This is a genomic window from Aeromonas sp. QDB56 (assembly GCF_027705505.1).
Taxonomy (GTDB): Bacteria; Pseudomonadota; Gammaproteobacteria; order Enterobacterales; family Aeromonadaceae; genus Aeromonas; species Aeromonas caviae.
Map to the genome: position 1 here is coordinate 1 of NZ_JAPDBZ010000005.1, position 56,020 is coordinate 56,020.

At 61.1% G+C, this 56,020-nt stretch carries 51 protein-coding genes and 4 tRNA genes (1 of these 55 cut by a window edge); 22 read left to right on the forward strand and 33 right to left on the reverse strand.

All coding sequences use genetic code 11. The features are described 5' to 3' along the window. The 5 genes from OKB81_RS01385 to repC form a co-directional block, all read left to right on the forward strand. Positions 1–307: restriction endonuclease subunit S (locus tag OKB81_RS01385; RefSeq protein WP_270805096.1), on the forward strand; the 307-nt coding region annotated here is incomplete at its 5' end. Then, entirely contained in the window at positions 307–1,299 is a 993-nt protein-coding gene (locus tag OKB81_RS01390; protein ID WP_270805097.1) for an Abi family protein, read from the forward strand. The genes OKB81_RS01385 and OKB81_RS01390, both read left to right, overlap by 1 nt. Positions 1,300–2,011: 712 nt before the next feature. Beyond that, positions 2,012–2,347 (forward strand): helix-turn-helix domain-containing protein, encoded by a 336-nt coding sequence (locus OKB81_RS01395; protein WP_042878469.1) that lies wholly within the window; start codon positions 2,012–2,014, stop codon positions 2,345–2,347. A 7-nt stretch (positions 2,348–2,354) separates the two neighbouring features. Next, positions 2,355–3,212 (forward strand): helicase RepA family protein, encoded by an 858-nt coding sequence (locus tag OKB81_RS01400; RefSeq protein ID WP_083617049.1) that lies wholly within the window; start codon positions 2,355–2,357, stop codon positions 3,210–3,212. 25 nt (positions 3,213–3,237) lie between these two features. Next, positions 3,238–4,038 (forward strand): replication protein C, IncQ-type, encoded by an 801-nt coding sequence (repC, locus tag OKB81_RS01405; RefSeq protein WP_270805098.1) that lies wholly within the window; start codon positions 3,238–3,240, stop codon positions 4,036–4,038. Positions 4,039–4,239: 201 nt separating this feature from the next. On the opposite strand, the gene OKB81_RS01410 is transcribed toward repC, so the two are convergent. From OKB81_RS01410 to OKB81_RS01450, 9 genes are all read right to left on the reverse strand, one after another. After that, positions 4,240–5,379, reverse strand: a complete 1,140-nt coding sequence (locus OKB81_RS01410; RefSeq protein WP_270805099.1) for a site-specific integrase — start codon at positions 5,377–5,379, stop codon at positions 4,240–4,242. 162 nt (positions 5,380–5,541) lie between these two features. Further along, positions 5,542–6,903, reverse strand: a complete 1,362-nt coding sequence (gene mnmE / locus OKB81_RS01415) for a tRNA uridine-5-carboxymethylaminomethyl(34) synthesis GTPase MnmE (protein ID WP_270805100.1) — start codon at positions 6,901–6,903, stop codon at positions 5,542–5,544. Positions 6,904–7,012: 109 nt separating this feature from the next. Then, positions 7,013–8,659, reverse strand: coding sequence for a membrane protein insertase YidC (gene yidC, locus OKB81_RS01420; protein WP_010672279.1), 1,647 nt, complete (start codon positions 8,657–8,659; stop codon positions 7,013–7,015). Positions 8,660–8,664: 5 nt separating this feature from the next. Next, complete coding sequence (yidD, locus tag OKB81_RS01425; protein WP_010672280.1) at positions 8,665–8,913, reverse strand: membrane protein insertion efficiency factor YidD; 249 nt, start codon at positions 8,911–8,913, stop codon at positions 8,665–8,667. Continuing rightward, positions 8,880–9,239 carry a ribonuclease P protein component gene (gene rnpA, locus OKB81_RS01430; RefSeq protein WP_010672281.1) on the reverse strand — a complete coding sequence of 120 codons (360 nt, stop codon included), beginning with the start codon at positions 9,237–9,239 and terminating at the stop codon, positions 8,880–8,882. The genes yidD and rnpA overlap by 34 nt, the downstream gene beginning before the upstream one ends. Continuing rightward, positions 9,239–9,373, reverse strand: a complete 135-nt coding sequence (gene rpmH, locus OKB81_RS01435) for a 50S ribosomal protein L34 (protein ID WP_005307156.1) — start codon at positions 9,371–9,373, stop codon at positions 9,239–9,241. Before rpmH ends, rnpA begins: the two co-directional genes overlap by 1 nt. Before the next feature lie 269 nt (positions 9,374–9,642). Next, positions 9,643–10,377, reverse strand: a complete 735-nt coding sequence (locus tag OKB81_RS01440) for an amino acid ABC transporter ATP-binding protein (protein WP_010672282.1) — start codon at positions 10,375–10,377, stop codon at positions 9,643–9,645. A gap of 12 nt (positions 10,378–10,389) precedes the next feature. Continuing rightward, positions 10,390–11,058 (reverse strand): amino acid ABC transporter permease, encoded by a 669-nt coding sequence (locus OKB81_RS01445; RefSeq protein WP_270805101.1) that lies wholly within the window; start codon positions 11,056–11,058, stop codon positions 10,390–10,392. Continuing rightward, a complete protein-coding gene (locus OKB81_RS01450) occupies positions 11,059–11,817 on the reverse strand; it encodes an amino acid ABC transporter substrate-binding protein (RefSeq protein ID WP_039040644.1) in 759 nt (252 codons plus the stop codon). A 310-nt stretch (positions 11,818–12,127) separates the two neighbouring features. Here OKB81_RS01450 and dnaA point away from each other — a divergent pair, with 310 nt between their 5' ends. From dnaA to gyrB, 4 genes are all read left to right on the forward strand, one after another. Continuing rightward, positions 12,128–13,498: a chromosomal replication initiator protein DnaA gene (gene dnaA / locus OKB81_RS01455; protein ID WP_039040645.1), complete on the forward strand. Its 1,371-nt coding sequence runs from the start codon at positions 12,128–12,130 to the stop codon at positions 13,496–13,498. 83 nt (positions 13,499–13,581) lie between these two features. Beyond that, entirely contained in the window at positions 13,582–14,685 is a 1,104-nt protein-coding gene (dnaN, locus tag OKB81_RS01460) for a DNA polymerase III subunit beta (RefSeq protein WP_039040646.1), read from the forward strand. A gap of 2 nt (positions 14,686–14,687) precedes the next feature. Further along, entirely contained in the window at positions 14,688–15,791 is a 1,104-nt protein-coding gene (gene recF / locus OKB81_RS01465; protein ID WP_202016899.1) for a DNA replication/repair protein RecF, read from the forward strand. Further along, entirely contained in the window at positions 15,788–18,199 is a 2,412-nt protein-coding gene (gyrB, locus tag OKB81_RS01470) for a DNA topoisomerase (ATP-hydrolyzing) subunit B (RefSeq protein ID WP_041212069.1), read from the forward strand. Before recF ends, gyrB begins: the two co-directional genes overlap by 4 nt. Positions 18,200–18,298: 99 nt before the next feature. On the opposite strand, the gene OKB81_RS01475 is transcribed toward gyrB, so the two are convergent. Both OKB81_RS01475 and OKB81_RS01480 read right to left on the reverse strand, forming a co-directional pair. Continuing rightward, positions 18,299–19,264: a GlxA family transcriptional regulator gene (locus OKB81_RS01475; RefSeq protein WP_270805102.1), complete on the reverse strand. Its 966-nt coding sequence runs from the start codon at positions 19,262–19,264 to the stop codon at positions 18,299–18,301. A gap of 85 nt (positions 19,265–19,349) precedes the next feature. Continuing rightward, positions 19,350–20,120 carry an MBL fold metallo-hydrolase gene (locus OKB81_RS01480; RefSeq protein WP_039040649.1) on the reverse strand — a complete coding sequence of 257 codons (771 nt, stop codon included), beginning with the start codon at positions 20,118–20,120 and terminating at the stop codon, positions 19,350–19,352. A 256-nt stretch (positions 20,121–20,376) separates the two neighbouring features. On the opposite strand from OKB81_RS01480, the gene OKB81_RS01485 reads away from it, so the two are divergent. After that, positions 20,377–20,790, forward strand: a complete 414-nt coding sequence (locus OKB81_RS01485; protein WP_010672291.1) for an Hsp20 family protein — start codon at positions 20,377–20,379, stop codon at positions 20,788–20,790. A 92-nt stretch (positions 20,791–20,882) separates the two neighbouring features. Continuing rightward, positions 20,883–21,323, forward strand: a complete 441-nt coding sequence (locus OKB81_RS01490) for an Hsp20 family protein (RefSeq protein WP_010672292.1) — start codon at positions 20,883–20,885, stop codon at positions 21,321–21,323. 73 nt (positions 21,324–21,396) lie between these two features. On the opposite strand, the gene OKB81_RS01495 is transcribed toward OKB81_RS01490, so the two are convergent. After that, positions 21,397–22,647, reverse strand: coding sequence for a valine--pyruvate transaminase (locus tag OKB81_RS01495; protein ID WP_266140319.1), 1,251 nt, complete (start codon positions 22,645–22,647; stop codon positions 21,397–21,399). Between the two features lie 283 nt (positions 22,648–22,930). On the opposite strand from OKB81_RS01495, the gene OKB81_RS01500 reads away from it, so the two are divergent. Then, entirely contained in the window at positions 22,931–23,164 is a 234-nt protein-coding gene (locus OKB81_RS01500) for a hypothetical protein (protein ID WP_041214189.1), read from the forward strand. Here the strand turns inward: OKB81_RS01500 and OKB81_RS01505 are convergent. Continuing rightward, positions 23,094–23,918 (reverse strand): AraC family transcriptional regulator, encoded by an 825-nt coding sequence (locus OKB81_RS01505; protein WP_270805103.1) that lies wholly within the window; start codon positions 23,916–23,918, stop codon positions 23,094–23,096. The genes OKB81_RS01500 and OKB81_RS01505 overlap by 71 nt on opposite strands. Positions 23,919–24,010: 92 nt before the next feature. On the opposite strand from OKB81_RS01505, the gene OKB81_RS01510 reads away from it, so the two are divergent. After that, positions 24,011–25,138 (forward strand): multidrug effflux MFS transporter, encoded by a 1,128-nt coding sequence (locus OKB81_RS01510; RefSeq protein WP_270805104.1) that lies wholly within the window; start codon positions 24,011–24,013, stop codon positions 25,136–25,138. Positions 25,139–25,142: 4 nt separating this feature from the next. Here the strand turns inward: OKB81_RS01510 and OKB81_RS01515 are convergent, their stop codons facing one another. The 10 genes from OKB81_RS01515 to OKB81_RS01560 form a co-directional block, all read right to left on the reverse strand. Beyond that, positions 25,143–25,826, reverse strand: coding sequence for a response regulator (locus OKB81_RS01515; protein ID WP_042879730.1), 684 nt, complete (start codon positions 25,824–25,826; stop codon positions 25,143–25,145). Positions 25,827–25,864: 38 nt separating this feature from the next. Next, the gene (locus tag OKB81_RS01520) at positions 25,865–28,453 is read right to left on the reverse strand and encodes a sensor histidine kinase (RefSeq protein WP_270805105.1); all 2,589 of its coding nucleotides are present in this window, start codon (positions 28,451–28,453) and stop codon (positions 25,865–25,867) included. 102 nt (positions 28,454–28,555) lie between these two features. After that, positions 28,556–29,083 (reverse strand): potassium-transporting ATPase subunit C, encoded by a 528-nt coding sequence (locus tag OKB81_RS01525; RefSeq protein WP_041212076.1) that lies wholly within the window; start codon positions 29,081–29,083, stop codon positions 28,556–28,558. A gap of 156 nt (positions 29,084–29,239) precedes the next feature. Further along, on the reverse strand, positions 29,240–31,297 hold the full coding sequence (kdpB, locus tag OKB81_RS01530) for a potassium-transporting ATPase subunit KdpB (protein WP_270805106.1): 2,058 nt from the start codon (positions 31,295–31,297) through the stop codon (positions 29,240–29,242). A gap of 55 nt (positions 31,298–31,352) precedes the next feature. Continuing rightward, positions 31,353–33,035, reverse strand: a complete 1,683-nt coding sequence (kdpA, locus tag OKB81_RS01535; RefSeq protein WP_270805107.1) for a potassium-transporting ATPase subunit KdpA — start codon at positions 33,033–33,035, stop codon at positions 31,353–31,355. A 448-nt stretch (positions 33,036–33,483) separates the two neighbouring features. Beyond that, entirely contained in the window at positions 33,484–34,833 is a 1,350-nt protein-coding gene (gene gorA, locus OKB81_RS01540; RefSeq protein ID WP_270805108.1) for a glutathione-disulfide reductase, read from the reverse strand. 76 nt (positions 34,834–34,909) lie between these two features. Continuing rightward, entirely contained in the window at positions 34,910–36,868 is a 1,959-nt protein-coding gene (locus tag OKB81_RS01545; RefSeq protein WP_270665096.1) for an ATP-binding protein, read from the reverse strand. Between the two features lie 120 nt (positions 36,869–36,988). Continuing rightward, positions 36,989–40,069 (reverse strand): multidrug efflux RND transporter permease subunit, encoded by a 3,081-nt coding sequence (locus OKB81_RS01550; RefSeq protein ID WP_270805109.1) that lies wholly within the window; start codon positions 40,067–40,069, stop codon positions 36,989–36,991. Positions 40,070–40,084: 15 nt separating this feature from the next. Beyond that, complete coding sequence (locus tag OKB81_RS01555; protein ID WP_039040661.1) at positions 40,085–41,191, reverse strand: efflux RND transporter periplasmic adaptor subunit; 1,107 nt, start codon at positions 41,189–41,191, stop codon at positions 40,085–40,087. Beyond that, complete coding sequence (locus tag OKB81_RS01560; protein ID WP_042016162.1) at positions 41,188–41,778, reverse strand: TetR/AcrR family transcriptional regulator; 591 nt, start codon at positions 41,776–41,778, stop codon at positions 41,188–41,190. The genes OKB81_RS01555 and OKB81_RS01560 overlap by 4 nt, the downstream gene beginning before the upstream one ends. 263 nt (positions 41,779–42,041) lie before the next feature. Here OKB81_RS01560 and OKB81_RS01565 point away from each other — a divergent pair. The 5 genes from OKB81_RS01565 to OKB81_RS01585 all read left to right on the forward strand — a co-directional run bounded on the left by OKB81_RS01565 (position 42,042) and on the right by OKB81_RS01585 (position 43,176). Next, positions 42,042–42,118: transfer RNA gene (locus tag OKB81_RS01565), tRNA-Arg, on the forward strand. Between the two features lie 50 nt (positions 42,119–42,168). After that, positions 42,169–42,244, forward strand: a tRNA-His gene (locus OKB81_RS01570). Between the two features lie 20 nt (positions 42,245–42,264). Beyond that, positions 42,265–42,350: transfer RNA gene (locus tag OKB81_RS01575), tRNA-Leu, on the forward strand. 59 nt (positions 42,351–42,409) lie between these two features. Then, positions 42,410–42,486, forward strand: a tRNA-Pro gene (locus tag OKB81_RS01580). Positions 42,487–42,657: 171 nt separating this feature from the next. Further along, positions 42,658–43,176 (forward strand): ricin-type beta-trefoil lectin domain protein, encoded by a 519-nt coding sequence (locus OKB81_RS01585; protein WP_053287965.1) that lies wholly within the window; start codon positions 42,658–42,660, stop codon positions 43,174–43,176. A 70-nt stretch (positions 43,177–43,246) separates the two neighbouring features. Here OKB81_RS01585 and OKB81_RS01590 read toward each other — a convergent pair whose 3' ends face one another. The 7 genes from OKB81_RS01590 to OKB81_RS01620 form a co-directional block, all read right to left on the reverse strand. Then, positions 43,247–44,050 (reverse strand): Cof-type HAD-IIB family hydrolase, encoded by an 804-nt coding sequence (locus OKB81_RS01590; RefSeq protein WP_049637091.1) that lies wholly within the window; start codon positions 44,048–44,050, stop codon positions 43,247–43,249. 103 nt (positions 44,051–44,153) lie between these two features. Continuing rightward, entirely contained in the window at positions 44,154–45,194 is a 1,041-nt protein-coding gene (locus OKB81_RS01595) for an alpha/beta fold hydrolase (protein ID WP_053287966.1), read from the reverse strand. Then, positions 45,184–45,927 (reverse strand): tRNA (guanosine(18)-2'-O)-methyltransferase TrmH, encoded by a 744-nt coding sequence (gene trmH, locus OKB81_RS01600; RefSeq protein WP_053287967.1) that lies wholly within the window; start codon positions 45,925–45,927, stop codon positions 45,184–45,186. Before trmH ends, OKB81_RS01595 begins: the two co-directional genes overlap by 11 nt. Positions 45,928–46,034: 107 nt before the next feature. Next, positions 46,035–48,152, reverse strand: coding sequence for a bifunctional GTP diphosphokinase/guanosine-3',5'-bis pyrophosphate 3'-pyrophosphohydrolase (spoT, locus tag OKB81_RS01605; protein ID WP_053287968.1), 2,118 nt, complete (start codon positions 48,150–48,152; stop codon positions 46,035–46,037). A 135-nt stretch (positions 48,153–48,287) separates the two neighbouring features. Further along, the gene (gene rpoZ / locus OKB81_RS01610) at positions 48,288–48,563 is read right to left on the reverse strand and encodes a DNA-directed RNA polymerase subunit omega (RefSeq protein WP_005307060.1); all 276 of its coding nucleotides are present in this window, start codon (positions 48,561–48,563) and stop codon (positions 48,288–48,290) included. A 79-nt stretch (positions 48,564–48,642) separates the two neighbouring features. Next, positions 48,643–49,269 (reverse strand): guanylate kinase, encoded by a 627-nt coding sequence (gene gmk, locus OKB81_RS01615; RefSeq protein ID WP_053287969.1) that lies wholly within the window; start codon positions 49,267–49,269, stop codon positions 48,643–48,645. Between the two features lie 256 nt (positions 49,270–49,525). Continuing rightward, on the reverse strand, positions 49,526–50,626 hold the full coding sequence (locus tag OKB81_RS01620; protein WP_053288182.1) for a glycosyltransferase family 9 protein: 1,101 nt from the start codon (positions 50,624–50,626) through the stop codon (positions 49,526–49,528). A gap of 138 nt (positions 50,627–50,764) precedes the next feature. Here OKB81_RS01620 and OKB81_RS01625 point away from each other — a divergent pair, with 138 nt between their 5' ends. Together OKB81_RS01625 and OKB81_RS01630 are read left to right on the forward strand one after the other, a co-directional pair. Next, a complete protein-coding gene (locus OKB81_RS01625; protein WP_010672321.1) occupies positions 50,765–51,478 on the forward strand; it encodes a 3-deoxy-D-manno-octulosonic acid kinase in 714 nt (237 codons plus the stop codon). Between the two features lie 169 nt (positions 51,479–51,647). Next, positions 51,648–52,511 (forward strand): GGDEF domain-containing protein, encoded by an 864-nt coding sequence (locus OKB81_RS01630; RefSeq protein WP_053287970.1) that lies wholly within the window; start codon positions 51,648–51,650, stop codon positions 52,509–52,511. A 63-nt stretch (positions 52,512–52,574) separates the two neighbouring features. On the opposite strand, the gene OKB81_RS01635 is transcribed toward OKB81_RS01630, so the two are convergent. Next, a complete protein-coding gene (locus OKB81_RS01635) occupies positions 52,575–53,429 on the reverse strand; it encodes a carboxylate/amino acid/amine transporter (protein ID WP_053287971.1) in 855 nt (284 codons plus the stop codon). A gap of 42 nt (positions 53,430–53,471) precedes the next feature. Between OKB81_RS01635 and OKB81_RS01640 the strand changes: the two genes are divergently transcribed. Then, the gene (locus tag OKB81_RS01640) at positions 53,472–53,942 is read left to right on the forward strand and encodes a DUF6314 family protein (protein WP_039040696.1); all 471 of its coding nucleotides are present in this window, start codon (positions 53,472–53,474) and stop codon (positions 53,940–53,942) included. 105 nt (positions 53,943–54,047) lie between these two features. On the opposite strand, the gene OKB81_RS01645 is transcribed toward OKB81_RS01640, so the two are convergent. After that, positions 54,048–54,209, reverse strand: coding sequence for a hypothetical protein (locus tag OKB81_RS01645; RefSeq protein ID WP_010672325.1), 162 nt, complete (start codon positions 54,207–54,209; stop codon positions 54,048–54,050). Continuing rightward, positions 54,194–55,093 carry a DMT family transporter gene (locus OKB81_RS01650; protein WP_042882104.1) on the reverse strand — a complete coding sequence of 300 codons (900 nt, stop codon included), beginning with the start codon at positions 55,091–55,093 and terminating at the stop codon, positions 54,194–54,196. The genes OKB81_RS01645 and OKB81_RS01650 overlap by 16 nt, the downstream gene beginning before the upstream one ends. Positions 55,094–55,184: 91 nt before the next feature. Between OKB81_RS01650 and OKB81_RS01655 the strand changes: the two genes are divergently transcribed. Then, positions 55,185–56,020, forward strand: the 5' portion of a protein-coding gene (locus OKB81_RS01655; protein ID WP_039040672.1) for a LysR family transcriptional regulator. Its footprint extends 139 nt past the window's final position; 836 of the gene's 975 nt are visible here — the first part of the coding sequence; it begins with the start codon at positions 55,185–55,187; its stop codon lies beyond the right edge, outside the window.

The window sequence follows — 56,020 nt, forward strand, 5'->3', positions numbered from 1 at the left end:
AGGCAGCCTGTCAAGGTATTCGAAGAGTACCGTCAGGCGGCATAGGCGAGTGTCGCACTTCGAAGTTGAATTCGCGGCCTACCTTGAATTAAGGGAGCATGCGGCTGGTGGAGCACAACCGAATTTAAATGTTGGCAAAATTGCGAGCACCGTTATCCCACTTCCTCCAATTGACGAACAGCATCGCATCGTCGCCAAAGTGGATGAACTAATGACCCTCTGCGATCAACTTAAATCCCGCCTGCAAACCAGCCAGCAGACCCAGCTTGCTTTGGCCGAGTCGCTGGTAGAGGGGGCGCTAAGCTGATGCCCTACACCAAGCCGTGGCTTAGCCATCAGGATCAGCTTGCCCAACTGCAACGGCGCGGCATGACCATCACCGATCAGGCCATCGCCCTCGATTATCTCGAACGCATCGGTTACTACCGGCTCAGTGGCTACTGGTATCCGTTTCGCGAACGCTCTGGCGAGGTGATTCTGTTATCTGAGCAGGGCAGAAAGCCGCAGAAAATCAAAACGACCCGTGTCGCGCTGGAACACTTCAAGGCGGGTAGCCGCTTCATCGATGCGGTTGAACTCTATGTGTTCGACAAGCGACTGCGCATGTTGGCGATGGATGCGCTGGAGCGGATCGAAATCGCCATTCGTGTCGATATTTCCCACACCTTGGGGCAGCTTGACCCCTTCGCCTATCTCAAGCCGGAGTGTCTGTTTGCCGGTTTCAGCCAGCAACTTGACGAGAGCAGCGGCGTCAGTAAGCATCACGACTGGTTAGGGAAACACGGCAGATTGATTGGCCGATCCAAAGAGGAGTTCGTCAAACACAACAAGGTCAAATATGGGCTGCCGCTGCCAATTTGGGTGGCCTGTGAAGTCTGGGATTTTGGCACCATGTCAACGCTCTATGCAGGCATGAGAGAGACGGAACAGGATCAGATCGCGGCAGCCTATGGCGTTGCTAATGGCCGGGTCTTTGCAACCTGGCTGCGCAGTCTCAACTACTTGCGCAATGTGTGTGCTCACCATAGCCGGTTGTGGAATCGCAACATTACGGAACAGCCAAAGCTGCCGCATGCTGCCAATTTGCCTTGGGTTGCGAGCTACACAAACAATCACCATGCGCAGGCTCGCTGCTTTTTGCTGCTACGGATCTGCCGCCACCTGATGGCTTATATCAACCCAAACTCAAGCTGGCCGCAGCGGATGCACAAGCATCTCAACGCTTTCCCGGATCTGGCCCATATAGGCCTCGATCTATCGGGCATGGGCGCCCCGATTAACTGGCGAGAGGATTGGTAGGGTAAATCGCGGGCAACAAAAAACCCCTGAGCAGTTTTGCTGACTGGCAGCATCACCGACAGGGGCCGTGTTGCGAAAATAGTGCGCCCAGTGGGCGTATCTGTCAAGGTTTTTGGGCTGATCGGGCCAGCGATGCTGGATGACTGCAGTGACAAGATCCTGCCGTGGACGGCATTTTTCATTGAACATGAGCACCAACGGCGCAAGTACAACAAGCGCTGGGAACGGTATGGGAGTTATTGACTGCTAGGGGAGGGAATTAAGCTGGCCGCGCCCTCCGAAGAGGACGGGGCCGTAACTCCTTCTACGCTGACGCCAAAGGCTGGTAGATGAGATGCGCAAAGTGTAACGGTTACCCCGATGATTAGCAACCGACCGGCTGTATGGCGAAGTAATAAGGCGTGTATGCCGACACAAAGACAGATTCAAAAAAACAACCCCGGCGTAAGTTGCAAAGCAACCAAGAGGCCGGGGTCATGTTGCGGGCAACCTTAAAGAGACGCCCTCTTTCAGTCAAACATTCTTACCCCATTTTGTGACGGATCTGGTGGAGCCTGATGACTTTACTGGCAGTTTCTCGCCAAAATTTCACATGTGAAAATTTTCCAGAAAACGCTGTAAGTGCCCATTTTGGGCACTTACAGCGCTCTGTATTTCGTTAGGTCCCCGGTACGCTTTGCATGTTGATGTTTGTTACAGGGAGATCATCTGCATGCGTGAGCAAAATCCGTCAGTTTACAGCGATCCAAACGGGATAATTCTGAAAGAGCTGTATGAGCTGAAACGGCTGGTGATCCAGCAAGGGCAGGGGCAGAAGGAGGTGATTTCTGCCGAGGAGTGTGCCGAGTTGCTGGGGGTTTCTGTCAGCTATGTGTACCGGCTGACCAGTGAAAAGCGTCTGCCGCATTACAAGCCACAAGGCAAAAAGATCTACTTTAAGCGCGTTGAGCTGCTGGACTGGCTGCTCTCCCACCGCATTTCACCGGACGCCGAACTCACTGAGCATGTAACCAAGCGTGTGCGGCAAGCTAGTCATGGGCGGTTGTGAGGCTGTTATGGAACGAGATCTCATAGCATCTCACTGGCCTCAGGATCTCCGGTCGGCTTTTGTTGAACCTCCAAAACCCCTCGATTTTGTCCTCCCGGGGCTGCCGGTGGGCTGCGTTGGTGCTTTGGTGTCACCGGGAGGTGTGGGCAAATCGATGTTGGCATTACAACTGGCAATGCAGATATCCGGTGGGCCAGATTGGATTGGGCTTGGCAATCTGAGCAGAGGGGCTGTGCTCTACCTGCCTGCCGAGGACCCTTGGCCTGTACTGCACCAGCGCTTGTTTGCCTTGGGCGGATATCTTGACGCTGAACTTCGTGCCAACGTTGAACGAGACCTTCGTCTTATACCGCTGCAGGGATCCAGTCCAAATGTGTTGGATAGCCACTGGTGGGAAGCGATTGCCATTTGGGCTGAGGGGGTCAGGTTGGTGGTTATCGATACACTGAGACGATTTCACGATGCTGACGAGAATGCAGCCTGTGCTATGACACTGGTGCTGGGTCAGTTGGAGCGGCTGGCCATGAGGCTGGGATGCGCTGTGTTGTTTGTACACCACACCAGCAAATCCGCAGTATTCCAAGAAGCTGGCGATCTACAGCAGGCAAGCCGAGGTTCGTCAGTTCTGGTGGATAACATCCGCTGGCAGGGCTATCTCGCTACTATGACCAAGAAAGAGGCGCTGCAGCTGGGTGTATCGGCAGAGCAGAGCCAGCTTTACGTGCGGTTTGGGGTAAGCAAGAGCAATTATGGACAGCCACTACCGGAGCGCTGGTTGGTGCGGGGGGATGGTGGCGTGCTGTACCCCGCTCCCGCTAGATTGGGCGTAACACGCCGAGCGGGAGGCAAACGTGTCTTGCTTTGAATTGACCCATGCTAGGCATGACCATATGCACTGTCTTGCTCCCGGGTTGTTTAGGGCGATCTCGCATGGCCAACGCCGCCGTGACAAGCTGGAGGTGATTTACCGTTTCGGTGGTGGCAATCAGATCGAGTTCTCCGGGCCTGAGCCGCTGGGTGCAGATGACCTCCGTGTGCTTCAGGGGTTGGTTGCCCTGGCTGGGCTTGAGTCACAAAGTAACGAGATTGAGCCAGTTGCGGTGAGCGAAACTGGGACGATATTGCGAGATCTTCTGGATCTTCGTTGGGCTGCTAACCAGCAAAGGGTATTGGTGGTCAGAAGCAGCTTGCGCAAACTGGCCAAGGAGATTGGATACGCCAATCCTCGGGATACCAATACTGTACGTTGCTGTATTGAGCGATTGTGGAAGGTGTCGGTGATCGCAAAGGTGGCTGGCCAGCGTAGCGGCTTTCGCTTATTGGCGAACTATGTCAGTGACACTCAGACTGATGGGCTTTTTGTGGCGCTTAATCCCTTGCTGACCTACGCCATTATGGGTAATGGCCGCCATGTTCGTATCGACATGACAGAAGTTCGGCACTTGAATGGCAGCATCGCTCGGTTATTGCATCAGCGGCTATGTGCCTGGGTGGATTGTGGTCAGAAAAGGGCTGTGCAGTTAGACACCTTGGTCGCTTATGCCTTTCCCGATGAGGTCAGCATGGCCACCCATCGCAAGCGGCAATCGCGAGTTCGCAAGGCACTGTATGAACTGGCTGAACTGGGTTGGTCAATCAGTGAACATGCCAAGGGGCGGTTTACCATCGGTCGGCCTGCACTATCACGATAACGGTCACAAACTATCACGAAAGTGGTCACAAAGTTCACGATAACGGTCACAAGCCAATTCAGTGAAACCCCGTTACGGCTTGGGCTGCAGGGCGATCCTGAAATCCGATCTATATTATCTAAGATAATCTAGGCCAGCGCATGGTTGCGCTGGCCTATTTGTTGGCTCTTCCTGGCCATGATCTCGTCGAGGGTGCTTCTATCACCCCAAGACATTGGGGAAATCGAGCATGGCATCTCGGCGCCGCGATTCAAGAATGTCGGCGTAGATTTCGGTGGTTCTCAGCTCACTGTGCCCCAGCAAGCGGGAGAGGGCATAGATATCAACGCCGCGGTTAAGCTGGATGACGGCGAAGGTATGACGCGCGCTGTGGAAGGTGACCTTCTTGGTTATACCCGCCTGCAACGCCCACCGGGTGAGCTCCATGTTGTGCCAAGCCGAGTACTTGAGGCCCTTGAAGATCCGCTCTGTTGCCTTGCCTGGGCGCCCCATCAGCTGCATCGCCATGTCATTCAAATCCAGGTATTGCAGGCCGCTGGTCTTTTTCTGGGTGAAGACGATACGGTAATGGCCATAGAAGGGCTCCAGCTCGGCCCAGGTCAGCTTGTGAATGTCGGACCAGCGCAAGCCAGTGCAACAAGAGAACAGAAAGGCGCGCTTAAGAACGTCGTACCGGCACTCGGCCTGGGCCAAGGCTCGTACCTCGTCTTCGGTCAGGTAAACCCGTTTGTTCTTCTCCCCCTGGATAGCTTTGACACGTCGTACCGGATTATCCGGTAGCAGCCGTTCCTGCTCCGCCTGGTTCAGGGCCGCCCTTAACTTGTTGAAATAGGCACTCTGGGTGTTGCGGCTCAGTGGTGTGCCGCTTTTGGTGCGGGCCTTGTGCATCAGGTAATGCCGAAATCCCTCCAGGAACAGCTGATCTACTTCCTCGAAAGTCAGCTCCGGCAACTTATGGTACTGGCGTAAATGCTTGAGGGCTGATATCCAGATGGAATGGTTGCTCTTGCTGCCTGCCGCTTTTTGGTCTGTAACCTCTTGGAAGTACTCGAAGAAGCTGGCCTTGTAGGCGTTCGAGAAATCCAGATGGTGTTTACCAGTCTCGTACTCGAAGAGTCGCTTGGCGCGGATGGCTTCGGCTGCTCGCTGGGTTTCTTTGTTGTGGAGCCGCTGTGCTGGGGTACGCGGCTTGTCGTACAGGAAGAGCTCCAGGGGCTCTCTGCTGCGTTTGTGCTTGCGGATGCCTGTGGCTGGATCAAGGTAGGAGCCGGCGTAGTAGGTTAGGCGCAGAGCGCGCTTGCCTTCGGCGTCCGGTGCGCGGTATTCGATGCTGATCTTCATGAGTGTCCCCCAAAAGTACCCCAAGAGGTTACTTCGGGGTACTCTCGGGGTAAATTCTCACGAAACAAGATCAGGCAAGAATAGCCAGTAAAAAACAAAGTCCTATATTTACAATTAGTTATGTTCTCACTGGCTGCTTTTTATTGCTGATTTTTCACCACATTACTTGCCGATGCAGAAGCTGGAGAAGATGCGGCCCAGCAGATCGTCGGAGCTGAACTCGCCCGTGATTTCGGACAGGTACTCCTGGGCCAGGCGCAGCTCCTCGGCCACCAGTTCGCCAGCCACATAGACCTCAAGCTGCTCCCTGGCTACCAGCAGCCGCTCGGCTGCGCGCTCCAGTGCGTCCAGGTGGCGGCGGCGGGCCATGAAGCCCCCCTCGGTATTGCCCTGGAAGCCCATGCAGGCCTTGAGGTGCTCGCGCAGGGCGGGCAGCCCCAGCTCGGTCTTGGCGGAGATGCGATAGACGGCGTGGCCCTGCTCCTGGCTCGGTGCCAGATCCTCGCCGGTCAGGTCCGCCTTGTTGCGCACCACGGTGAGGCCGATGTTTTTTGGCAACCGATCAACGAATTCCGGCCAGATGTCGTGGGGATCGACGGCATCCGTGGTGGTGCCGTCCACCATGAACAGCACCCGGTCGGCCTGTTCGATCTCGGCCCAGGCTCGCTCGATGCCGATCTGTTCCACCTTGTCCTGGGTATCGCGCAGGCCCGCGGTGTCGATGATGTGCAGCGGCATGCCATCCAGATGGATGTGCTCGCGCAGCACGTCGCGGGTGGTACCGGCGATCTCGGTGACGATGGCGGACTCGCGGCCTGCGAGGGCGTTGAGCAGGCTCGATTTACCGGCGTTGGGGCGACCGGCGATCACCACCTTCATCCCCTCTCGCAGCAGGGCACCCTGCTTGGCCTCGCCGCGCACGTCGTCCAGCTCGGACATGATGGCGTAGAGGTCACCCGCCACCTTGCCGTCGGAGAGAAAGTCGATCTCTTCATCCGGGAAGTCGATGGCCGCTTCCACATAGATGCGCAGCCGGGTGAGGCTCTCCACCAACTGCTGAACCTTGCCGGAGAACTGCCCCTGGAGGGAGTGCATGGCGCTGCGGGCGGCCTGCTCGCTGGAGGCTTCGATGAGATCGGCGATGGCCTCGGCCTGGGCCAGATCCAGCTTGTCGTTGAGGAAGGCGCGCTCGCTGAACTCGCCCGGGCGGGCGGGGCGGATGCCGTCGATCTGCAGGATGCGGCGGATCAGCATGTCGAGAATGACGGGGCCGCCATGGCCCTGCAGCTCCAGTACGTCTTCGCCGGTGAAGCTGTTGGGGGCCTTGAACAGCAGGGCGATGCCCTGATCCAGCGCCTGGCCCTGCTCGTCCCTGAACGGCAGATATTCGGCATAACGCACCCTGGGGAGCTTGCCGAGCACTATCTCGGCGACCCGCTCGGCGGCAGGGCCGGAGACGCGGACTATGCCGACGCCGCCACGGCCGGGGGCGGTGGCCTGGGCCACGATGGTATCTGTTGTCATCTTGCTTGACTCGCTGGTTGGCTGAATGAGTAAGAGGGTGGGGGACATTGTAATAAAAAAGGCGGCCCGAAGGCCGCCTCTTTTGTCATCAGGAAAGATGGGCTGCGCATCAGTTGCGTGAGTGCAGGCCTTTCTTCTCCAGCTGACGATAGATGATGGTCTGCTGGATGATGGAGATGACGTTGCTCACCAGCCAGTACAGAGTCAGACCTGCCGGGAACCAGAGGAACATGAAGGTGAAGATGATCGGCATGAACTGCATCACCTTCTGCTGCATCGGGTCCGTGATGGTGGTCGGGCTCATCTTCTGCAGATACCACATGGAGGCACCCATGAGGATTGGCAGCACGAAGAAGGGGTCCTTCACCGACAGGTCGGTGATCCACAGGGCGAACGGCGCGTGGCGCAGCTCGACAGACTCCATCAGTGCCCAGTAGAGGGCGATGAAGATGGGCATCTGTACCAGGATGGGCAGGCAGCCGCCCAGCGGGTTGACCTTCTCCTTCTTGTACAGCTCCATCATGCCCTGGGACATCTTCTGGCGATCGTCACCGAAGCGTTCCTTGAGCGCAGCCAGCTTGGGCTGGAGCATGCGCATCTTGGCCATGGAGGTGTACTGGGCCTTGGTCAGCGGGAACATGATGCCGCGCACCAGCAGGGTCAGCATGATGATGGCCAGACCCCAGTTCTGGACGAAACCGTGGAACACGGTCAGCAGCCAGTGCAGCGGTTGGGCGATGAACCAGAGCCAGCCGTAGTCGACGGTCAGATCCAGGTGGTTTGCCACCTTGGCCATCTGATCCTGCAGCTTGGGACCGATCCACAGCTTGCCGCTCACTTCGGCCTGCTGGCCGGCAGCGACGTCAACCAGCGGCGCCTTGTAGCCGATGATGGCCTGGTCCTTGCCCGGGATCACGCGGCTGTAGAAGCTGTTGGTGTCGTTGGCATTCGGGGCCCAGGCAGAGACGAAGTAGTGCTGCAGCATCGCGACCCAACCACCCTGGGTGGTCTTGTTCAGGTCGGCATCCTTCATCTCGTCGAAGGTGTACTTCTTGTAGCGGGAGTCTTCGCTGGAGAAGGCACCACCACGGTAGGCACTGGCCACCATGGCATGACCTTCCTGATCCTTCGGCGTGGTCATGGTCTGCTTCAGCTGACCGTAGAACTGTACCTGGACCGGCTCGGCAGACTTGTTGTCGATCTTGTAGTCGACGCCCACGGCGTAATCACCGCGCTTGAGCACGAACTCCTTGGTGAAGACCACACCCTTGCTGTCGGTCCAGGTCATCGGAACGACGACTTGATCCTGACCGTCGGCCAGCTGATAGCTGGTCTGGGCGGCTTCATAGGTGGGACGACCCTGGGCCTGGCTGTCCGGACCATTGCGACCGACCAGACCGCTCTGGGCCACATAGAGGTGGGCAGGCTGGCTGGTCAGCAGGGTGAACGGCTGTTCCTTGCCTTCTTCCAGCTTGTGGGCCAGCAGTTCGGCAGAGACGATGTCACCGCCCTGGGTATCCAGGGTCAATTTGAGCACGTCGGAGGAGACGGTGATCAGCTTGCGCGCGGCGTTACCATTTGCTTGCTCGGAAACCTGAGGAATATCACCGGTCTGACCGGCTTCAGGTACGAAATGTTCGGTTTGGGCCACGGTAGTCGGGGCCGGCTTCGGAGCCTTGTCGGACTCCCACTGTTGCCAGAGCAAGAAGCTCACGAACAGCAAACCGATCAGGAGTAAATTGCGTTGTGATTCCATAGTCTTCAGTTTCTTCGCTTTGGTTGCGGAACCGGGTCATAACCACCCTCGGATAAGGGATGGCATTTTAATAGACGTTTGCTGGCTAACCAAACGCCTTTTATGAAACCGTGAAGTCGGATTGCTTCTATCGCAAATTGGGAACAAGTCGGGGTGAAACGGCAGCGCGGCCCGAGCAGGGGACTAATGATTAGCTGATACAGGCGTATCAGTTTGATTGCTACCCATTGCAACGGCGTGACAGAGTGCGCCATAGCTTTTCCAGTAACTTGAACAGCGCTTCGTTGTCCATCTCCTTCACGCCACCCTTGGCGATCACGACGATGTCGATAGCGGGCAGATTGGCTTGATTGAGGCGAAAACTTTCCCGAACCACTCGTTTTACACGGTTGCGCCAGACGGCACGCTTGAGCGCCTTTTTGGGCACGGCGAGGCCAAGACGGGGGTGTTCGAGGGAGTTGGGGCAAGCAAGAAGCGTAATTTGCGGAGAAGCGGCCCGGACAGGCTCGGCGAAAACGCGTTTGAAGTGTTCGGGAGTTAACAGACGTAACTCCCGAGAGAAGGTGTGCTGGGTAGGCATTAGACTACCAGGCGGGCACGACCCTTGGCACGACGAGCGGCCAGAACTTTGCGGCCGTTGGCAGTAGCCATGCGAGCGCGGAAACCGTGAGAGCGCTTGCGCTTCAGGTTGGACGGTTGAAAAGTACGTTTCATGATTCGATTCCGTATTTCTGTACAGTTTTGATTGTCACACTTAGCCGACGCGCCAGCTATAGCGTGTGACGACTAGCAAAAGAGGCCGAATTCTAAACAGAGTTCAGCTTCTCGTCAATCCGCCGTTCCTTTCCATCTCGCCCCGTTCGTCGACCGAGCGGGATAATCTGGCAGGATCCGGAGGATCAAGGGCCCCGAATTATACTGGCAACCCGGGGTTAAACAAGGATCCCTCAAGAAAAAAGGCGGCCAGGCCGCCAAAGAGAGAGCTATTTAAGTACTTTGCGCAGGAACTCCCGGGTACGGGGATCCTGCGGATCGACCAATATCTGATCCGGCGGCCCCTGCTCCACGATCCGGCCTCCTTCCATGAAGATCACCCGATCGGCGACATCACGGGCAAACTCGATCTCGTGGGTCACCACCACCATGGTCTGGTGCTGGCGGGCGAGCTGCTTCATCAGGCCCAGCACCTCGTCGACCCACTCGGGATCGAGGGCGGAGGTGGGCTCGTCAAACAGGATCACCTTGGAGTGGGCCGCCATGGCCCGGCCGATGCCGACGCGCTGTTGCTGGCCGCCGGAGAGGGAGGCCGGGTAGGCATCCTGTTTCTCGGCGAGGCCGATGTCCTTGAGGATGCCCAGGGCAGTGGCACGAGCCTCCGCCTTCGGCTGCTTCCAGACGGTGATCAGCCCCTCGGCGATGTTGTCCAGCGCCGTCTTGTTGGCGAACAGGGCGTAGTTCTGGAACACGAAAGAGGCGCGTTTGCGCAGTTCGATGGCCTGCTGGTCGCTGGCCTTGGCCAGATCCACGGCGAGGTCATCGATGACGAGCCGCCCTGCATCCGGGGTTTCCAACAGGTTGAGACAGCGCAGCAGAGTCGACTTGCCGGTACCGGAAGGACCGATGATGACGACAATCTCCCCCTTCTTTACCTCAAGATCGATGCCGTTGAGCACCTGATTTCCGTCATAGGCCTTGGAGAGACCCGTTAGGTTGATCATGACAGGCCTCCTTTAATAAGCACGGTTCAGCCGCACTTCCAGCAGATGCTGCAAGCGGGTGAAGAAGATGACCACCACCCAGTAGATCAGCGCCACCGCCATGAAGCTCTCGAAGAACTTGAAGGAGGAGGCCGCTTCCATCTGGGCCTTGCCCATGATCTCCGCCACTCCCAGGGTAAACGCCAGGGAGGTGCTCTTGATCATGTCGATGAAGTAGTTCATCAGCGATGGTGTCGCGATGCGGGCAGCCTGGGGCAGGATGATCCGCTGCATCGCCTGCAGCCGGCTCATGCCGATGCTGAGGGCGGCTTCCATCTGGCTCTTGTGGATGCCGAGAATGGCTGCCCGGATCGACTCGGCCATGTAGGCGGCAAAGTGCAGGGTCAGGCCGATGATGGCGGCGGTAAAGGCATCCATCCCCACGAAGATGGGGAAGAGCTGCGGCAGCCCGTAATAGAGCAGGAACAGCTGGACGAGCAGCGGTGTACCCCGGAAGAACGAGATATACAGCATCACCAGCCAGTGAAGTGCGGGAACGCGAAACACCCGTACTATCGCCAGGATCAGCGACAGTACGAGTGCCAATACGAATCCCCACAGGGCCATTTCCATCGTGGTGCCCAGGTATTTGAGCAGGATGGGAAACAGCCCTAGCGTGTACTCGAGGTCAAATTCCATCATTTATTTGCTGGTGATGTCCGCTGCGAACCATTTTTCGGAGATTTTGGTCAGGGTGCCGTCTTTGCGCATGGCGGTGAGGGCATCGTCAACCTTTTTCAGCACGGCCTGCTTTTCCGGGGTCTTCAGGAAGGGCAGGGCGTTCTCGATGGTTTCGAACGGTGCACCAGCCTGTTGCAGCGGCAGCTTGGATTCCTTGATCAGCTGGGCGGTGGAGACGCGGTCCATCACGAAGGCGTCGATGCGGCCCAGGGCGACATCCTGCTCGAAGGCGGAGTCATAGGTACGGATATCGATCTTCTTGTTGGGGTCGTTCTTGCGCAGCAGCTCTTCGAAGTTGGAGCCCAGGTTGACGGCGACTTTCTTGCCTTCCAGGTCTTTGATGCCGTGGATGGTGTTGTTGCCCTTGCGGACCACGATCTGAGCACCGTCATAGACATAGGGCTGGGAGAAGGCGTACTTGGCCTTGCGCTCGTCGGTGATGGTGATCTGGTTGGAGATGGTGTCGACGCGGCCGGTTTCCAGCATGCCGAACAGGCCGGAGAAGCTGGCGGTCACGAACTCGACCTTGTAGCCGGTGCGCTCACCGATCTGGTTCCACATGTCCACCTCGAAGCCCTGCAGCTTGTCCTGCTTGACGAAGGTGAACGGGAAATATTTGCCGGACATGCCGACCTTGATGGTTTCCTGGGCGATGGCCTGGCCGGACAGGCTGGCCAGCAGAATGGCGGCGCCGGAAATCAGTTTGATGGTGGATTTCATGGGGATTCCTCTCTCTGTAGTGCTGTATTTTTAGTTGTAATCACGGGTTGGCGCTGATGTTATTGGAATAAAATATAAAAAATAAATGATATTTGGTTATATAAAATAACTATGGTTGCAGCGCGCCATTCTGTCCACATTGCCGATATCCGGCTGTGGGTAACTTTGGGGATGAAATGGGATCCTGGGGCGTTGGATCCTTGAAAGTCAAGGATCTTATTTGCTGGATCCGTGCGGCAGCAACTGGAGATCCGGCCACTAAAAACGTAGAATAGCCGGTCTTTACTTAATCAATTGACGGGAGTCTAGAGTGACTGCTTCGCTATGGCAGCAGTGCCTTAACCGGCTGCAAGATGAGTTGCCCTCGGCAGAATTCAGCATGTGGATCCGGCCGCTTCAAGCGGAGTTGAGTGACAATACTCTGACCCTGTATGCACCGAACCGCTTTGTTCTGGACTGGGTACGCGACAAGTACCTGCTCCGGGTCAACGGCATCATCAACGAGCTGTGCGGAGCCGACGCTCCCACCCTGCGTTTTGATATCGGCAATCGCCCTCATCCCGTCGCGGTCGCCAGGGCGCCGGCCCGTGGTGTCGATCCTGTGAATAACTCTCCCAAGAGCTGGGAAAACAAGGCCGAAAACAAGCCCGAGCCAAACCACAAGAGCAACACCAACGTGAACTATACCTTCGAGAATTTCGTCGAGGGTAAGTCCAACCAGCTGGCCCGTGCGGCCGCCCGTCAGGTGGCCGACAATCCGGGTGGTGCCTACAACCCGCTGTTCCTCTATGGCGGAACCGGCCTGGGCAAGACCCACCTGCTGCACGCCGTTGGCAATGCCATCAAGGATCGCAAGAAAGACGCCAAAGTCATCTACATGCACTCCGAACGGTTCGTGCAGGACATGGTGAAGGCGCTGCAGAATAACGCCATTGAAGAGTTCAAGCGTTATTACCGTAGCGTCGATGCCCTGCTCATCGATGACATCCAGTTCTTCGCCAACAAGGAGCGCTCCCAGGAGGAGTTCTTCCACACCTTCAATGCCCTGCTTGAAGGCAACCAGCAGATCATTCTGACCTCGGACCGCTATCCGAAAGAGATCAACGGGGTGGAAGATCGTCTCAAGTCCCGCTTCGGCTGGGGACTCACTGTGGCGATCGAGCCGCCCGAGCTGGAGACCCGGGTTGCCATCCTGATGCGCAAGGCGGACGAGAACCAGATCCATCTGCCGGACGAAGTGGCCTTTTTCATCGCCAAACGGCTTCGCTCCAACGTCCGTGAACTGGAAGGTGCCCTCAACCGGGTGATCGCCAACGCCAACTTCACCGGCCGCGCCATCAACATCGACTTCGTGCGCGAGGCGCTGCGCGATCTCCTGGCCTTGCAGGAGAAGCTGGTCACCATCGACAACATCCAGAAGACGGTGGCGGAGTATTACAAGATCAAGCTGGCGGATCTGCTCTCCAAGCGTCGCTCCCGCTCCGTTGCCCGCCCGCGCCAGCTGGCGATGGCGCTGGCCAAGGAGCTGACCAACCACAGTTTGCCTGAGATAGGGGATGCCTTTGGTGGCCGTGACCACACCACGGTTCTTCATGCCTGCCGCAAGATCGAGCAGCTGAAGGAAGAGAGTCACGACATCAAGGAAGACTATTCCAACCTGATCCGTACCCTTTCTTCCTGATAACGGAACGGAGTGCACAGATGCAGATTGCATGTTCCAGCCTGATCCTAATCCTTTCCTCCCAATAACAACGGAGAGCACAGATGCAGCTCGAAATTAGCCGTGAGGCCCTGTTACGTCCCCTGCAACTGGTGTCCGGTGCCCTGGGTGGCCGGCCGACCCTGCCCATCCTCGGCAACGTCCTGCTCGATGTCAGCAATGGCCTGCTGTCGCTGACCGGGACCGATCTCGAGGTGGAGATGATCGGACAGGTCTATCTCAACAGCGACAGCCAGGATGGCCGCACCACAGTGCCGGCGCGCAAGCTGCTGGACATCTGTCGCGGTCTGCCGGAGGGGGCGGAGATCCGCCTCAGCACCGAGGGAGAGCGCCTCATCATCCGTTCCGGTCGCTCCCGCTTCAACCTGTCGACCCTGCCGGCGACCGAATACCCGAACATCGAGGATTGGGAATCCGTGCTCGAGTTCGACATCAGCCAGCTGGAGCTGAAAAAACTCATCGACGCGACCCAGTTCTCCATGGCGAGCCAGGACGTGCGCTACTACCTGAACGGCATGCTGTTCGAGAGCGAAGGACACGGCCTGCGTACCGTGGCGACGGACGGTCACCGGCTGGCCACCTGCCGCCGCGAGGTGGTGGGGGAATCGTTGCCCGATCATCAGGTCATCCTGCCGCGCAAAGGGGTGCTGGAGCTGGTGCGCCTGCTGGAAGCAGAAGACAAGCCGGTACGGCTGCAAGTGGGCCGCAGCAACCTGCGCGCCGCCCTGGATGGCTTTATCTTCACCTCCAAGCTGGTGGATGGCCGTTTCCCGGACTGGCGCCGCGTCATCCCCCGGGGGAGTGATAAGGCCCTGATCGCCGGTCGCGAGGATCTGCGCCAGGCCTTTGCCCGTGCCGCCATCCTCTCCAACGAGAAATTCCGTGGGGTGCGTCTCAATCTGCAGGAAAACCTGCTGCGCATCACCGCCAACAACCCGGAACAGGAAGAAGCCGAAGAGCTGCTTGACGTACAATACGCCGCTGGCGAGATGGAGATCGGCTTCAACGTCTCCTATGTGCTGGACGTGTTGAATACGTTAAAATGTGACCAAATCCGGATCAGCCTGAGCGATTCCATCAGCAGCGCCATTATTGAGGATTTTGAGAACCAAGATGCCCAGTACGTGGTGATGCCGATGCGGATCTAGTCGTGTCCCTGGTCAAACTCCAGCTCAGCGACTTTCGCAATATTCAGCACGCCAGTCTCGCGCTGTCTCCCGGCCTCAATATCCTGGTCGGGAGCAACGGCAGCGGCAAGACCAGCGTGCTGGAAGCCATTCATTACCTTGGTCTCGGCCGCTCGTTTCGTACCCATTTGACCGGTCGGGTCATCCGCCAGGGCGAGCGGGCCTTTACCCTGTTTGCCCAGTGCGAGCTGGAGGGGCGTCAGGTGCCCATCGGGCTTGCCAAGGACAAGGGGGGCGAAACCCAGCTCAAGATCGCCGGTGCCCAGGCCCAGCGCCTGGCCGATCTGGCGGAGCTGTTGCCGGTACAGTTGATCCACCCCGATGGTTTCAGCCTGCTGACCGGTGGGCCCCAGGCTCGCCGGGCCTGGCTCGACTGGGGGGTTTTCCATCAGGAGCCGACCTTCTTCTCCCTCTGGGGGCGGGTGCGTCGGCTGTTGAAGCAGCGCAATGCCTTGCTGCGCCAGAGCACCCAGTATCGTCAACTGGCGTTCTGGGATCAGGAGCTGGTGCGACTGGGCGGCGAGCTGGCGGGGTTTCGCGCCAGTTATTGTCAGGCCATTACGCCCCTGATCAAGGAGATGACGGCAGATTTTCTGCCGGAGTTCGATATCAGCCTTGGATTCTATCGAGGCTGGGAAAAAGACACTCCCCTCGATGCATTGCTGGAGGCGGGGTTCGAACGGGATCGTTCGCTGGGGTACACTGGGGTCGGTCCGCAGAAGGCGGACGTGCGGCTCAAGGCGAACGGCGTGCCCGCGCAAGATATTTTGTCCAGGGGTCAGCTGAAGTTGCTGGTCTGTGCCATGCGGCTGGCCCAAGGGCTCTATTTGAATCTACATAGCAGCCGCGGCTGTATTTTTTTAATTGATGATTTTGCCTCTGAACTGGATGTCGACAAACGTCGTCTGCTGGCCGCAAGGCTGAAGCAGTGCGCGTCCCAGGTGTTCATCACCGCCATCGATACCGGTCAGCTCGCAGACATGATGGATGCGAGTGACTGCAAGCTGTTCCACGTGGAACAAGGCAAGATCTCCGAAACGTTAGAGAAGGCAGAGAGTAAGCTATGAGTGAAAATACTTACGACTCCTCGAATATCAAGGTGCTCAAGGGCCTGGATGCGGTCCGCAAGCGCCCGGGGATGTATATCGGCGATACGGACGATGGATCGGGCCTGCACCACATGGTGTTCGAGGTCGTCGACAACTCCATCGACGAGGCTCTGGCTGGCTACTGCTCCGATATCCAGGTCAAGATCCATTCCGACGGCTCCGTCTCCGTGCGCGACAACGGTCGCGGCATTCCGGTGGACATCCACCCGGAAGAGGGTCGTTCGGCCGCTGAAGTCATCATGACCGTGCTGCACGCCGGCGGCAAATTCGATGACAACTCCTACAAGGTGTCCGGCGGTCTGCACGGTGTGGGCGTTTCCGTGGTGAACGCGCTTTCCGACAAGCTGCTGCTGACCATCCGCCGCAACGGTCATGTCTACGAGCAGACCTATCACCTGGGCGAGCCGCAGGCACCCCTCAAGCAGATTGGTGACAGCACCGGCACCGGGACCGAAGTTCGCTTCTGGCCGAGCCCGACCATCTTCAGTGACACCCTGTTCCACTACGAGATCCTGGCCAAGCGTCTGCGCGAGCTCTCCTTCCTCAACTCCGGCGTCTCCATCCGTCTGATGGACGAGCGTGATGGCCGCGAGGCGCACTTCTGCTACGAGGGGGGCATCAAGGCCTTCGTCGAGTACCTGAACCAGAACAAGACCCCGATCCACCCCAAGGTGTTCCACTTCACCACTGAGCAGGACGGCATCGGTGTCGAAGTCGCCATGCAGTGGAACGACGCCTATCAGGAAGGGGTCTACTGCTTCACTAACAACATTCCGCAGCGGGATGGTGGCACCCACCTGGTGGGCTTCCGTACCGCGCTGACCCGGACGCTGAACAACTACATGGACAAGGAGGACTACAGCAAGAAGGCCAAGTCCGCCGCCAGTGGTGACGACGTCCGTGAAGGTCTGATTGCCGTTATCTCCGTCAAGGTGCCTGACCCTAAGTTCTCCTCCCAGACCAAGGACAAGCTGGTCTCTTCCGAAGTGAAGACCGCCGTGGAACAGGCGATGGGTGAGAAGCTGGCCGACTTCCTGCTGGAAAACCCGGGCGACGCCAAGATCGTGGTCAACAAGATCATCGATGCGGCCCGTGCCCGTGAAGCGGCCCGCAAGGCCCGCGAACTGACCCGCCGCAAGGGCGCGCTGGATATCGCCGGTCTGCCCGGCAAGCTGGCGGACTGTCAGGAGAAAGACCCGGCGCTCTCCGAACTCTACATCGTGGAAGGGGACTCTGCTGGCGGCTCCGCCAAGCAGGGTCGCAACCGGAAGAACCAGGCCATCCTGCCCCTCAAGGGTAAAATCCTGAACGTGGAGAAGGCCCGTTTCGACAAGATGATCTCCTCCCAGGAGGTGGGCACCCTGATCACCGCTCTGGGCTGTGGCATCGGTCGTGACGAGTACAACCCGGACAAGCTGCGCTATCACAACATCATCATCATGACGGATGCGGACGTCGATGGTGCGCACATCCGTACCCTGCTGCTGACCTTCTTCTATCGTCAGATGCCGGAAATCATCGAGCGTGGCTATGTCTTCATCGCCCAGCCGCCGCTCTACAAGGTGAAGAAGGGCAAGCAGGAGCAGTACCTGAAAGACGAAGACGCATTGTTGCAGTACCAGACCGCCATGGCGCTGGACGGTGCGACCCTGCACGTCAACGAGTCTGCCCCGGCCATCGGTGGCGAGGCGCTGGAGCGTCTGGTCAACCAGCATCGCGCCGTGACTCACCTCATCACCCGCATGTCCCGCCGCGCGCCGGAAGCCGTGCTGACCCAGCTGATCTATCAGCCTGAGTTGAACGAAACCCTGCTGGCCAGCGAGAGCGATCTGCAGGCCTGGTGCCAGAGCATGGAAGCCGTGCTCAACGAGAGCAACCACGGCATCCAGTACCAGATGCAGGTACGCCGCGACGAGGAGCGCAGCCTGTTCGTGCCCCACGCCGTGGTACGCCAGCACGGGGTCGACCGTGAATATCCGCTGAGCTACGACTTCCTGCAATCCTCCGAGTACCGTCAGCTGGTCTCCCTGGGCAAGGAGATCGCCAACCTGATCGAGGAAGGCGGTTACATCAAGCGTGGCGAGAAGGTGAAACCGGTCGCCAGCTTCGTGGAAGCGGTCGAGTGGCTGATGGGCGAAGGCAAGCGTGGCATCTACATCCAGCGCTATAAAGGGCTGGGCGAGATGAACCCGGAGCAGCTGTGGGAAACCACCATGGATCCGGAAGCCCGTCGCATGCTGCGTGTCACCATCGACGACGCGGTCGGCGCCGACCAGCTCTTCTCCACCCTGATGGGGGACGCCGTAGAACCCCGTCGCGACTTCATCGAGACCAACGCCCTGCGGGTTGCCAACCTCGACGTCTAATCAGACGGTCCGACAATCATCAAAAGCCGCTCCTCGTGAGCGGCTTTTTGTTTTTTGGGCGGAAGGGAGAGGGCGCGTTCCACGTGAAACATGAGGGACCTAGACTCTGTCACCACGAAAGGTGCGGCGCCACTCCCGCGGCGACACCCCGAAGCGGGTGCGAAAGTGCTTGCGCAAGATGATGGCAGACCCGAGCCCCACCAGTTCGGCGATGCGTTCCACGGTGTGGGAGCTGGACTCCAGCAGCGTCTGGCTGCGGCGCAGGCGCTCCGACATCAGCCACTCCCCGAGGGAGAGACCGGTGGCGAGCTGGAAGCGGCGGCTAAAGGTGCGTCGGCTCATCATGCAATGTTCCGCCAGGCTGTCCAGGGTGTGGGGCGCGGCCAGGTGCAGGCGAAGGTGATCGAACAGCTGGTTGATCCTGGCATCCCGGGTGGTGGCGGGTACCGGCTGCTCAATGAACTGGGCCTGGCCACCCTCCCGGTGGGGAGGAACCACCAGCCGCCTGGCCAGCTTGTTGGCAATCTGGCTGCCGTGATGCTGGCGAACCAGATAGAGGCAGCAGTCCAGGCTGGCGGCGGTGCCAGCCGAGGTGATGAGCCCGTCGTCGTCGACATAGAGGGCATTGGTATCGAGCCGCACCCGGGGGAAGCGCTGGACGAACTCCTGTTCAAATTCCCAATGGGTGGCGGCACCGCGCCCGTCCAGCAGGCCGGCATAGGCCAGCACATAGGTGCCGAGACAGAGCCCCACGATCTGGGCTCCCCTGATCCGGGCGGCAACCAGGGCATCGAGCAGGGGTTGGGCGGGGCGCTCGGCCGGATCGCGCCAGAAGGGGATGATGATGATATCCGCCTCCAGCAGACCCTCCAGGCCATAGTCGGCCTCCATGCGAAAGCCCTGGGAGGAGGCGGGTTGCCGCGTGTCATCCCCGGCGCAGAGTCTTAGCTCGAACAACGACTGGCCCGGCATCATCTTGTCGCCAAAGATGAGGCAGGGCACCGAGCAGTGAAAGGGGCTGAAGCGATCGAAGGTGATGACGGCGACGATGAGGGGACGGGGCATGGTGGCAGACTCCTTTGCACTCGGATCCCCATCATACGGGGCAGCAACAGAAAGCCGAAGAGCCATGTGGTGCCCGGCCTCTCGCTCAGAGCACCATGGTGTCGCCATCCTCGGGCACCCTTACCCGGGCGGCCATCCCCTGGCTGTCCAGGTAGTCGCGCAGCTCCCGCCGGGACAGCAGGGCATGATTGACCGCCTCCATGTGGCTGGCGATCAGGGTGGCCTGCGGGGCGGCCTGATAGACGGCGGCCACATCCTCCTTGCCCATGATGATGGCGCCCAGACCCGTCACCTGGGCATCACCGCAGTTGAGGACGACAACCTCGGGTTGGTGCCGGTGCAGCGCTTGTTCAACCTGGGCATTCCAGACGGTGTCGCCGGCCAGATAGAGGGTCTTTTCGGCGGGATGGGAGAAGACCACTCCGCTGACCTCGCCAAGGCGATCCCCCAGCAGGGCCATGATGGTATCACTGCCGTGTCGGCCTTCCGTCTGTTGCAGGCGGATGCCGGCGAACTCGCCGACCTCGCCCAGCAGGCGCACATCCTCGAAGCCGCATCCCCTCATGGTGTCGGCATCTTTTTGATGCTGCACGAACAGGGGAAGGTGCTTGGGGATCTTCGCTTTCGCGACATCGTCCCAGTGATCCAGATGGTCATGGGTGACGATCACCGCATCCACCTCCAGCAGGGTCGCCATGGGCAGCGGCAGCTCGACCAGGGGGTTGCGAAGATGGCTGTTGGCCATGCCTTCGAAGCCGGGGTAGCTCCCCTTGGGGGCCAGCATGGGGTCGATGAGGAAGCGGGTTCCTGCGTAGTGGATGAGCAGGGTGGCGTTGCGAACCTGGGTAATCTTCATGGCGTGCTCCGGTTTCTCGTTGGGGACACGGCCAGTATGGAGGGATGAGGGACGGATCATGAGTGGCCCGCAGGCCTATTATCGATCTAATCGGGCCATTCTTGATGGCCTGCATTTCTTTTGTTTTTACCCCTTGAAAGCCAAATGCTGGCCCCTATATAGATAACAAGGCCGGAACGCTCGACAGAGGTTTCGACCAGGCGCCCGTCCATCAGGAGGGCAAACAATCCGTTATCGCTCACAAGAGGGTAATACTATGCGTTCTATCGACTTTTCTCCGCTCTATCGTTCTGCCATCGGTTTCGATCGTCTGGCCACTCTCATCGAATCTGCCGCCAGCAATGGCAATGCCGGCTATCCCCCCTACAACATCGAGCAGCTGGGTGACAGCGACTACCGCATCAGCATGGCGGTGGCGGGCTTTACCCAGGAAGAGCTGGAGCTGAGCTTCCAGGAAAATCTGCTGACGGTGAAGGGCAGCAAGCAGGCCGACACCGAGCGCAACTACCTCTACCAAGGCATTGCTGAACGCGGCTTCGAGCGTCGCTTCCAGCTGGCCGACTATGTGCGGGTGAAGGGGGCCGACCTGAAGAACGGTCTGCTGCACATCGACCTGGTGCGCGAAGTGCCCGAGGCGATGAAGCCCCGCAAGATCGAGATCAACGGCTGACAGCCTGACCTCGTTGCATTGCTGATGTTTCCCGGGTGCCGATGGCGGGCCCGTGGAGAGTAAACCCTGTTGCTTTATAGAAGGATAGGATCATGCGTAACCTCGATTTTTCTCATCTCTATTCCAATGCCGTCGGCTTCGAGCGGATGGCCCGCGAGCTGGAAGGCCTGTTCGATCAGAAGACCTCGGCCTACCCCCCGTACAACATCGAAAAACGGGATCACGACAGCTACCTCATCACGGTTGCCGTGGCCGGTTTCGATCGCAATGAGCTGGAGCTGGAGACCGAAAATGGCACCCTCAAGGTGAAGGGGCGCAAGGTCGCCACCATGGGCGAGCGCCAGTTCCTCCATCAGGGGATCGCCGAGCGGGACTTCGAGCTCGCCTTCAAGCTGAGCCAGCACGTGGAAGTGCAGGGGGCCAGGCTGGAGCACGGTCTGCTGACCATAGAGCTGGCCCGGGAGCTGCCGGAAGCGCTCAAGCCCCGTGCCATCCCCATCGGCAAACCCGATCAGCTGGCACTGCCCGGTTAAACAACATCGCTGACCACCTGATAGAAAAGAGGCCTGCATCTGCAGGCCTCTTTTTTTCATGCCGAAGGGGGAATCAACTGGCGTAGAGGGCGTTGATCTCGTCGGCCAGGATGGCGATGCCGCGACGCACCAGATCTTCGCTCTGGGCATAGTTGAGGCGGATGCACTCCTGGCTGTGGCGCCACTCGGGGTCGTCGATGCCGGGGAAGAAGTAGTGGCCGGGCACGATCAGCAGGTTCTTCGCCTTCAGTCGCTCATACAGCTCCTGGCAGTGGATCGGCAGGTCTTCGAACCAGAGCCAGAGGAAGAGGGCTCCCTCCGGCTTGTGGATGTGGAAGCGCGGATCCGGAATGGCCTCGCGCAGCAGCTGGACCGCAAAGGTGGCTTTCTGCTGGTAGAAGGGTTTCACCACCTGTTCGCTCAGGGTGATGATGTCTCCGCTCTCGATCATCGGAATGGTGATGGCCGGACCCAGGCTGCCCGGCGCCAGATTGATGATGCCGCTCAGGTTGGTGATGGCCCGGATGATCTTCTCATCGGCGATGACGATGCCGCAACGGGTGCCCGGCAGGCCGAGCTTGGAGAGGCTCATGCAGAGGATGGTGTTGGCGTTCCAGAACGGCTTGGCGTCGCTGAAGATGATGCCGGGGAAGGGCACGCCGTAGGCATTGTCGATGAGCAGCGGGATCCCCTTGTCACGGGCAATCTGATCGAGGTGCTCGATCTCCTCGTCGGTGAGCACGTTGCCGGTGGGGTTGGTCGGCCGGGAGACACAGATCACCCCGATGTCGTCGCCCACCTGCAGGCTCTCGAAATCCACGTGGTATTTGAACTGGCCGTCGGGCAGCTTCTCGATGGTGGGCTTGTAGGCGACGAAATGATCGTCCGAGAGGGCCGAGTCGGCATAGCCGATGTATTCGGGGGCCAGGGGGAACAGCACCTTCTTCTTGCGACCGTCGGCGAACTCGCCGGCCAGCAGGTTGAACAGATAGAAGAAGGCGTTCTGGCTGCCGTTGGTCAGGGCGATGTTGCGGGCGGAGATCTCCCAGCCCAGCTCCTTGCTGAGCAGGGCGGCCAGCGCCCTGGTAAACCTGTCCTTGCCCTGGGGGCCATCGTAGTTGGCCATGGCCTTGATCAGTTCGCCGTTGTCGAGCAGGGTATTGGCCTCGGCCTGAAAGCGTTCCAGCATGGCGGGGATGGGGGCCGGATTGCCGCCTCCCAGCATGATGGCGTCGGGATTCAGCAGCCCTTGATTGAGGTCGTCCATGAGTTGGGTAATACCGGCGTGGCGAGTGAACTTCTCGCCGAACAAGGAGAATTCCATTCGGTGGCAAATCCAGAGTCAGTTAAGGGGGGAGCTAGCACCATAGCTCACTTCAAAAGCGGGTGTCGATCAAAAAAACGGGGCGTTTCACGTGGAACAGGGTTGCCATGATGGAGGTGGTAAAAAAAACCATTTATAGGTTTTAAAATAACCAATATTCGATTCAGGAAGGGGTGTGACAGCATCAAAAAATCATTTATATCAATAAAATCATGCTGTTATAAATCTGGCACAACTATTGGAATAGCTACCTGGTCATCTCAACCACACCGGAGCACGCCAGATGAAGATCCTGATCGCTACCCTGATTGCCAGCAGCCTGAGCCTGAATGCCATGGCCGCCGAGAACCCCAGACCCGAGCTGGACAGCGCCGCCCTGCAGCAGGAGATGCTGGCCTTGCAGCAGCAGGCCTCCCATGACGTGGTGGCAGAGGCCATCCACAACCTCAAGCCGCTGGCCCTGGAGACCCTGGTGGTGGAGGCGAGCTCGGCCGATGCGACTCACCCCGAGAGTTGAGGTAGCGCAAGGGGGTCTGCCCCGTGTGCTGCCTGAAGAAGGCGATGAAGGCGCTGTCGCTGGCGAACTCCAGGGCTGCGGCCACCCGGCTGATGGGCTCGGCTTCGGCCAGCAGTTCCATGGCCCGCAGCAGTCGCCACTGCTGGCGCCAGGCCTGGTAGCCCATGCCGGTCTCCCGCATGAAGATGCGGCCTATGGTCTTGTCACTGGCACCCACTCGTTCGGCCAGCCGGTTGAGCCGATCGGGCAGGGTGTCACCCCGCTTTATCTCCTGCAGCCAGCCGGTCAGACGTCCGTCTGACGGCAGCGGCAACTGCCAGGATTCCCGCGGCGCTTGCGCCAGCTCTTCTTTCAATAATGCCAGTGTGCAGGTTTGCTCTGCTTCCGGCTTGTCCCAGGGCCAGAGCGCCATCCGCTCGATGATCTCCCGCAGCAGCGGGTTGACCGCCAGCACCGCCATCTCGTTTGGCAACGCGGGCTCCGGCTGGAAGTAGAGGGAGCGATAGGCCACAACTCCGCGCATCAACACCCGGTGGGGCAGACCCGCTGGCAACCAGGCCGCTCGCGTCGGCGGCAGCAGGCAGACCTGATCGTCCAGCTCTATGGTCATGCAGCCTGCCTGGGCGAACAGCAGCTGGTGGCGTTGGTGCTGATGGCGGCCGGAGTCGTGCCAGCCGAGGGCGGCGGCAATACCGATGGCGCTGCCCTCGTGCTGGTCCGGATCAAAGGGGTGATCGGGAAGAATAAAGGCCATGTGTCAGATTCTTGCTGTTTATAGTCCGCCTTATTGTAATCGGACAAGTTATCCCTCTCTAGAATGGCGACCTCTTGTGAAGGAGGTGTGTCATGAACAACAGGTTGCCACCGCGCTGGCTGGTGGTCGGATTGATGATGTTTCCCCAGATAGTGGAGACCATCTACAGCCCGGTGCTGACCCATATCGCCACTGAGTTTCGGGTGAGCGAGGGGCAGGCGTCCCAGACCCTGTCGGTCTATTTTCTGGCGTTTGCGGCGGGCGTGGTCTGCTGGGGCCGAGTGTGCGATCTCATCGGGCGGCGTCCCGCCATGCTGGCGGGGTTGCTGACCTATGGCGCCGGCACCCTGCTGGCGTTGCTGGCCACTCAATTTGAAACCCTGCTGCTGGCACGGGTCATCGCGGCCTTCGGCGCCGCCGTGGGCTCCGTGGTGACCCAGACCATGCTGCGCGACAGCTATCAGGGCAGCGATCTGGCGCGGGTCTTTTCGGTGATGGGCATCGCACTCTCCCTCAGTCCGGTGCTGGGGCTGGTGAGCGGCGGCCAGCTGGCTGATGGCTTGGGTTATGTCGGGGTATTCGGCGCCCTGCTGGTATTGGCAGTTGGATTGCTGCTGGTCACTTGCTGGCAACTGCCGGAAACCCGCCCGGCCATCACCCAGAGGGTCGCACTCTGGCCGCTGGCCTGCCGGATGGTGCGTGATACCGGCTTGTGGCGCAGCGCCGCCCTGGTCGCCCTGTTCAACACCATGCTGTTCGGCTACTACAGCCTGGCTCCCTTTCTGTTTGCCGGGCTGGGGTTGAGTGCGGGGGAGTTCGGTTACTCCGGCATCTTGCTGGCGCTGGCGACCCTGGGGGGCAGCCTGCTCAACAAGCGCCTGCTGGGCCGTGGCTGGTCGCCTGCCTCGTTAATACGGCTCGCCGCCGTGCTGGCGTCGGGTTCGAGTTGGCTGGTGTGGGCAAGTCAGGCATCGCTCTGGTTTCTGCTGCCCATGACGGGAGTGGTGATCGCGTTCGGGCTGGCTATCCCCAATGTGCTGAGCCAGGCACTGCTGGCCTATCGGGAGGTGGCGGGCAGTGCCGGGGCCCTGTTTGGGCTTGGCTACTACCTGCTGCTCAGCCTGGGGTTGGCGGTTGCAGCCAGCTTGCAGGATCTCGGGCTGCTGCTCGGGGGATGCGGTCTGCTGGCCCTGTGCTGCGGTTGGCTTCGTTCCACGTGAAACATCAGCTGCCGATAAAGCGGTAGCCGATGCCGGCTTCGGTCTCGATCAGCGTGGGTTGCTGGGGGTTATCTCCCAGCTTCTTGCGCAGACTGGCGATGACGATGCGCAGGTAGTGAGTGTCCTCCTTGTGGCTTGGCCCCCAGATGTCGATGAGCAGCTGGGTCTGTTGCACCAGCTTGCCGGGGTGGCACACCAGCGCCTGCAACAGGGCGAACTCCTTGCGGGAGAGGGGGATCTCCTCGCCCTGCAGGGTGACTTTGTGGCTGCTGCTGTCCAGGGTCAGGCCACACTGGGGGAAGTGGCGGCATTCGCCGCTGGTGGCGCCGACCCGCTGGCGCAGCAGCACCCGGATACGGGCCATCATCTCCCCGACGCCGAACGGCTTGCTCATGTAGTCGTTGGCCCCCGCATCCAGCAGCCGCACCTTCTCCTGCTCGGAGTCCCGCGCCGAGAGCACCAGCACGGGATTGGCGTGGTGCTCGCGGATGGCGTGCAGGATTTGGATGCCATCACCGTCCGGCAGGCCCAGATCCAGGATCACCAGGTCGGGGTTGAGGTGGCGATACTGCGCCATCCCCTCGGTGACGCCGACCGCCTCACTCACCTGATGTCCTTCGGCGATCAGGCTGATCCGCAAAAAACGGCGGATGGCCGCCTCGTCGTCGATGACCAGTATGTGAGCCATTCAGCCTCCCGTTTGCTGATTGAAAAGGGCGGCGACCATCAGGCCGCCGGTGCGTTGAGGGCCAGCGGCAGGGAGATGCGCATGCAGGTGCCGTTGCCGTTGGGGCCGGCGAATGCCCAGATGCGGCCGCCGTGGACCTCTATCATAGCGCGGGAAATGGCGAGGCCAAGCCCGGTGCCGCGGCTGCCGCAGTCGCCGACCGGCTGGGTGTAGAACAGATTGAAGATCTTGTCCCGATCCGACTCGGCGATGCCGACCCCGATATCGATGATGTCGATGATGAGGTCGGGGTCCGCCAGCATCACCTTGAACTCGATGGGGGTGCCGGCCGGCGAGTAGCGGGAGGCGTTGTCGAGGATGTTGACCAGCACCTGCTCGATCAGGGCGCCGTGCACATAGAGCCGGGGGATCTGCTGATCGAAGTGCACCAGCAGCTTGTGCTGGCGCCAGGAGGAGTCGAGCCGGCGGCGGGCGCTCTCCACCAGGTCCGCCAGGTCGACCCAGTCCCGTTTCAACTGGAAGTCCGGTGAGCCGATGCGAGTCATGTCCAGCAGGTTCTGCACATAGCCGTGCAGGCGGCGCGCCTCGTCCTGCACCGAGTGCAGCAGTTCGATGCGGTCCTCCGCACTTATCCGGTCCCCGTATTCCAGCAGGGTGCTGCCGGCCCCCATGATGGTGGCCAGCGGCGTCTTCAGGTCGTGGGAGACCGAGGAGAGCAGGGCGGCGCGCATCCGGTCGGTCTCCGCCTGCAACTGGCTGTCCGCCAGCCGCTCGTTGAGATCGATCCGCGCCAGGGCGGCGCGGATATCGGTGAGCAGGGCCTGCAGCTGGTGCTCGGCGGCGGAGGTGAGCGGGCTGGCCAGCCGGATGCCCAGCACCAGGTCATCGCCGAGGTGATGATACTGAGCCTCGGCGGCGTTGAGGGTGGCGGTATGGGCACCGGCGCTCTGCTTCTGGGCCAGGCACCAGTCGATGGCGGCCTTGTCGGTCTGGCCCGGCCCGGTTTGGGTGTCACCGGCCCGGTACTGGTAATCCCCATCGAGCGCGAACACGGGCTGCCCAAGGGCGAGGGCGATGGCCTGGGTTCCCTGTCTCAGCACGTCCACCGGGCTGCTGGCGGTGGCCAGTCCCTGGCTCAGGGAGAGCAGGGCGTTGCCCAGTTGCTGGGTCTCGCGCAGACTGACCAGTTGCTGACGCTGGCGGGAGGCGAGGCGCCCGGCCGCGATGCCGACGATGAGCAGCACGAACAGGGTGAGCAGGTCGCTGTGGCTGGCCACGCTCAGGGAGAAGTAGGGGAAGGTGAACAGCAGATTGTGGCCGACGAATCCCAGCACGGCGGCCAGGATGGCGGGGACCAGGCTGGTGGTGAGCGCGGTGGCCAGTACCCCCAGCACGAACAGCATGGGCAGGGAGGCGGGGGGCAGCCAGTGGGAGAGGGCCCAGACCGCGGCCGAGGTCCCCCCCATGATGGCCACCACCAGCAGGCTCTGGCGAAGCTCACCCGGGCCTGCCGTTGGCAGGGTCAGACCGGGCTTGCGCTTCTCGGTATCCACCAGCGTGATCTCGAATCCCTGCGCCTGTTTGAGCAGGTGCTGTACCAGGGATCGACGCCAGGGCGGGTTGCGGGATTTGCCGAGCAGCAATTGGGACACCTGCTGCTGTTCGGCGGTCTCCAGCAGGGCATCGGCCACGGCCGGGCTGGAGAGGGTCAGCACCCTGGCCCCCAACTGGGAGGCGAGGGCCAGCGCCTGCTCCAGCTCGGGGGAGCGTTGCCCCTTGCTGTCGATGTGCACCACCAGCCAGGGCAGTTGCCTGCGCTGGGCGAAGCGGTGGCCGTAACGCACCAGGGCGGCGCCGTGCTCATCCCCGATGCAGACCATCAGCTTGCCCCGCAGCGGCAGTGTGGTCTTGCCGGCGGCCTGCCACTGCAACTGCAGATCCCCCTCCACGTGGCTGGCGGCGGTCTGCATCGCCAGCTCCCGCAGGGCGGTCAGGTTGTTCAGAGAGAAAAAAGACTGCAGAGCGGCCTTGGCCTGGTGGGGCACATAGACCTTACCCTCCTTGAGGCGGCCGAGCAGCTCCTTGGGGGGGAGGTCGATCAGCACCAGGCTGTCGGCCTCCAGCAGCACCTGATCCGGCAGGGTCTCCTTGACCCTGACCCCGGTCAGCTGCCACACCAGATCGTTGAGGCTCTCCAGGTGCTGCACGTTGAGGGTGGTGTAGACGTCGATGCCGGCGCCCAGCAGCTCCTCTACATCCTGCCAGCGCTTCTCGTGGCGGCTGCCGGGGGCGTTGCTGTGGGCCAGCTCGTCCACCACGGCGATGGCGGGCTTGCGCGCCAGCAGACCGTCCAGATCCATCTCCTCCAGCCGCTGCTGGCGGTGCAGGTGCAGTGTGCGCGGCAGGATGGCGAGCTTGTCGAGCAGGGCCAGGGTCTCCTGGCGGCCGTGGGTTTCCACCACCCCGATCAGGATGTCGACTCCCTCCCTGGCCTGCTCCCGCACCGCCTGCAGCATGGCGTAGGTCTTGCCGACGCCGGGGGCCGCGCCGAGAAACACCTTCAGCTTGCCCCTGTGCTCCTGCTCCAGGCTCGCCAGCAGGGCGTCTGCCCTCACCTCATCACGCATCCCCGTGCTCCCGTTGCATCGGCCGAACTGCGGCCGTGACCTCATTGCTCATGCTTGTCCCCGTTGTCGAAAGGGAGCCTTCCCGAACGGCAAGGAGCGCCCTCAGGCGCCCTTTTGATGATCGAGTTGCAGGTTCAACTGGAGAATGTTGACCACCTGCGGGCCAAGGATACCAGCTTGTGCCGCCGACTTGACCTGCTCCGTCAACTGAACGGGATCCAGCCCCCGTTGCCCGGCGACCCTATCCACCTGGGCCAGCGCTGCATCGAGGGGCAGATGGGGATCGAGGCCGGAGGCGGAGCGGGTCAGCAGGGCGGGGACCCTGGCTTCCGGCTGCGCCCTGGCCGCAGCGGCGGCAAACTCGGCCCGTAGCGGCGAGCTCATCCCCAGGTTGCTTCCGCCGCCACCTATGGTGGCGAAATCGCTGGCGGAGGGGCGGGAGTGGAAGTAGTCGGCCCGCTCGAATTTCTGGGCCAGCAGGGCGCTGCCGACCACCTGCTGCTTGGCGTTGGTGAGCAGGCTGCCGTTGGCCTGCCAGGGGAAGAGCAGCTGGGCCAGCCCGGTGACGGCCAGCGGATATGCCACCCCCAGCAGCAGGGTCAGGGTCAGCAGGGTTCTGATTGCTATCATGATTTTTTGCTCCAAAAGATTGATGGGGTACAAGCCAGGCCTGCACCCCGCTATGTAGTCACACTAGGCCCAGGCCGGTGATGACCAGGTCGATCAACTTGATGCCGATGCATGGGTGCACGATCTGGCCGTGGATACCATCGCGCGGCGTTTTCATCACACCAGTCCCAGGCCGGTGATGACCAGGTCGATCAGCTTGATACCTATGAAAGGCACTATCAGGCCGCCGACGCCGTAGATCAGCAGGTTGCGGCGCAGCAGGCTGGCCGCCGTTCCCTTCAGGCTGACCCCGCGCAGGGCCAGCGGCACCAGCGCGACGATGATCAGGGCGTTGAAGATGATGGCCGACAGGATGGCGCTCTCCGGACTGCCCAGCTGCATCAGGTTCAGCGCCCCCAGCTGCGGATAGGCGGCGATAAACAGGGCCGGCAGGATGGCGAAGTACTTGGCAACGTCGTTGGCGATGGAGAAGGTGGTCAGGGCGCCGCGGGTCACCAGCAGCTGCTTGCCCACCAGCACCACGTCCAGCAGCTTGGTGGGGTTGGAGTCGAGATCCACCAGGTTGCCCGCCTCCTTGGCTGCCTGAGTCCCCTCGTTCATGGCCAGCCCCACGTCGGCCTGGGCCAGCGCCGGGGCGTCGTTGGCGCCGTCCCCGCACATGGCGACCAGCCGGCCGTCGGCCTGCTCCTGACGGATGTAGGCCAGCTTCTTCTCCGGCGTCGCCTCGGCGATGAAGTCATCTACCCCGGCTTCGGCGGCGATGGCGGCGGCGGTCAGCGGGTTGTCACCGGTGATCATCACGGTGCGGATCCCCATGTGGCGCAGGATCTGGAAGCGTGCCTTGATGCCCGGCTTGATGATGTCCTTGAGGAACACTACCCCCAGCAGCTTCTCATGGGTACAGACCAGCAGCGGGGTACCCCCCTGGCGGGCGATGTTGTCCACCGATTTGAGGATGAGCTCGGGCACCGCCTTGCGATCGAGGGAGAGGTAGCGCAGCACCGCGTCCACCGCCCCCTTGCGATAGTGATGGCCGTTGCGATCCAGCCCGCTCAGCCGGGTCTCGGCGCTGAAGGGGATGATGATGTCGCTCTCCAGTTGGCTCGGTCTGGTGTGGCTCTTGCCCGCCAGGGTCAGGATGGATTTGCCTTCCGGCGTGTTGTCACCGAGCGAGGCCAGCATGGCGGCCTGAGCCAGCAGGGAGGGATCCACGCCGGGGGCCGGGATCAGCTCGTCCGCCATCCGGTTGCCGAAAGTGATGGTGCCGGTCTTGTCCAGCAGCAGGGTGCGCACGTCGCCGGCGGCTTCCACCGCCCGGCCCGACTTGGCGATCACGTTGAGCTTCACCAGCCGGTCCATGCCGGCGATGCCGATGGCGGAGAGCAAACCGCCGATGGTGGTCGGGATCAGGGTGATGAACAGCGCCAGCAGATAGAGCCGGGGCACCTGGGTGCCGTTGTAGTCGAGGAACCAGGGCAGGGTGGCCACCACCAGCAGGAAGATCAAGGTCAGCCCCACCAACAGGGCGTCCAGCGCCATCTCGTTGGGGGTCTTCTGCCGCTTGGCCCCTTCCACCAGCGCAATCATGCGATCCAGCGTGCTTTCGCCCGGGTTGTTGCTGATGTGCACCCAGATCTGGTCGGAGACGATGGTGGTGTTGCCGGTCACGCCGCTGCGGTCGGTGCCCGACTCGCGGATGACGGGGGCGGATTCGCCGGTGATGGCAGCCTCGTTGACCGAGGCGATGCCGGCGACCACTTCGCCGTCGGCCGGGATCATCTCGCCGCTGCGCACCAGCACCAGATCGCCCTTGAGCAGGCTGGTGGCCGGTACCCACTCGCCCTTGTCATCCTGCGGGCTGGTGACTCGACGTGCCTTGAGCTGGCTCATGCCGGCCTTCAGACTGTCGGCCCGCGCCTTGCCGCGCCCCTCGGCCAGGGTCTCGGCGAAGTTGGCAAACCAGAGGGTGAGCCAGAGCCAGGCGGTCAGCTGCCAGGCCAGAGAAGGAGCGACGCCGGAGAGCGGTTGCCCCAGCAGCGACTCCAGGGTCGCCATCATGGCCGCCAGCCAGAGGGTGAACAGGATGGGGCTGCCGAGCAGCGCCCTGGGATTGAAGCGATAGAGGGCTTCCACCATGGCCTGCAGGATCTGTGATTTCTGTTTCTTGCCCTTCACCTGAATGGTGTCGGTGCTCATTGAAGCGGATTTACTCATTGGAAAGCTCCCTGCATCGAATAGTTGGTCACGCAGATCAGTCGGAGGTGCAGCATCAGAAGGCTCCTCCCAGCAGGCTCAGGTGTTCCGCCACCGGGCCCAGCGCCAGCACCGGCAGGAAGGAGAGACCCCCCATCAGCAGCACGGTGACGATCAGCAGGGTGATGAAGAGCGGGCCGCTGACGGGGAAGTCCCCTTCGCTCGTCTCCTGACGAGGGGCGCGGGCCAGCTGGCCGGTGATGGCCAGCACCGGAATGATGTAGCCGAAGCGGCCGAGCAGCATGGCCAGCCCGATGGCGATGCACTGCCAGCTGTCGGCGGCGGCAAAGCCGGCGAAGGCGGAGCCGTTGTTGCCGGCGGCCGAGGCGTAGGCATAGATCAGTCGTGACAGGCCATGGGGGCCATCGTGACCGATGACGGTGGCGGAGTTCGGCATCAGCAGGGTAATGCCGCCGATCACCAATACCCCGACCGGCATCACCAGCATGCTGGCGACCACCCACTTCATCTCGGTGATGCCGAGCCGTTTGCCCAGATAGGTGGGGGTGCGCCCCACCATCAGGCCGCACAGGAACACGGTCAGCAGCACGAACAGCATCATGCCGTAGATGCCTGCACCGACGCCGCCGAACACCACTTCACCCAGCAGCATGTTGATCATGCCGACCATGCCGCCGAGGGGGGTGAAGCTGTCGTGCATGGCGTTGACCGAGCCGTTGGAGGCGGCGGTGGTGGCCACTTCCCAGATGCTGGAGAGCACGGGGCCGAAGCGGCTCTCCTTGCCTTCCCAGTTGTCGGCTTCGCTGGTGAGGTGGGCGAGGGCGGGATCCGGCTTCAGCTCCTGGCCGATGGCGAGGCAGAGCCCCAGCAGCAGCATGATGGTCATGGCGATGAGGATGGCGCGGCTGTGGGCCAGATCCTTCACGTAGCGCCCCAGGGTGCAGACCATGGCGGCGGCCAGCGTCAGCAGGGCGACCATCTCCAGCCAGTTGGAGAGGGCGGTGGGGTTTTCGAACGGATGGGCCGAGTTGATGCCGAAGAAGCCGCCGCCGTTGGAGCCGAGCTGCTTGATGGCGATCTGGGAGGCCGCCGGGCCGAGCGGCAGCAGTTGCTCCTGCCCTTCCAGGGCGTGGAACGGCAGGTAGGCCGACAGGCTCTGGGGCACCCCCTGCCAGACCAGCAGCAGCGCTAGGATCAGCGCCATTGGCAGCAGCACGTAGAGACAGAAGCGCACCAGATCCTGCCAGAAGTTGCCGAGGTGGGTGGTCTGTTGGCAGGCGATGCCGCGAAACAGGGCGATGGCGACGGCAGCGCCGGTGGCGGCGGAGACGAAGTTCTGGGTGGTGAGCCCCACCATCTGGCTGAAGTAGGAGAGGCTGGCTTCGCCGGAGTAGGCCTGCCAGTTGGTGTTGGTCATAAAGCTGACCGCGGTGTTGAAGGCGAGTTGCCAGTTCAGTCCGGGCAGCTGCTGCGGGTTGAGAGGCAGCAGACCCTGCGCCAGCAGGATCAGGAACAGCAGGCCGAAGCCGGCGCCGTTGAAGGCCAGCAGGCTGAGGGCGTAGGACTTCCAGTCCTGCTCGCGCCCGTCCGTACCGCAGCAGGCCAGGGTGGCGCGCTCAAGCGGGGCCAGCCAGCGACTCTTGCCTTCAAACACCCGATAGAGGTAGTTGCCAAGCAGAGGCGCCGGCAGCAGCACCAGCAGCACGAACGCGACGGGATAGATGATCTCTTGCCACATATCCGGTTCCTCACTCATGGGTGCGCGCGAGGGCGCGCAGCAGATAACCCGCGAGGGCGAGGACCAGCAGCAGATATAGCCAATTCATAACGACTCCGTTGAGGTAATTAGCGTCAGGGATCGATGCATATCCGTGTCGATCCCATAGGTCTCATTGACGCTGAAAGGGTATGTAAAACGGGCGTAAAGGCGCCATAAAGCCGAATTTGGCTGGCGTAAAATCGGCGTAGAGAAGGCAGGTTTTGTTGGCTGGTGGACAGGCAAGGCACAAAAAAACCGGCCTGAGCCGGGTTTTGGTAGCAAGTGGTGGAAGCTGACCCGATGGTGATGAGGTCAGCTTCAACCCCGCTTATCGCATGGTCACAAACTCTTCCGCGCTGGTCGGATGGTGAGTGGAAACACAGTTGTAGAAGCTGGTCTGATAATGACAGGCCAGCTTCAACCCCGCTTATCGCATGGTCACAAACTCTTCCGCACTGGTCGGATGGATGGCAACGCAGTTGTCGAAGTCCGCCTTGGTGGCGCCCATCTTCATGGCGACGCCGAAGCCTTGCAGGATCTCGTCCATGGCGAAGCCGATGCCGTGCAGGCCGACTACCTTCTCTTCCGGCCCGACGCAGACCAGTTTCATCCGGGTGGGCTGGCGATGCTGGGTCAGGGCCGAGTACATGGCGGTGAACTGGCTGCGGTAGACCTTCACCTGATCTTCCCCGTACTCGGCAACGGCTTCCGGCTCGGTCAGGCCGATAGTGCCGATGGGCGGGTGGCTGAACACCACGGTCGGCACCAGATCGTAGTTGAGGTGCTCGCCAGGCTTGTTGTTGAACAGCCGCTCCGAGAGGCGGCGGCCTGCCGCGACAGCCACCGGGGTGAGCTGGATGCGGCCGGTGTTGTCACCGACGGCATAGAGGTTGGCGACGGCGGTGTTCTGGAACTTGTCGGTGGGGATGAAGCCCTTCTCGTCCAGGGTGATGCCGGTGGCAGCCAGATTGAGGTTGTCGGTGGCAGGCACGCGACCGATGGCCCAGATGAGGCAGTCCACGGTGAGGTGGCGACCATCTTCCAGTTGCAGGGTCAGGCTGTCGTCGGCGTTCTTGATGACGGCCTTGGGAATGGCGTGGGTGTGCAGCTTGGGCCCTTCCTGCGCCATGATCTCCACCAGGGTCTCGTGGATCATGGGGTCGAAGTTGCGCAGCGGCGCATGTTTGCGCACCACCAGATGGGTCTCGGAGCCAAGAGCCTGCATCACGCCTGCTATCTCCACGGCGATATAGCCGGCACCCACCACGGCAACCCGTTTGGGCTGGCTTTTCAGGTCGAAGAAACCGTCGGAGTCGATACCCAGTTCGGCGCCCGGAATGGTCGGGACCTCGGGGCGGCCGCCGGTGGCAATCAGGATGTGATCGGCGCTGTACTGCTCGCCGTTCACCTCGACGGTATGGCTGTCGACGAAGCGGGCGAAGCCCTTGATGACGGTGATCTGGTTCTTGCCCAGCACGTTTTGGTAGGACTGGTGAATGCGCCCGATATAGGCCTGACGGGATTCGACCAGCTTGGCCCAGCTGAAGTGGTTGAGCGTGGTGTCGAAGCCGTAGTCGGCGCCATATTTCAGGGCATCGGCGATCTGGCCTGCATACCACATGGCCTTCTTCGGTACGCAGCCGACGTTGACGCAGGTGCCACCCAGCTCTTTGGCTTCGATCAGGGCGACTTTCTTGCTGTACATGGCTGCCCGGTTGGCCGAGGCGATGCCGCCGCTGCCGCCACCGATGGCGATGTAGTCAAAATGCTGTGCCATTGCGAGGTTCTCCGCTCGTTAAGAATGCAGTCACAGCATGATGGGGACAAAGCGGCCGGCTCACAAGAGCCGGTGCTCAGTTCTGCTGGATGGGCAGGCGAATGTGGAACTGGGTACCCTGCCCCGGTTCGCTGGCGCAGTGGATGCGGCCGCGCAGCAGTTGCACCACCAGGTTGTAGATGATGTGGGTGCCGAGCCCGCTGCCGCCATGGCCCCGCTTGGAGGTGACGAAGGGATCGAAGATGCGCGGCAGTATCTCCGGCGGGATGCCGCGACCGTTGTCACTGTAGTCGATGACCAGCTCGTCTCCCTGCTGCGCCACCTGGATGGTGATCTTTCTGGGCCTGTCCCAGCCATCGAAACCGTGATGGATGGAGTTGAGGATCAGGTTGGAATAGATCTGGGTGAAGCTGCCCGGGAAGGAGTAGATGCTCAGCTTGGGATCGCACTGGATGTCCACCTCGCACTGGGCCTTCTTGAGCTTGTAGCCGAGGGAGACCACCACCTGATGCAGGTTGTCGGCGAGGCTGAAGTTGTATCGGGCCTCGGAGGACTGATCGACCGCTACCTGCTTGAAGCTGGCGATGAGTTCTGAGGCGCGTCTCAGGTTGCCTTGCAGCAGTTGCATCGACTCGTCGAGATTCTGCGTGAATTCGTTGAGGTAGGTGCGGGAGAGCTGCTTGGCCTCGATATGCTGCTTGAAGTCGGCCACCCGCTCCTGCAGGTAGGAGGAGGCGGTGACGCTGATGCCGATGGGCGTGTTGATCTCGTGGGCCACGCCGGCAACAAGGGAACCGAGGGAGGCCATCTTCTCCGACTCCACCAGGGTCTGCTGGGCCTGCTTGAGATCGTCATAGGCCTTGCCCAGCTGGTCGTTGGCATCGCTCAGGCTGCGGGTGCGTTCCGCCACCTTGCCTTCCAGCTGCTCGTTGAACAGGGTGATCTCCCGCTCCACCTTCTTGAGGGGGGTGATGTCATAGCCAAAGCCGATCAGGTACTTGAGGTTGGGCCCCTCGTAGAAGGGAGCGAAGGTCCACTGCAGTACCAGCTCGTTGCCCTGCTGGTCGTGCATGGTGATCTCCCTGTCCTCCAGGGCGCCCTGATCGGCCAGGGTGGCGGCCAGCTCGTCACGCTGCTCCTTGCTGACGAACAGATCCAGCCAGTTGTGCTGCAACAGCTCCTGGTGGTGATAGCCGGTGAGCAGGATGGCCGCCGGGTTGATGCTGGCGATGTTGAGATCCGGCTCCATGCAGCAGATGACCATGTTGGCGGAGTTGATCAAGGTGGCGGAGAAGTCCCGCTCCTGCTGGAGCTGATCGGCGGCCTGATGGCGTGCCGTGAACTCGTCGTTCAGCCGGGTGCGCATCTGGTTGAGGGTGGCGGCCAGGGTATCGAATTCGTCAGGGGACTTGCGGGGCAGGGGGCGACCCTCCAGGGTCAGCTCCACCGCGAGGCGATCCAGGCTCAGTTTCTGGGCATAGCTGACGATGCGGTTGATGTGACGGATCACCAGATAGTAGATGATGACCAGGATGCAGAACGAGACGACCAGGGTCTTGATGGTCTGGCTGACCAGGATCAGCACGGATTTCTCGATGAGGCGCTGGTAGACCTGCTCCAGGGAGGCGGCGACGAACAGCTTGCCGACCACTTCCCCCTGATAGCTCAGGGTGAACTCGCGGGAGATGTCGTATTGGGGCTGCTCCACTCCCTGGGTGAGCAGGGGCACTTCCGAATTGCCCAGCATCTCCTTGACCATGACGAACTGCATGTTGGGCAGGTTCATGATGCCCTCGATCTGCACCTTCACCTGCTCTTCATCCAGATTCCAGAGACTGGCCGAGATGGGTTGCAGGAAGGAGGCCTCGATCTGGCCGATGCTGGCCTCGATGACGGTCACATCCTTGTTGTAGTCCCAGGCGAGCTGAAGCACGGTGATGAGCAGTGCCAGCACCGTACTGCAGATCAGAATGTAGGAAAGCAGACGATAAGAGAGTCCGTTAAGGCCGACGGCCTTGGAGAAGATTCCTGACATGGCGTCCTTGCGGTCTGGATTGAGTGCGGTTTAGTTTAACTGCTTCATGGACTTATGTCGTGTGTCATCCAATGGATAAAAACAAGGCCCCTTTCGGGGCCTTTTTTGTGTGGGCTGGGATCAGTGACCGCCCTTGGCTTTTGCCGGGATGGATTCGTCGAATTCCGGCAGCGGCTTGTGCTCGGATGCCAGGAAGGTGTAGATGACCGGCAGCACGAACAGGGTGAACAGGGTGCCGATGGCCAGACCCGCCACGATGACGATGCCGATGCTGAAGCGCTGTGCCGCCCCCGCACCCGAGGCATAGAGCAGCGGGATGAGGCCTGCGATCATCGCCGCCGTGGTCATCAGGATGGGGCGCAGACGGACCTTGGCAGCCTGCATGACGGCTTGCATCCGGTTCAGACCATGGAGCAGCTGCTCCTCCTTCGCCACCTCGCAGATCAGAATACCGTGCTTGGTAATCAGACCGACGAGGGTGATGAGACCGACCTGGGAGTAGATGTTCATGGTGGCCATGCCCCACGCCAGGGCGATCAGCGCGCCACTGATGGCCAGCGGCACCGACACCATGATGACCAGCGGGTCACGCACGGATTCGAACTGGATCGCCAGCACCAGGAAGATGATGGCCAGGGCCAGGGCGAAGGTGGCGTACAGGGCACTGCCTTCGGTCACGAACTGGCGGGCTTCACCCATGAAGTCGTAACGATAGCCTTGGGGCAGCTTCTCTTCCGCGGTCGCCTTGAACCAGTTGATCGCATCCCCCATGGCCACGCCCGGTGCCGGCACGGCGCCGATGGTGGCGGAGTTCAGCTGGTTGAAGTGGGGCAGGGCACGGGGCTCTCCCTTCACTTCAATCTTGATCAGGCTGCCCAGCGGGATCGACTTGCCGTCGGCGGCACGCACGTAGTAGCCCTTGATGGACTCGGGGTTGAGACGGAACTTGCGCTCCACCTGCGGGATCACCTCGTAGGAGCGGCCATCCAGGTCGATACGGTTGACGTAACCGTCCGCCATCATGGTGCCCATGGTGATGCCGATGTCCTGCATGGTGATGCCGTAGGCACCCGCCTTGTCCTTGTCGATGCTGATCTTCATGGTGGCCGAGTCGTAGTTCAGATCGAGATCCGAATAGACGAACTGGCCGTTGGCCTGGGTTGCCGCCAGCATCTCACCCGCGATCAGGAACAGGCTCTCGAAGCTGTTCGGGGTGGTGATGACGAACTGGATGGGCAGACCGCTCGAGGCCCCCGGCAGTTCCGGGAACTGGAAGGTGGTGATGGCCATCCCGGGGATGTCCTTCACCAGACCGGCGACCCGATCCAGCACTTCTTTCTGGCTCGCTTCACGCTGGCTCCAGGGCACCATGGAGGCGATACCGAACGCCTGATTGGAGTTGAACACCCCTGAGAAGACCTGGGAGTAAGCGATCTCCGGCTGGTCGTCCAGGACTTTGTTCACATCCGCCATGGTGTTTTCGATGTAGTCCAGGTTGGCGTTGGAAGGGGCCGTCCCCAGCACCGCCATGACGCCTTTGTCCTCGGACGGGGCCAGCTCGCTCGGAATGAACTTGAACAGCAGCGGCAGGCTGGCGAACACGATGACGGCAAACAGGATGACCACGATGCGCTTTTGCATCACGGCATGGAGCATGGCGTCGTAGCGGGCCGTCATCCGGTCCAGCAGATCGTGTACGGTACGCTCGAACTTGCCGGGCTCCTCGTTGGCCCTGAGCATCTTGGCGCACATCATGGGCGACAGGGTCAGGGCGATGATGCCCGAGACGAACACGGCGCCCGCCAGGGTCAGCGCGAACTCCTTGAACAGGGAGCCGGTGATGCCCCCCATCAGGGCGATGGGCGCATACACCGCCGCCAGGGTGACCGTCATGGCGATGACGGGCACGGCGATCTCCCGGGTACCTATGATGGCGGCCCGGAACGGCTCTTCCCCTTCCTTGATGTGACGGTCGACGTTCTCCAGCACCACGATGGCGTCATCCACCACCAGACCGATGGCCAGCACCATCGCCAGCAGAGTCATGAGGTTTATGGAGAAGCCGAACATGTCCATCATCATCACCACGCCGATGAGGCTCAGGGGAATGGTGATGATGGGGATGATGACCGCCCGGAACGAACCGAGGAACAGGGTGATCACCACCAGTACGATGGCGGCCGCCTCCAGTATGGTCTTGATGACCTCGTGGATGGATTCGTTGATGGCGATGGTGGAGTCATACAGGACGTTCACCTGCATGGTGCTCGGCATGTTGCGCTTCAGGCTCGGCAGCAGCTCCAGCACATCGTGGGCGATGTTGATGGGGTTGGCTGTCGGGGCTGCGTTGATGGCCAGAACTACGGCCTCGCGGCCGTTGGCGCTGGCGCGATAGATGTCGTGGCTCTTCTCCAGGGAGACCTTGGCGATGTCGGAGAGACGGATCACCTTGCTGTCGCGGGTGGCGACCACCAGACGCTTGAGCTCTTCGATGTTGCCGACCTGGGTCTCGGCGTTGCCGTTGAACAGGGTGAAATAGCCGGTGGCCTGGCCGGTCGCGGACTGATAGTTGTTGCTGTTGAGCACCGTCATCACGTCGCTTGAGGTCAGGTCAAAGGCGGCCATCTTGGCCGGATCCAGCCACACCCGCAGGGCGAATTCGACACCGCCATACAGATCCACCTTGGAGACCCCGCCCACGGTAAACAGCTGGGGCTTGATGACCCGCTCCAGGTAGTCGGTGATCTGGCTGGAGTTGAGCTCCGGGCTGGTGAAGCCCATGTAGAGCACCGCCGTGGTGGAGCCGGTGGAGGAGGTGACTGAAGGGTCTTCCGCCTCTTTGGGCAACTGGGAACGCACCGAGTTGACCTTGGCCAGGATGTCGGACAGCGCGGCGTTCGGATCGGTGTTGAGCTTCATGTACGCCGTCACCGTGGAACTGCCCAATTGGCTCGAGGAGGTCATGAAGTCGATGTTGTCGGCCTGGGCGACCGCCTGCTCCAGGGGCTGGGTGATGAAGCCCTGGATCAGGTCCGCACTGGCGCCATAGTAGCTGGTGTTGACCGTGATGACGGTGTTGATCACCTCGGGGTATTCACGCACCTGCATCTTGAAGATGGCCTGGAAGCCCAGCAGGGCTATCAGGAAGCTGAGTGAGATCGCCAGCACAGGCCGTTTTATGAATATGTCAGTAAATCGCATCGCAGCTCTCCGCGCTTACAGCATCGGGGTTTGTGCCGGAACGGCAAGGGCATCGTTCTCGACCACGTGCACCTTGGTATCGTTGCTCAGGCGAACCTGACCCGACAGCACGATTTGATCGCCAGCCTTGATGCCGGACAGCACATGGACATCGTTGCCACGACGCTCACCTGCCTTGACCACCACCTGCTTGGCGCGTTTCACGCCGTCAGCCTCGTGAATGACGTAGACGTTCTCGCCATAGAGGGTGAAGGAGATGGCGGACTGCGGGATCACGATCTGGTCTTTCACCGTGGGCAGTATGATGCTGGCGCGGGCGAACATGCCGGAACGGAGCTGGCCGTCGTTGTTCGGAATGTCTGCCTGCACCTGGATCAGGCCGCTCTGATAGTTGACCGCGGGCTCGATGGCCGTGATCTGGCCGTCAAACTGGGTCTGGGGATAGGCATCCACGTTGATCTTGATGGTCTGTCCCAGGGTGATTTTGGAGATATCGGTCTGGGGCACGGTGAAGCGCAGGCGCATCACGCTGGTGTCTTCGAGGCGCACAATCTGGGTACCCGGTTCCAGATACTGGCCGAGGAAGACGTTGCGCAGGCCCACGGCACCGCTGAAGGGGGCTCGCACCTCACGACGGGCGATGGTGGCCTTCAGACTGTCGATGTCCGCCTCCAGGGAGCGGTAGCTTGCCTCGGCATCATCCAGCTGGTCCCGGGAGATGGAGTTCTTCTGATAGAGGTTCTTGTAGCGCTCGAACTTGGCCCTGGCTGCCGGCAGTCTGGCCTGGGAGGAGTTCAGATTGGCTTTTTCCACACTGGAGTCCAGGCTCAGCAGCAGTTGATCCGCTTTGACATGTGCCCCCGATTCGAACCGGATGCTGTCGATGGTGCCTGACAGCTCGCTGGAGAGGGTGACCCCCTGGTTCGGCTCGATGAAGCCGATGGCTTCAATGGTGGGGACCCAGTCCTGCGCCTTGGTGACCATGGCGGTGACCGGGAACTCGGGCTCGGGCCGATTGGCCATGAACTCTGCAATCTTCTTCTGCTTGAACATATTGAAGCCGATGACACTGCCAAACAGGGCGAGTGCTATCAGCAACATGATGGCCATCCACTTTTTCATGAACAGGCTCCTGTGATGGAAACATTAGGGTTTAAAATGGCATTCCAGCTGGCCCGGATGACCGTCTCCAGCTGTTCCTGCGTCAATTCGAAATCGTGAACCCGGCGCTGCTGTGCCAGGTTGGCCACGCAATCCAGACTCAATGCTTGCAACACCAGAATGGGGAGATCGATGAAGAGTCCCTGTTGGCGTCCTTGCTCAAAGAAGCGCTCAAGTGGCGCCCACGTCGCCATTATGACCGGATCCCGCTCCAATTCAGCCCCCAATGGAGAACTTTCGTACTGCAATTTGCACTTGAGTGCATTGGGGTAGCTGGTGAAGATGGCATCGATGTTGAGCCAGAGGCGCCGATACTGCTCATAGGACACCTCTTCTATCTGCACACCTTCCATGACCAGGGGATGAAACTTGAGGATAGTGTGCTGATAGAGCTGGCGGATCAGGTCATCCTTGTCGCTGAAATAGCGATATATGGTACCTGCCGCCACCTTGGCTTTCTTGGCGACCACGGCAATGGAAAGGCCGTAGAAGCCCTGCTCGCCGAGGATCTCGTGAGCTGCTTCGAAAATGCGTTCTTTCTTATCCATGGTTATCAGAGGTCAACGACTGAATGAACGTTCATTCAGTCTAGGTGGGCGCAAAGGCAAGTCAAGCATTGCCCATCATCTTTGACCCTATGGGGTGAGGGATTCAAAAAGTAGTGGGGAATTGCTGGATCCAGCCTGAACAAAACAAAAATAGTTGAAAAGGGTCGGAAGTGATTGAAAAACAGGCACTTGATTCTTTGTGTCAAAAAAAGAGTAGACAAGGTCGGCATCATCATCAATAATGCGCCCCGTTCGACAGCGTAGCGCCCGTAGCTCAGCTGGATAGAGCGCTGCCCTCCGGAGGCAGAGGTCACAGGTTCGAATCCTGTCGGGCGCACCATCAAAAGTGCGCCGGTTAAACGGGCGTGTTGAAGAACGAAAACAGCTGTGGTGGCTGTAGCTCAGTTGGTAGAGTCCCGGATTGTGATTCCGGTTGTCGTGGGTTCGAGCCCCATCAGCCACCCCATTTTACAGCTTGTCAGGTACGCGAAGGTGGCGGAATTGGTAGACGCGCTAGCTTCAGGTGTTAGTGCCCCCCGGGTGTGAGGGTTCGAGTCCCTCTCTTCGCACCATACTTGCTGTATGACGAGGATGACCAGATGGTCATCTTTGTGTTTTTGGAATACCCCCTCGGTGATTAGCGCAGCCCGGTAGCGCATCTGGTTTGGGACCAGAGGGTCAAAGGTTCGAATCCTTTATCACCGACCACATTTGAAAACCCCGCTCAGGCGGGGTTTTTGCTTTTTGGCATTTCTCTTTCGCTTTTTCCTGTCACGTCTTTTTACACTTCTTCAGGCGCCTGTTCGCCACGAGTTCGCTATGCTGGGGCCCGGAGCCGCGAGACAGGGGACGCTCGGGCACGGACCAGATACAAGGCCTATGCATCACCATATCACTTCTCTTCAACTCTCCGTGCTGGCCATGGCCGCACTGCTGCTGGGCGGCTGCGCCCTGCAGCCAAAACCGGAAGATCTTCTGATGGGCGCCGCCCCCAAGCCAAAGGCCGAACTCGAGGCCACCTTGGTGACCAGTGGTGGCTTCTGCGTGACCCTGAGCGAGCAGGGCCGTCTGCTGACTCAGCCCTGTGATCAGCAATCGAACCAATCATTCAGCTGGGATGTCGGTGCCCTGCAACTGGCCGGGGATTGCCTGGTCGCCAAAGGGGAGGATGGTCTGGGGATGGAGGCGTGCCGGGAGGAGAGCCATCAATGGCAGTGGCAGGGGGATCGTCTGTTCAATCGGCAGGTGTCGCTGTGCCTGGATGTGGCGGGTCGCCGTCACAAGCCGGCCGTCCCCCTGCGCCTCGCCGAATGCTATGGCGGCGCAAACCAGAGCTTTGAGTGGACGCCCTCCGGCACGCTGTTGAACCGTCTGATGCACCCGGCTCTGGTGTGGTGACAAGAGGGCGAGAAGCAAAAAGGGTGGCCCATGTGGCCACCCTTTTTCGATCCGCGACGGGGGTACCGTATCAGCGGGTCTGGGAGGCGAACAGTTTCTCCAGATAGACGGCAACGCCATCTTCATCGGAAGTGAGGGTCTGTTCGTGCTCTGGCAGGGCCAGTTTGAGGCGATCGTGGGCGTTGCCCATGACCACGCCACGGCCCACCATGCTCAGCATCTCGAAGTCGTTCATGCCATCGCCGAAGGCCACGGCCTGGGACATCTCCAGGCCGTGCTGCTCCAGCACGGCGCGCACGGCATTACCCTTGTGCACACCGGCATGCATCACCTCGAGGCAGTCAGGCAGGGAGAAGGTGACGTTGAGTCGATCACCATATTGCTGGTTGAGGTGCGCCTCTATCTTCAGCAGCTTGTCGTGGTCGCCGATGTAGAACACCTTGTTGACCCTGTCCTTCGGGTGGCTGGCGAGATCCGCCAGACGGTAGCTGAAGCCGGAGTCGTGATGGAACTTCAGCAACCAGGGCAGCTCCTCTTCCACCAGCCACTCGTCGCCGTAGTAGACGTTGATGTGGATGGACGGGTCGCGTTCCATGGCGATCAGCTCGGCCGCCACCGTGCTCGGTAGCGCCTGGTTGTAGACCAGTTGATCCTGCTTGTCGTGTACCACGGCGCCGTTGGAGGTAATGAGGTAGATATCCAGCCCCAGTGCATCGCGGATGCTGCGCACATCCACATGGTGACGGCCGGTGGCGACCACGAACTTGACGCCCTGGTCGACCAGGCGGTGCAGGGTATCCCGGGTGCGGGAGGAGATCTGGTGCTGCCCGTTGAGCAGGGTACCATCGAGATCGGACACAACTACCTTGAACATCATTACCTCGACTTCAATTGAACGCCGGGGGAGTGTACCCCAGCGTCTGCCGTCACCCCATTTATTTAGGGATCCAAAAAATAACCAGCCCCTTCTGGTCGCGTCAGTAGCGCGCGAAGAAGGCCAGGGTTGCATTGAGCGCGGCGTGGCGCTGGGGATCCGCCTCGATGAAGAGCTCGTGCCAGGCCCCTTCGATACGCAGCGGCTTGCTCCCTTCACATTGGGCCTTGGCGCAGAAGGCCTCCTGGGCGGCGTTGTCCACCACGCTGTCCTCGCCGGCCTGCAGCAGCAGCAGCGGCGTCTTGATGGCGCCGGCGTCGGCCACGGCCGCGTCCGATCCTGTGATGGCCTGATGGATCCAGTGGGCGGTGGCGCCCCCCAGCCTGACCTGGGGATGCTGTTCGTAGATCTGGCGGAAGGCCTGATAACGCGCCGTGCTGTGGGTCAGCTCGTTGTCGGCAAAGCCGTGATCCTCATAGGATCCCTGACCCGGGCCGTAGGGGGGCTCGCCCACCCAGCCGCCGACCGTGCCGATGGTGGCCGCCAACCCCTTGGCCAGCCACTTGGGCAGGCCGCCGAGGTTGATGCCCATCATGGGGGAGGAGAGCACCGCCGCCTGGATGTCGTTCGGCCAGCGTTCCAGATAGCGGGCCGAGATGGCCCCCCCCATGGAGTGGGCCAGCAGGAACAGCTTGGCAGGCTTGTCCGGTACAATCACTTCGTCATGAAACTGTTTGAGATCGGCGACATAGTCGTCGAACTGGTCGACATACCCCTTCTCTTTGTCGGCCAGCATGCGGTCTGACATTCCCTGGCCGCGATGATCGATGAGGTAGAGGCTGTAACCCTGGCGCCAGAGATCCCAGGCCAGCTCCTGATACTTGAGGTAGCTCTCGACCCGGCCGTTGACGATGAGGATGGCGCGATCGATCTTGGGTTGGCGCAGGGCGGCATAGCGGAGGGTGACCCCGTCCTTGCCCTTGAACTCCCCCTCGACGGCATGCTGGCGCCAGAAGTCGGGCAGGGTCTGCTGATAGAGGGCGGGGACGTCGGCTTCAGTGGTCAGCTGGTAAGGATTGCTCACGGCAAGGGCTCCGGCAGAAAACAGGGTCAGGGCCAGCAGGGGCAGGTGGTTAAGCTTCATCAGTGTACTCTTCCGAAGGATCATCCGATTGTTGGGCGGCCCATCCTTTGCGGGTCAGCTGCATCTGCTGCCACCAGCGTTCGTCCGCCAGGATCTCGCCGGCCGGACCGAGCTGGGGGTAGTGCATCTCTTTCTCCTTGCAGAGCTGGGCATAGACGGGATAGCCCCCCTCGAACAAGATGGTGTTCTGCTCTTCCAGGCTGAGTGGACAGCCGCGCTGATAACAGCCGGCCAGTTCGCGCTGGCGCTGGGCCTCGTAAAGGATGGCGGCGGCGGCCACCGAGACGTTGAGGGACTGCACCATGCCTACCATGGGGATGACGATATGGTGATCGGCCAGGGCCAGCGCCTCTTCGCCGATGCCGTGCTTCTCCTGGCCCACCAGGATGGCGGTGGGTCTGGTGTAGTCGATGGCACGAAAGTCCACGGAGCTGTCGGAGAGGTGGGTCGCCAGGATCTGCATGCCGGAGGCCTTGAGTTCGGCCACCGCGCTGCCGATGTCCGGGTGCAGCTTCACGTCCACCCAGTTCTGGCTGCCGCGGGCAGTGCCCTTGCGCTTGTGGATCCAGCTCTTGGGCCAGACCGCGTGCACCCGGTGGATGCCGATGGCATCGGCGGTGCGCACGATGGCGGCCAGGTTGTGAGGTTTATGAACCTCTTCCATGCAGACGGTCAGGTCGAGCTGGCGCATGGCCAGCATGTCGGAAATGCGTTTGAAGCGTTCAGGAGTCATGTCGGTTTCTATGTCGTGAGGCCGGTGCATGCAACAAGGCTGGTGGCCTGCGGCATGGGGCCCTGGGTATCTCTTGAAAAGCAGCAGGCGGCTTGCGCCGCCTGTGTTCAGTTTTTCTGTCGGCTCACCCTGAGCACGTTGGGCATGACCCGGATCTTGCGCATGATGTTGGCGAGGTGGATCCGGCTCTTGGTGGTGATGAGCAGGGTGACCACATAGACCCGGCCATCCTTCTCCTCGGTGCTGATGGCGTGGATGTTGGCGCCGGTGGCGGCAATCACGTTGGCCAGCTCCGCCAGGGCGCCCTGGTGGTTGACGATCTCGATGCTGATGCCGGTGCGGAATTCCTGCTCCTGCTCCTTGTCCACCTCCCACTGCACCGGCAGGTATTTGTCCGGTTCGCGGCTGTAGCCCTTGATGTTGCGGCAGGACTCCTGGTGGATCACCAGTCCCTTGCCCGGGCTGATGTGGGCAATGATGGCGTCCCCCGGGATGGGGCGGCAGCAGTTGGCGAAGGTGACCAGCATGCCGTCGGCCCCCTTGATCGGCATCTTCTTGCTGGTGGATTTGGGCTGCTCTTCCAGCGGCAGTTCATCTCCCAGCATGCGGCGTGCCACCATGACGCTCATGGCGTTGCCAAGGCCCACGTCGGCCAGCAGCCCCTGCAGGTTCTCGTGTTTGGTATCGGCCAGCACCTGCTTGACGCGGGCTTCCGGGATGTCTTCGATGTTCTTGGCGCCGAGGGCATGGTTGAGCAGGCGGCGGCCCAGCACCACGGACTCTTCGGTGCGCAGGTTCTTGAGGAACTGACGTATCTTGGAGCGCGCCTTGGTGGTCACCACGAAGTTGAGCCAGGCCGCGTTCGGGCGGGCGCCGGGGGCCGTGATGATCTCCACCGTCTGACCGGAGTGCAGCGGGCTGCTCAGCGGATAGGGGTGGCGGTCGACCCGGGAACCGACGCAGGCATGACCGATGTCTGTGTGCACCGTGTAGGCGAAGTCCACCGGGGTGGCGCCGGCGGGCAGCTCCATGATGCGGCCCTCCGGTGTGAAGACATAGATCTCGTCGGGGAAGAGGTCGGTCTTGACTCCCTCGATGAACTCGAAGGAGCTGCCGGCGCTCTGTTGCAGCTCCAGCAGGCTCTGCATCCAGCGCTGGGCGCGGATCTGGGCCGTGGTGCCCGAGCTGTCCCCATCCTGCTTGTAGGCCCAGTGGGCGGCGACGCCCTTGTCGGCCATCTGGTCCATGAACTCGGTGCGGATCTGCACCTCCACCGGTACCCCGTGGGGGCCCACCAGGGAGGTGTGCAGGGACTGGTAGCCGTTGGTCTTGGGGATGGCGATGTAGTCCTTGAAGCGACCGGGGCGCGGCTTGTAGAGGCTGTGCATCTGCCCAAGCACCCGGTAGCAGGTGTCTATGTCTTTCACTCTCACTCTGAAAGCATAGATATCCATCACTTCGTGGAATTGCAGTTCTTTCTTCTCCATCTTGTTGTAGATGGAGAACAGGTTCTTCTCGCGTCCACTTACCTGGGCATCGATACCGGCTTCCCGCAGACGCCCCTCAATCTCGCTCTGGATGGAGTCGATGATCTCGCGCCGGTTGCCACGGGCGCGGCGCACCGATTCCCGCAGTACCCGGGAGCGCATGGGGTAGAGCGCCTCGAAACCGAGCTCTTCCAGCTCGTTCTTCATGGTGTGAATACCGAGGCGGTTGGCGATGGGGGCGAAAATCTCGAGGGTTTCCCGGGCGATGCGGCGGCGCTTGTCCGGTCGCAAGGAGCCGAGGGTACGCATGTTGTGAGTGCGGTCGGCCAGCTTGATGAGGATGACCCGGATGTCCTGGGTCATGGCCATCATCATCTTGCGGAAGTTCTCGACCTGCGCTTCCTTGCGATCGCGGAACTTCAGCTTGTCGAGCTTGGAGACACCGGAGACCAGCTCGGCGACGGCGTTGCCAAACTGCTCGGCAAGATCGTCCTTGGTGACAGGGGTATCTTCGATGACGTCGTGCAGCACGGCAGCCATCAGGGTCTCGTGATCGAGGCGCATGTCGCCCAGGATGCGGGCCACGGCAACGGGATGAGTGATGTAGGGTTCACCACTGGAACGCATCTGTCCCTGGTGAGCATCGCGGGCTACCACATAGGCTTGCCTGAGCTTCTCAACCTGCTCGGGTGGCAGGTAGGAACTGGCTATTTCTTTAAGATTTTCAAATAAATACAAGACAGTCCCCGCAGCGGTTAAACGGCAATCCGTGAAATTGAGGGTATGCCCTCGAGTTTGCGAGGTTTTCGAGCGGTTGTAAATGGGGAGAACAGCCGGCACCCGGGCGGGCGCCGACTATGGGAAGCGACTGACTTAGCCGCGACCTTCTGCGATGGCAGCAACGGCAGCCAGCTCGGCGGCTTCCTGCTCTTGCTGCTCGTAGCGGTCCTGAGTATCCATCACCTGGTTGTTGACCAGACCCAGTTCGATCTCGCGCAGGGCGATCACGGTCGGCTTGTCGTTCTCTTCGTCGACCAGGGGATCCTTGCCTTGTACCGCGATTTGACGAGCGCGGCGCGCGGCGACCAGCACCAGGTCAAAACGGTTACCTACCTGTTTTACAGCATCTTCTACAGTAACGCGGGCCATGCGGGACTCCAGTGTTTGGGCTTTCTGTGATTGAAAAAGCAGTGTTTAAAAATGACGCAAAAGTTTACTTGTTTTTGGCTTACTCTGCCAGTAGCTGTTTCAGCAAGTTTTGCTGGGCCTGCTGTTGCTGACGCATTTCCAGGCGCTGGCACTCGATGACGGCCCTGAGTTGGAACAGTGCCAGCTCAAAGTCTTCATTGATGATGACATAGTCATACTCGTCATAGTGCACCATTTCGGCAATGGCTTTCTCCATCCGGCCCTTGATCACCTCGGCGCTGTCCTGGCCGCGGCCGATCAGGCGGCGCTCCAGCTCCTCGCGGCTGGGAGGCAGGATGAAGATGGACTTGGTCGGCATCTGTTCGCGGATCTGGCGGGCGCCCTGCCAGTCGATGTCGAGGAAGACGTCGATGCTCTGCGCCAGGCAGGCCTCGATGGCGGCGCGGGAAGTGCCGTAGTAGTTGCCGAAGACTTCTGCCCACTCGAGAAAGTCACCGCGCTCGATCAGCGCCTTGAACTCTTCCACCTTGACGAAGTGGTAGTGCACCCCGTGCTCTTCACCGGGACGGGTGGCGCGCGTGGTGTGGGAGACCGAGAGTTGCATCTTGCCGGCGGCGTTGTGCTGGGTCAGCAAGGCATTGAGCAGGCTGGACTTACCGGCCCCGCTCGGGGAAGAGATGATATAGAGAGTGCCTTGTTGCGCCATGTCTGTACCTTTAAGCGATGATCCGCGCTTTGGTTGTAGCAGAGGCCGCCGTCTTGTGCCCGATAAGGGAGACGGTTGCTCGCAATGCGCGGAGGAATCAGAGTCAGGAGGATGTAAAGGCGGCGAATCTTAGCAGATGGGGGCGGATAAAAAAACGGCCGGAATCATATTCCAGCCGATCAAAATATCCGTAGCTTGCTGTGCGGGCGTTGCCCGCATAGAGGGCCATTCTGCCCACGGAGCCGGGGCCGGGCCATCAGATTATCCCTGCGCCAGGGCTCGGAATTTCCGAGTTGCCCTGGGTCGGTAGAAGATGCTTGTCGGTACAGAGGCGGTCGAAGGCGGCGATGACCCGCTCGCGGCTTATCTTGGCCATGGCGTCCGGATCCTTGAGGCGGGTGCGCCAGCCGAGCTCGGCCAGCGGCTTGCCGGTCTCCTGCTCAATCAGTTCCTGATAGACGCTGACCAGATAATCCCGGCACAGATAGGGGCCGGTACGCTCCGGGTTGTGGTGGGCGTAGAGGCCGATCACGGGTGTCCCCACCAGGGTGGCCATGTGGGCAGGGCCGGTATCCGGGGCCAGCACCAGGCTCGCCTCGCCAATCAGCGCCAGCAATTGCTTGAGGCTGGTCTGCCCCACCAAATCTGCCGGCTTGCTCTGGCTGAGGCGCTGGATCTCGGCGGCGAGATCCCGCTCCAGCCTGGCCGGTCCGCCGCACAGATAGACCTGAAAGCCCTTGTCTGCGGCGTGATCCGCCAGCGCGGCGTAGCCGGCGGCAGTCCAATTCTTGAATGCCTTGCTGGCAGCGGCGCAGATGAGCAGGGTCGGTTTGCCGCCGATCGTCTCCCGGGCCCAGGTCTGGTGCTCGGCGCTGATGGGCAGTTGCCAGTCCGGGGTCAGATCTTTTATCCCGAGCTCTTTGGCGAAGGCGAGAAAGCCGTCCAGCACGTGGGGGGAGGCGGGTGAGGGGACCCGATGGTTGGTGAACAACCACTGACCGTCGCTGGCGCGCTCCCGATCAAACCCGAGTTTGACCTTGGCCTTGATGCCGAGGGTGGCGATGCTGGCGCGCATGGCGGCCTGCAGGTGGAGCAGGGCATCGAACCTGCGCCCCTTGAGGGTCTGCCAGAGATCGCGATAGCCGCGCCACCCCTTGCTCTTGTCGAAGGGAATGACCTCGACCCCCGGCAGATCGGCGAACAGGGTCGCCTCAATCTTGCCGGTGATCCAGGTGATGCGGGTCTGGGGCCACTCCCGCTGGATGACGCGCACCAGCGCCAGCGCGTGGCAGCAATCTCCGATGGCGGAGAGCCGCAGGATGCAGATGGAGGAGGGCGGCGTTTGGAACAGCGGCATGATGTGGCGCAACGATGGCAAAATGGATGGATGGCATTATGCAAACTCCCCTGTGGATTGTAAAATTGCGCCGGTTGCCCGACCGGCACGGCTTTCTGAATGGATGCCCTGCCCCCACTATCGACCGGAATTCTCATCATGCTGACACACACCACCCACAACCAGGTCTGCTGGTATGCCGACGGAGTCTTCCGCGATCCTTCCCCTGCCTTGTTCGATCCTGTCTGGTGGCAGACCCATCGCCAGGTGGTGGGCTCTTCCATCGGCCGCGGGGTGACCTGGTTCGTGAAGGATGAGTCCCGTCACTTGGTGCTGCGTCACTACTACCGTGGCGGCATGGTGGGCAAGCTGGTGCGTGACCGGTTCTGGTTTGAAGGGGTGGAGAGCAGCCGGGCCATGGCTGAATATCGTCTGCTGGCGACCCTGAGTGAACAGGGGCTGCCGGTGCCGCGCCCCTTTGCGGCCCGCATGGTCAAGCAGGGGCCCTTCTATCGGGCCGACATCCTGATCGAGCGCATTCGCGGCGCCAAGGATCTGGTGGCCCTGCTCAAGCAGGGGCCGATCGCCGGTGAGGTGTGGCACAAGATAGGCAAAACGGTGCGCCAGTTGCACGATGCAGGGGTCTATCATGCGGATCTCAACAGCCACAACCTGCTGCTCGACAAGGAGGGCAAGGTGTGGGTGATCGACTTCGACAAAGGAGCCATCCGCTCCCCCGGCAACTGGCAGCAGGCCAACCTGGAGCGGTTGCTGCGCTCCTTCAACAAGGAGTCGCAACTGCACACCAGCTTCCACTTCGTGCCGGAGAACTGGCAGGCCCTGATGGCAGGCTATCAGGGCAAGGTGGCGTGACGTCGGGTTCCACTTCGTAGCTGGAGGCTGGCAGGCCCTGATGGCGGACCACCGGGGGCGAGAGGTGCGAGGCCAGCGATGCTGGCGCGGTTGCTCGGCGCCAGCACCAATGTTACTTATTGAGTGTGATTGCTTGGACAGATATTCAGATCCGGTTTCGAGGCGCGTGATGGAAAGGTATGAGACTCCCGGGGTTGAGGTCACCACTCCCCTTGAGGTGACGCTGATGGCACAGGCCATGGCGATGTTGGAGGCCGGGATCTGGACCTGGTCGGCCGGGCAGGGTCTGAGGCGGGACCCTTCCTGTCTGCAACTGCTGGGTCTGGAGGGGGGCGAGTTGGGGGATCTCGGCTGGCTGGATCGGGTACATCCGGATGATGCTCCCCGTCTGGCAGAGGCCCTGGAGGCCTGCCAGCATGGGCGCAGTAACGGGCTTCGACTCGAGTACCGCATCCTGCACCATCAGGGCCATTACATCCGGCTGGAGGAGCGGGTCCGTCGCGACGAAGGGGGTCAACTGCTGGGGGTGGTTCGCCATCTGGATGCCGCCATGGCGCCCCTGGAGGATCGCCACGACACGGATCCCCTCACCGGCCTCGAGAGCCGCAGCCACTTCGAGCTGTTGCTGGATGAACGGCTGGCCAGCGAAAGCGGCAGTTTCTGTCTGCTGCAGTTCAGCGTGGATCACCGCAGCAAGATCCTGCAGTTGTTCGGGGAGGCGGCCTGCGACGCCATGCTGGCCAAGCTGGCCCGCATCGTGCGCCGCGAGCTGCGCCGGGAAGATCCCTTCGCCCGTTGGGACGAAGACGGCTTCATCCTGATGCTCTCCCAGACCGATCGGCTGAGTGGCCTGGAGATTGCCGAGCGGCTGCGTCTCGAGATCGCCGACGCCAGCCTGCTGCCCCAGCGTCCGGTGACCGTGAGCATCGGCCTGGTGCAGAGCCAGAGTGCCGAGCAGCTCGATCACCTGCTGGCCCGGTTGGCCTCCTGCCACGGTCAGGCGAAGCGGGAACACAACGCCGTGGTCGGCTGACGGCCAGTCACTGTCCGCGTACCCATTGACGCCGATGGACCCATCAGCGTCAATGGTTTTCAGTCAGCGCTCACTGACCTGCTGACGCTGGCAGACCCAGAGAGAAGCCAGCATCAGCAGGGCGCCCAGACCGAGCCTGAGCAGGTCGGTATCCTTTCCCCAGAGCACCAGATTGACCAGCAGACCCGCGGGGATCAAGGCGTTGTTCATGATGGCCAGCACGCCGCTGCTGACCAGGGTCGCCCCCTTGTTCCACAGGAAGTAGCCGAGCCCGGATGCCCCGACCCCCAGCCAGAAGAGGATGCCCCATTGCAGGGAGCTGGCGGGATATTGAGGTTTGCCCAGCAGCCACCAGGCGGGCAGGGCGATCACCAGGGCGCCCAGATAGAAGCAGCCGAACACCGCCAGCTGGGGCGGCTGCTCAGCCTCCCGGGCCAGCAGCACCTTGTAGCCTACCTGGCCCAGAGCGAAGCAGACGTTGGCGCCCTGCACCACCAGGAATCCCAGTACATAGTTTTCGGTCAGGCCGTCGAAACGGATGACGGCCGCCCCCAGCACCGCCAGCAGGGCCCCCCACAGATAGACAGGCTTGAAGCGCCCTTCCAGCAGGTCGTGGATCAGGGTGACATAGATGGGGGTGAAGATGGTGAACACCAGCACTTCCGGTACCGTCAAGAGCAAGAAGGAGTGGTAGTAGAAGAGATACATGATGCCGAGCTGGATGGCACCGAGGGCCATCAGCTTGGCCACCAGATCGGGGCGCAGCCAGCGACGGCGCAGGAAGGGCAGAAACACCAGGCTGGCGAGCACGATGCGGGTCAGTACCGAGAAGTAGGCATCCACCTGACCGGCAAGGTAGACCCCGATCAGGCTGAAGGAGAAGGACCAGAGCAGGGTAACCCCTATCAAGTAGTTCATGTGATTGAATTGTCGTCAGTTGTCAATTTGGAGGGCGCTATGATGGCCGAGTTGGAAGGCGCGATCCAGCGTTTATGGGAAGGGTTGTCACAGATCGGAGCATTTGCCTTCGAGGCGAGCAACGGGGTCGGATCCGCCACCGACTGGTGCGGTCGCGGGGAGGGTGCCGTGGTGGTGACCGATCACCATGGGGGGTGGCTGTATGCCGAGACGGGTCGCTACACCACGCCCCATGGCCGGGAGCTGACCATGCACAACCGCTTCTGGTGGCAGCGCACCGCACGGGGGATCATGCTCTCCCACCTGCGCTACGAGCAGCCGGTGATGCTGTTCGAGCTGTTGCCCCGGGGGGACGGGCACTGGGTCACGGCCGAGCCTCACCTGTGCGGGCAGGATCACTACAGCGCCGAGCTGACCGAAACCGGCGAGGGTTTCCTGCTCGCCTGGCAGATAACGGGGCCGCGCAAGAACGAGCGGTTGAGTTATCGCTACGGACCAGAGGCGCAGAGATAAAAAAACCGGCGCAGGGCGCCGGTAGAGGGGACAAATCGGAGGTTTTGTTAAAACGGTCCCAAAAACAGGAGAGATACACTCTCGTCACACACGCAGAGAGGGTCTTCAGGCATTCAGTGCATAGTTCAGCATGGCTTGCAGCTTGCTGTCGAAGAACCAGGGCAGCAGCACCATCAGCAGACCCAGCACCCCGGCCAGCCGGTGGCGATACTGCCAGCCGGCTATCAGTACCAGACCGCCGCAGAGGGTGGTCAGGATGCCTGACATAGGGCAGCCTCCCGCTGTTGGCGGCGCTGCTGTGCCCACTGGTTGAGGGCGACCGAACCCAGGATCAGGGCCAGCGCCACGCCCGTGGTGGACTGGATCTGCTCGCCGAGGAACAGGGCTCCCAGCATGACGCCGAACAGCGGCACCAGGTAGTTGCTGAAGGAGGCGAAGGTCGGGCCCGCCTTCTGGATCAGCGCCATGTAGAGGAAGTAGACCAGGCCGGTACAGAAGATCCCCAGCATGGCGACGGCGCCCATGGCCTGCTGGCTCGGCAGGGTGAGGGTGCTCAGGTCGGCCACGAAGGGCGCGGCCAGCAGCAGCTGGATGGCCGAGGAGATCAGGATGTTGCGGGCCACGACCACAGGATGGTCCTTGGCGAAGCGCTTGATCATCAGCAGGCCGATGGCGAAGCAGCTGGCACCGAACAGGATGGCCATGGCACCGAGCAGGCCGGCATTCATGCCGCTGGTCAGCTTGGGCCAGAACAGTACCAGCACGCCGACGAAGCCGATGATCACGGAGACGAGGCCGCCCTTGGTGATTCTTTCACCAGAAATAAACAAGGGAGCCGCCAGAATGGTCACAAAGGGGATACAACCCATGACCACGGCCGCGATGGCGCTGTCCACATACTGTTGTCCCCAGGCCACCATGATGAAGGGGATGGTGGCGTCGAGCAGGGCGATCAGCATATAGGTTCGCCAGGGTGTGTGTTCACTCTTGAGGCGCATGAACAGGCAGAGCAGACCCAGGGTCAGGCTGCCGCACAGGGCGCGTCCGGCGGCCACCATGATGGGGGGCAGTTCAGCCACGGCCTGGTGCATGAAAATGAACTGGGAGCCCCACAACAGGCCGATCGCCAGCAACAACAGATAGCTACGCATTTGAATCTCCGATGTAATTCGCCTGCGCATTCTATGCAATCTGCTACTATGCCAAAAATGAATTGTCGTCATTCAACTATGGCCAATATCGATGGAACTGCCCCTCTCCCGCCTCGACCTCAACTTGCTCACCGTGTTCGACATGCTGATGCAGGAGCGCAACGTCACCCGTGCCGCCGAACGGCTGCACCTCTCCCAGTCCACCGTCAGCCATGCGCTGGGGCGGCTGCGAACGGCGCTTGACGACCCCCTGTTCGTGATGAGTCGGCGCGAGATGATGCCGACCGAACGGGCCAAGGCGCTGGCGAGCCCGGTGCGCCAGGCGCTGGCCATGCTGGAGCAGGGGCTGCGTCAGGCCAAGGGATTCGACCCGGCAAGTGCCCGGCGGATCTTTCGCATCGCCACCCCGGGCTCGGTGGAGCACGGCCTGGTGCCGGTGCTGGTGGAGTGGATGGTGCAGCAGGCTCCCCATTGCCGACTGGAAGTGTGCGAGCTGGCGGACAGCGACTACGAGCGGGAGCTGGAGAAGGGGGAACTGGATCTGGTGATCGGGTTTGCCGGTGCCAACCATCTCTCGCCCCGGTTGTGGCGCGAGGAGTGGTTCAGCAATCCGCTGGTCTGTTTGTCGCCCCTCGGCAGCGCTCTGCCCGACATGCTGGGGCCGGGAGAACTGGTCAGCCGCCCCCATATCCACACGTCCAGCTGGGGCCACAGCCAGGCCATGGTGGATCTCTGGCTGGCCCGTTTCGGGGTAGAGCGGGAGCTGGGGGTCAGGCTGCCGAGCTTTATGGCGGTACCGCCGCTGATGGCGACCGGCCGCTACCTGGTGGTGGTGCCCGAGATGATCGGGCGCCACTTCTGTCGCCACTATCCGTTGCGCCTGCACCAGCTGGAACCCGCCATCCCCATCGTCTACCTGATGGCGGG

What these genes read in the sequence shown, in the direction of transcription:
- OKB81_RS01390 (WP_270805097.1), top strand. Translation starts at nt 307, where the DNA reads ATGCCCTACACCAAGCCGTGGCTTAGCCATCAGGATCAGCTTGCCCAA.
- OKB81_RS01395 (WP_042878469.1), top strand. Translation starts at nt 2,012, where the DNA reads ATGCGTGAGCAAAATCCGTCAGTTTACAGCGATCCAAACGGGATAATT.
- OKB81_RS01400 (WP_083617049.1), top strand. Translation starts at nt 2,355, where the DNA reads ATGGAACGAGATCTCATAGCATCTCACTGGCCTCAGGATCTCCGGTCG.
- repC (WP_270805098.1), top strand. Translation starts at nt 3,238, where the DNA reads ATGCACTGTCTTGCTCCCGGGTTGTTTAGGGCGATCTCGCATGGCCAA.
- OKB81_RS01410 (WP_270805099.1), bottom strand. Translation starts at nt 5,379, where the DNA reads ATGAAGATCAGCATCGAATACCGCGCACCGGACGCCGAAGGCAAGCGC.
- mnmE (WP_270805100.1), bottom strand. Translation starts at nt 6,903, where the DNA reads ATGACAACAGATACCATCGTGGCCCAGGCCACCGCCCCCGGCCGTGGC.
- yidC (WP_010672279.1), bottom strand. Translation starts at nt 8,659, where the DNA reads ATGGAATCACAACGCAATTTACTCCTGATCGGTTTGCTGTTCGTGAGC.
- yidD (WP_010672280.1), bottom strand. Translation starts at nt 8,913, where the DNA reads ATGGCGCACTCTGTCACGCCGTTGCAATGGGTAGCAATCAAACTGATA.
- rnpA (WP_010672281.1), bottom strand. Translation starts at nt 9,239, where the DNA reads ATGCCTACCCAGCACACCTTCTCTCGGGAGTTACGTCTGTTAACTCCC.
- rpmH (WP_005307156.1), bottom strand. Translation starts at nt 9,373, where the DNA reads ATGAAACGTACTTTTCAACCGTCCAACCTGAAGCGCAAGCGCTCTCAC.
- OKB81_RS01440 (WP_010672282.1), bottom strand. Translation starts at nt 10,377, where the DNA reads ATGATCAACCTAACGGGTCTCTCCAAGGCCTATGACGGAAATCAGGTG.
- OKB81_RS01445 (WP_270805101.1), bottom strand. Translation starts at nt 11,058, where the DNA reads ATGATGGAATTTGACCTCGAGTACACGCTAGGGCTGTTTCCCATCCTG.
- OKB81_RS01450 (WP_039040644.1), bottom strand. Translation starts at nt 11,817, where the DNA reads ATGAAATCCACCATCAAACTGATTTCCGGCGCCGCCATTCTGCTGGCC.
- dnaN (WP_039040646.1), top strand. Translation starts at nt 13,582, where the DNA reads ATGCAGCTCGAAATTAGCCGTGAGGCCCTGTTACGTCCCCTGCAACTG.
- gyrB (WP_041212069.1), top strand. Translation starts at nt 15,788, where the DNA reads ATGAGTGAAAATACTTACGACTCCTCGAATATCAAGGTGCTCAAGGGC.
- OKB81_RS01475 (WP_270805102.1), bottom strand. Translation starts at nt 19,264, where the DNA reads ATGCCCCGTCCCCTCATCGTCGCCGTCATCACCTTCGATCGCTTCAGC.
- OKB81_RS01480 (WP_039040649.1), bottom strand. Translation starts at nt 20,120, where the DNA reads ATGAAGATTACCCAGGTTCGCAACGCCACCCTGCTCATCCACTACGCA.
- OKB81_RS01485 (WP_010672291.1), top strand. Translation starts at nt 20,377, where the DNA reads ATGCGTTCTATCGACTTTTCTCCGCTCTATCGTTCTGCCATCGGTTTC.
- OKB81_RS01490 (WP_010672292.1), top strand. Translation starts at nt 20,883, where the DNA reads ATGCGTAACCTCGATTTTTCTCATCTCTATTCCAATGCCGTCGGCTTC.
- OKB81_RS01495 (WP_266140319.1), bottom strand. Translation starts at nt 22,647, where the DNA reads ATGGAATTCTCCTTGTTCGGCGAGAAGTTCACTCGCCACGCCGGTATT.
- OKB81_RS01500 (WP_041214189.1), top strand. Translation starts at nt 22,931, where the DNA reads ATGAAGATCCTGATCGCTACCCTGATTGCCAGCAGCCTGAGCCTGAAT.
- OKB81_RS01505 (WP_270805103.1), bottom strand. Translation starts at nt 23,918, where the DNA reads ATGGCCTTTATTCTTCCCGATCACCCCTTTGATCCGGACCAGCACGAG.
- OKB81_RS01510 (WP_270805104.1), top strand. Translation starts at nt 24,011, where the DNA reads ATGAACAACAGGTTGCCACCGCGCTGGCTGGTGGTCGGATTGATGATG.
- OKB81_RS01515 (WP_042879730.1), bottom strand. Translation starts at nt 25,826, where the DNA reads ATGGCTCACATACTGGTCATCGACGACGAGGCGGCCATCCGCCGTTTT.
- OKB81_RS01520 (WP_270805105.1), bottom strand. Translation starts at nt 28,453, where the DNA reads ATGCGTGATGAGGTGAGGGCAGACGCCCTGCTGGCGAGCCTGGAGCAG.
- OKB81_RS01525 (WP_041212076.1), bottom strand. Translation starts at nt 29,083, where the DNA reads ATGATAGCAATCAGAACCCTGCTGACCCTGACCCTGCTGCTGGGGGTG.
- kdpB (WP_270805106.1), bottom strand. Translation starts at nt 31,297, where the DNA reads ATGAGTAAATCCGCTTCAATGAGCACCGACACCATTCAGGTGAAGGGC.
- kdpA (WP_270805107.1), bottom strand. Translation starts at nt 33,035, where the DNA reads ATGTGGCAAGAGATCATCTATCCCGTCGCGTTCGTGCTGCTGGTGCTG.
- gorA (WP_270805108.1), bottom strand. Translation starts at nt 34,833, where the DNA reads ATGGCACAGCATTTTGACTACATCGCCATCGGTGGCGGCAGCGGCGGC.
- OKB81_RS01545 (WP_270665096.1), bottom strand. Translation starts at nt 36,868, where the DNA reads ATGTCAGGAATCTTCTCCAAGGCCGTCGGCCTTAACGGACTCTCTTAT.
- OKB81_RS01550 (WP_270805109.1), bottom strand. Translation starts at nt 40,069, where the DNA reads ATGCGATTTACTGACATATTCATAAAACGGCCTGTGCTGGCGATCTCA.
- OKB81_RS01555 (WP_039040661.1), bottom strand. Translation starts at nt 41,191, where the DNA reads ATGAAAAAGTGGATGGCCATCATGTTGCTGATAGCACTCGCCCTGTTT.
- OKB81_RS01560 (WP_042016162.1), bottom strand. Translation starts at nt 41,778, where the DNA reads ATGGATAAGAAAGAACGCATTTTCGAAGCAGCTCACGAGATCCTCGGC.
- OKB81_RS01585 (WP_053287965.1), top strand. Translation starts at nt 42,658, where the DNA reads ATGCATCACCATATCACTTCTCTTCAACTCTCCGTGCTGGCCATGGCC.
- OKB81_RS01590 (WP_049637091.1), bottom strand. Translation starts at nt 44,050, where the DNA reads ATGTTCAAGGTAGTTGTGTCCGATCTCGATGGTACCCTGCTCAACGGG.
- OKB81_RS01595 (WP_053287966.1), bottom strand. Translation starts at nt 45,194, where the DNA reads ATGAAGCTTAACCACCTGCCCCTGCTGGCCCTGACCCTGTTTTCTGCC.
- trmH (WP_053287967.1), bottom strand. Translation starts at nt 45,927, where the DNA reads ATGACTCCTGAACGCTTCAAACGCATTTCCGACATGCTGGCCATGCGC.
- rpoZ (WP_005307060.1), bottom strand. Translation starts at nt 48,563, where the DNA reads ATGGCCCGCGTTACTGTAGAAGATGCTGTAAAACAGGTAGGTAACCGT.
- gmk (WP_053287969.1), bottom strand. Translation starts at nt 49,269, where the DNA reads ATGGCGCAACAAGGCACTCTCTATATCATCTCTTCCCCGAGCGGGGCC.
- OKB81_RS01620 (WP_053288182.1), bottom strand. Translation starts at nt 50,626, where the DNA reads ATGCCGCTGTTCCAAACGCCGCCCTCCTCCATCTGCATCCTGCGGCTC.
- OKB81_RS01625 (WP_010672321.1), top strand. Translation starts at nt 50,765, where the DNA reads ATGCTGACACACACCACCCACAACCAGGTCTGCTGGTATGCCGACGGA.
- OKB81_RS01630 (WP_053287970.1), top strand. Translation starts at nt 51,648, where the DNA reads ATGGAAAGGTATGAGACTCCCGGGGTTGAGGTCACCACTCCCCTTGAG.
- OKB81_RS01635 (WP_053287971.1), bottom strand. Translation starts at nt 53,429, where the DNA reads ATGAACTACTTGATAGGGGTTACCCTGCTCTGGTCCTTCTCCTTCAGC.
- OKB81_RS01640 (WP_039040696.1), top strand. Translation starts at nt 53,472, where the DNA reads ATGGCCGAGTTGGAAGGCGCGATCCAGCGTTTATGGGAAGGGTTGTCA.
- OKB81_RS01645 (WP_010672325.1), bottom strand. Translation starts at nt 54,209, where the DNA reads ATGTCAGGCATCCTGACCACCCTCTGCGGCGGTCTGGTACTGATAGCC.
- OKB81_RS01650 (WP_042882104.1), bottom strand. Translation starts at nt 55,093, where the DNA reads ATGCGTAGCTATCTGTTGTTGCTGGCGATCGGCCTGTTGTGGGGCTCC.